This is a genomic window from Mycolicibacterium aubagnense, from assembly GCF_010730955.1.
Taxonomy (GTDB): domain Bacteria; phylum Actinomycetota; class Actinomycetes; order Mycobacteriales; family Mycobacteriaceae; genus Mycobacterium; species Mycobacterium aubagnense.
Window position 1 is genome coordinate 5,985,203 of sequence record NZ_AP022577.1, and the last position, 54,561, is coordinate 6,039,763.

General features: G+C 63.7%; 70 protein-coding genes and 3 pseudogenes (1 of these 73 running past the window's edge). 44 read left to right on the top strand and 29 right to left on the bottom strand.

The window, feature by feature from the left end; all coding sequences use genetic code 11:
• Positions 1-39 precede the first annotated feature (39 nt).
• The 7 genes from G6N59_RS28720 to G6N59_RS28750 all read left to right on the top strand — a co-directional run bounded on the left by G6N59_RS28720 (position 40) and on the right by G6N59_RS28750 (position 5,865).
• Positions 40-1,182, top strand: a complete 1,143-nt coding sequence (locus G6N59_RS28720) for a DUF8813 domain-containing protein (protein ID WP_235678705.1) — start codon at positions 40-42, stop codon at positions 1,180-1,182.
• Positions 1,182-1,670 (top strand): DUF4411 family protein, encoded by a 489-nt coding sequence (locus tag G6N59_RS28725; RefSeq protein ID WP_138230372.1) that lies wholly within the window; start codon positions 1,182-1,184, stop codon positions 1,668-1,670. Before G6N59_RS28720 ends, G6N59_RS28725 begins: the two co-directional genes overlap by 1 nt.
• Before the next feature lie 569 nt (positions 1,671-2,239).
• A complete protein-coding gene (locus G6N59_RS28730; protein ID WP_138230373.1) occupies positions 2,240-3,340 on the top strand; it encodes a hypothetical protein in 1,101 nt (366 codons plus the stop codon).
• Between the two features lie 33 nt (positions 3,341-3,373).
• Positions 3,374-3,805: a hypothetical protein gene (locus G6N59_RS28735; RefSeq protein ID WP_138230374.1), complete on the top strand. Its 432-nt coding sequence runs from the start codon at positions 3,374-3,376 to the stop codon at positions 3,803-3,805.
• Entirely contained in the window at positions 3,802-4,377 is a 576-nt protein-coding gene (locus G6N59_RS28740; protein ID WP_234884216.1) for an LppU/SCO3897 family protein, read from the top strand. Before G6N59_RS28735 ends, G6N59_RS28740 begins: the two co-directional genes overlap by 4 nt.
• A gap of 253 nt (positions 4,378-4,630) precedes the next feature.
• Positions 4,631-5,284 carry a hypothetical protein gene (locus G6N59_RS28745; protein ID WP_138230375.1) on the top strand — a complete coding sequence of 218 codons (654 nt, stop codon included), beginning with the start codon at positions 4,631-4,633 and terminating at the stop codon, positions 5,282-5,284.
• A 248-nt stretch (positions 5,285-5,532) separates the two neighbouring features.
• On the top strand, positions 5,533-5,865 hold the full coding sequence (locus G6N59_RS28750; protein WP_138230376.1) for a hypothetical protein: 333 nt from the start codon (positions 5,533-5,535) through the stop codon (positions 5,863-5,865).
• A gap of 148 nt (positions 5,866-6,013) precedes the next feature.
• Here G6N59_RS28750 and G6N59_RS28755 read toward each other — a convergent pair whose 3' ends face one another.
• The 3 genes from G6N59_RS28755 to G6N59_RS28765 form a co-directional block, all read right to left on the bottom strand.
• Positions 6,014-6,352, bottom strand: a complete 339-nt coding sequence (locus tag G6N59_RS28755; RefSeq protein WP_163911850.1) for a HepT-like ribonuclease domain-containing protein — start codon at positions 6,350-6,352, stop codon at positions 6,014-6,016.
• The gene (locus G6N59_RS28760; RefSeq protein ID WP_163911853.1) at positions 6,349-6,699 is read right to left on the bottom strand and encodes a nucleotidyltransferase family protein; all 351 of its coding nucleotides are present in this window, start codon (positions 6,697-6,699) and stop codon (positions 6,349-6,351) included. The genes G6N59_RS28755 and G6N59_RS28760 overlap by 4 nt, the downstream gene beginning before the upstream one ends.
• 84 nt (positions 6,700-6,783) lie before the next feature.
• Entirely contained in the window at positions 6,784-8,127 is a 1,344-nt protein-coding gene (locus tag G6N59_RS28765; protein WP_138230379.1) for a hypothetical protein, read from the bottom strand.
• 565 nt (positions 8,128-8,692) lie between these two features.
• On the opposite strand from G6N59_RS28765, the gene G6N59_RS28770 reads away from it, so the two are divergent.
• Positions 8,693-8,872 carry a hypothetical protein gene (locus G6N59_RS28770; RefSeq protein WP_138230380.1) on the top strand — a complete coding sequence of 60 codons (180 nt, stop codon included), beginning with the start codon at positions 8,693-8,695 and terminating at the stop codon, positions 8,870-8,872.
• 894 nt (positions 8,873-9,766) lie between these two features.
• Positions 9,767-11,944, top strand: a complete 2,178-nt coding sequence (locus tag G6N59_RS28775; protein ID WP_138230381.1) for a helix-turn-helix domain-containing protein — start codon at positions 9,767-9,769, stop codon at positions 11,942-11,944.
• 252 nt (positions 11,945-12,196) lie between these two features.
• Here G6N59_RS28775 and G6N59_RS28780 read toward each other — a convergent pair whose 3' ends face one another.
• Positions 12,197-12,463 (bottom strand): hypothetical protein, encoded by a 267-nt coding sequence (locus G6N59_RS28780; RefSeq protein WP_138230382.1) that lies wholly within the window; start codon positions 12,461-12,463, stop codon positions 12,197-12,199.
• Between the two features lie 162 nt (positions 12,464-12,625).
• The gene (locus G6N59_RS28785) at positions 12,626-13,405 is read right to left on the bottom strand and encodes a GntR family transcriptional regulator (protein ID WP_138230383.1); all 780 of its coding nucleotides are present in this window, start codon (positions 13,403-13,405) and stop codon (positions 12,626-12,628) included.
• Between the two features lie 95 nt (positions 13,406-13,500).
• On the opposite strand from G6N59_RS28785, the gene G6N59_RS28790 reads away from it, so the two are divergent.
• A complete protein-coding gene (locus G6N59_RS28790) occupies positions 13,501-13,929 on the top strand; it encodes an NUDIX hydrolase (protein WP_138230384.1) in 429 nt (142 codons plus the stop codon).
• 42 nt (positions 13,930-13,971) lie between these two features.
• On the opposite strand, the gene G6N59_RS28795 is transcribed toward G6N59_RS28790, so the two are convergent.
• From G6N59_RS28795 to G6N59_RS28830, 8 genes and pseudogenes are all read right to left on the bottom strand, one after another.
• Positions 13,972-14,112, bottom strand: coding sequence for a hypothetical protein (locus G6N59_RS28795; RefSeq protein ID WP_163911856.1), 141 nt, complete (start codon positions 14,110-14,112; stop codon positions 13,972-13,974).
• A gap of 139 nt (positions 14,113-14,251) precedes the next feature.
• Positions 14,252-15,031, bottom strand: coding sequence for a metallophosphoesterase family protein (locus tag G6N59_RS28800; protein WP_138230385.1), 780 nt, complete (start codon positions 15,029-15,031; stop codon positions 14,252-14,254).
• Between the two features lie 91 nt (positions 15,032-15,122).
• Positions 15,123-16,284 (bottom strand): annotated as a pseudogene (locus G6N59_RS28805) (IS3 family transposase).
• 40 nt (positions 16,285-16,324) lie between these two features.
• Complete coding sequence (locus G6N59_RS28810; protein ID WP_163911859.1) at positions 16,325-16,597, bottom strand: hypothetical protein; 273 nt, start codon at positions 16,595-16,597, stop codon at positions 16,325-16,327.
• A gap of 365 nt (positions 16,598-16,962) precedes the next feature.
• Positions 16,963-17,211, bottom strand: a complete 249-nt coding sequence (locus tag G6N59_RS28815; RefSeq protein ID WP_138233505.1) for a hypothetical protein — start codon at positions 17,209-17,211, stop codon at positions 16,963-16,965.
• 303 nt (positions 17,212-17,514) lie between these two features.
• Positions 17,515-17,766: a hypothetical protein gene (locus tag G6N59_RS28820; protein WP_138233506.1), complete on the bottom strand. Its 252-nt coding sequence runs from the start codon at positions 17,764-17,766 to the stop codon at positions 17,515-17,517.
• Positions 17,767-17,794: 28 nt separating this feature from the next.
• The gene (locus G6N59_RS28825) at positions 17,795-18,076 is read right to left on the bottom strand and encodes a hypothetical protein (RefSeq protein ID WP_138233507.1); all 282 of its coding nucleotides are present in this window, start codon (positions 18,074-18,076) and stop codon (positions 17,795-17,797) included.
• A gap of 21 nt (positions 18,077-18,097) precedes the next feature.
• The gene (locus G6N59_RS28830; RefSeq protein WP_138233508.1) at positions 18,098-18,448 is read right to left on the bottom strand and encodes a hypothetical protein; all 351 of its coding nucleotides are present in this window, start codon (positions 18,446-18,448) and stop codon (positions 18,098-18,100) included.
• A gap of 150 nt (positions 18,449-18,598) precedes the next feature.
• Here G6N59_RS28830 and G6N59_RS30645 point away from each other — a divergent pair, with 150 nt between their 5' ends.
• The 10 genes from G6N59_RS30645 to G6N59_RS28875 all read left to right on the top strand — a co-directional run bounded on the left by G6N59_RS30645 (position 18,599) and on the right by G6N59_RS28875 (position 21,686).
• The gene (locus G6N59_RS30645; RefSeq protein WP_170212478.1) at positions 18,599-18,766 is read left to right on the top strand and encodes a hypothetical protein; all 168 of its coding nucleotides are present in this window, start codon (positions 18,599-18,601) and stop codon (positions 18,764-18,766) included.
• Entirely contained in the window at positions 18,763-19,023 is a 261-nt protein-coding gene (locus G6N59_RS28835; RefSeq protein ID WP_138233509.1) for a hypothetical protein, read from the top strand. Before G6N59_RS30645 ends, G6N59_RS28835 begins: the two co-directional genes overlap by 4 nt.
• Before the next feature lie 86 nt (positions 19,024-19,109).
• Positions 19,110-19,358, top strand: a complete 249-nt coding sequence (locus G6N59_RS28840) for a hypothetical protein (RefSeq protein ID WP_138233510.1) — start codon at positions 19,110-19,112, stop codon at positions 19,356-19,358.
• Positions 19,359-19,454: 96 nt separating this feature from the next.
• On the top strand, positions 19,455-19,820 hold the full coding sequence (locus G6N59_RS28845) for a hypothetical protein (protein WP_138233511.1): 366 nt from the start codon (positions 19,455-19,457) through the stop codon (positions 19,818-19,820).
• Positions 19,821-19,823: 3 nt separating this feature from the next.
• Positions 19,824-20,036 carry a hypothetical protein gene (locus G6N59_RS28850; RefSeq protein ID WP_138233512.1) on the top strand — a complete coding sequence of 71 codons (213 nt, stop codon included), beginning with the start codon at positions 19,824-19,826 and terminating at the stop codon, positions 20,034-20,036.
• A gap of 2 nt (positions 20,037-20,038) precedes the next feature.
• The gene (locus tag G6N59_RS28855) at positions 20,039-20,287 is read left to right on the top strand and encodes a hypothetical protein (protein ID WP_138233513.1); all 249 of its coding nucleotides are present in this window, start codon (positions 20,039-20,041) and stop codon (positions 20,285-20,287) included.
• A gap of 63 nt (positions 20,288-20,350) precedes the next feature.
• On the top strand, positions 20,351-20,605 hold the full coding sequence (locus G6N59_RS28860; protein ID WP_235678706.1) for a hypothetical protein: 255 nt from the start codon (positions 20,351-20,353) through the stop codon (positions 20,603-20,605).
• Positions 20,606-20,630: 25 nt separating this feature from the next.
• Positions 20,631-20,810, top strand: coding sequence for a hypothetical protein (locus G6N59_RS28865; protein ID WP_138233515.1), 180 nt, complete (start codon positions 20,631-20,633; stop codon positions 20,808-20,810).
• Between the two features lie 22 nt (positions 20,811-20,832).
• On the top strand, positions 20,833-21,354 hold the full coding sequence (gene rnhA, locus G6N59_RS28870; RefSeq protein ID WP_197907932.1) for a ribonuclease HI: 522 nt from the start codon (positions 20,833-20,835) through the stop codon (positions 21,352-21,354).
• A gap of 35 nt (positions 21,355-21,389) precedes the next feature.
• The gene (locus G6N59_RS28875; protein ID WP_138233517.1) at positions 21,390-21,686 is read left to right on the top strand and encodes a DUF4031 domain-containing protein; all 297 of its coding nucleotides are present in this window, start codon (positions 21,390-21,392) and stop codon (positions 21,684-21,686) included.
• 42 nt (positions 21,687-21,728) lie between these two features.
• On the opposite strand, the gene G6N59_RS28880 is transcribed toward G6N59_RS28875, so the two are convergent.
• From G6N59_RS28880 to G6N59_RS28890, 3 genes are all read right to left on the bottom strand, one after another.
• Complete coding sequence (locus G6N59_RS28880; RefSeq protein ID WP_138233518.1) at positions 21,729-21,965, bottom strand: hypothetical protein; 237 nt, start codon at positions 21,963-21,965, stop codon at positions 21,729-21,731.
• Between the two features lie 293 nt (positions 21,966-22,258).
• Positions 22,259-22,435, bottom strand: a complete 177-nt coding sequence (locus G6N59_RS28885) for a hypothetical protein (protein WP_163911862.1) — start codon at positions 22,433-22,435, stop codon at positions 22,259-22,261.
• Between the two features lie 132 nt (positions 22,436-22,567).
• Positions 22,568-22,807: a hypothetical protein gene (locus G6N59_RS28890; RefSeq protein WP_138233519.1), complete on the bottom strand. Its 240-nt coding sequence runs from the start codon at positions 22,805-22,807 to the stop codon at positions 22,568-22,570.
• A gap of 174 nt (positions 22,808-22,981) precedes the next feature.
• On the opposite strand from G6N59_RS28890, the gene G6N59_RS28895 reads away from it, so the two are divergent.
• Positions 22,982-23,257, top strand: coding sequence for a hypothetical protein (locus G6N59_RS28895; protein ID WP_138233520.1), 276 nt, complete (start codon positions 22,982-22,984; stop codon positions 23,255-23,257).
• A gap of 659 nt (positions 23,258-23,916) precedes the next feature.
• Entirely contained in the window at positions 23,917-24,117 is a 201-nt protein-coding gene (locus tag G6N59_RS28900) for a hypothetical protein (RefSeq protein WP_138233521.1), read from the top strand.
• A 74-nt stretch (positions 24,118-24,191) separates the two neighbouring features.
• Here the strand turns inward: G6N59_RS28900 and G6N59_RS28905 are convergent, their stop codons facing one another.
• Positions 24,192-25,577: a cytochrome P450 gene (locus tag G6N59_RS28905; protein ID WP_138233529.1), complete on the bottom strand. Its 1,386-nt coding sequence runs from the start codon at positions 25,575-25,577 to the stop codon at positions 24,192-24,194.
• 158 nt (positions 25,578-25,735) lie between these two features.
• Between G6N59_RS28905 and G6N59_RS28910 the strand changes: the two genes are divergently transcribed.
• Positions 25,736-26,152: a hypothetical protein gene (locus tag G6N59_RS28910; protein WP_138233522.1), complete on the top strand. Its 417-nt coding sequence runs from the start codon at positions 25,736-25,738 to the stop codon at positions 26,150-26,152.
• A 171-nt stretch (positions 26,153-26,323) separates the two neighbouring features.
• Here the strand turns inward: G6N59_RS28910 and G6N59_RS31285 are convergent, their stop codons facing one another.
• On the bottom strand, positions 26,324-27,001 hold the full coding sequence (locus tag G6N59_RS31285) for a GGDEF domain-containing protein (RefSeq protein WP_235678707.1): 678 nt from the start codon (positions 26,999-27,001) through the stop codon (positions 26,324-26,326).
• Positions 27,002-27,084: 83 nt separating this feature from the next.
• Complete coding sequence (locus G6N59_RS31290; protein ID WP_235678708.1) at positions 27,085-27,954, bottom strand: PAS domain-containing protein; 870 nt, start codon at positions 27,952-27,954, stop codon at positions 27,085-27,087.
• A gap of 185 nt (positions 27,955-28,139) precedes the next feature.
• On the opposite strand from G6N59_RS31290, the gene G6N59_RS28920 reads away from it, so the two are divergent.
• On the top strand, positions 28,140-29,294 hold the full coding sequence (locus G6N59_RS28920; RefSeq protein ID WP_163911864.1) for a beta-ketoacyl synthase N-terminal-like domain-containing protein: 1,155 nt from the start codon (positions 28,140-28,142) through the stop codon (positions 29,292-29,294).
• Between the two features lie 161 nt (positions 29,295-29,455).
• On the opposite strand, the gene G6N59_RS28925 is transcribed toward G6N59_RS28920, so the two are convergent.
• On the bottom strand, positions 29,456-30,091 hold the full coding sequence (locus G6N59_RS28925; RefSeq protein WP_138233525.1) for a TetR/AcrR family transcriptional regulator: 636 nt from the start codon (positions 30,089-30,091) through the stop codon (positions 29,456-29,458).
• Positions 30,092-30,204: 113 nt separating this feature from the next.
• On the opposite strand from G6N59_RS28925, the gene G6N59_RS31685 reads away from it, so the two are divergent.
• Entirely contained in the window at positions 30,205-30,504 is a 300-nt protein-coding gene (locus tag G6N59_RS31685; RefSeq protein WP_306789602.1) for a dienelactone hydrolase family protein, read from the top strand.
• Positions 30,505-30,541: 37 nt separating this feature from the next.
• Positions 30,542-30,991 (top strand): dienelactone hydrolase family protein, encoded by a 450-nt coding sequence (locus tag G6N59_RS31970; protein WP_407665791.1) that lies wholly within the window; start codon positions 30,542-30,544, stop codon positions 30,989-30,991.
• Here the strand turns inward: G6N59_RS31970 and G6N59_RS28935 are convergent.
• A complete protein-coding gene (locus G6N59_RS28935) occupies positions 30,891-32,891 on the bottom strand; it encodes a putative bifunctional diguanylate cyclase/phosphodiesterase (RefSeq protein WP_138233527.1) in 2,001 nt (666 codons plus the stop codon). The two genes, G6N59_RS31970 and G6N59_RS28935, sit on opposite strands and share 101 nt — an antisense overlap.
• Positions 32,892-33,677: 786 nt before the next feature.
• Here G6N59_RS28935 and G6N59_RS28940 point away from each other — a divergent pair.
• The 9 genes and pseudogenes from G6N59_RS28940 (at position 33,678) to G6N59_RS28980 (ending at position 39,350) form a co-directional block, all read left to right on the top strand.
• Positions 33,678-34,684: pseudogene (locus G6N59_RS28940) on the top strand (IS256 family transposase).
• A 143-nt stretch (positions 34,685-34,827) separates the two neighbouring features.
• A pseudogene (locus tag G6N59_RS28945) lies at positions 34,828-35,319 on the top strand (dienelactone hydrolase family protein); the annotation flags it as partial.
• A gap of 330 nt (positions 35,320-35,649) precedes the next feature.
• A complete protein-coding gene (locus tag G6N59_RS28950) occupies positions 35,650-35,844 on the top strand; it encodes a hypothetical protein (protein ID WP_163911868.1) in 195 nt (64 codons plus the stop codon).
• A 454-nt stretch (positions 35,845-36,298) separates the two neighbouring features.
• Positions 36,299-36,643: a hypothetical protein gene (locus G6N59_RS28955; protein WP_163911871.1), complete on the top strand. Its 345-nt coding sequence runs from the start codon at positions 36,299-36,301 to the stop codon at positions 36,641-36,643.
• Between the two features lie 70 nt (positions 36,644-36,713).
• On the top strand, positions 36,714-36,992 hold the full coding sequence (locus G6N59_RS28960; protein ID WP_163911875.1) for a hypothetical protein: 279 nt from the start codon (positions 36,714-36,716) through the stop codon (positions 36,990-36,992).
• A 1,005-nt stretch (positions 36,993-37,997) separates the two neighbouring features.
• Positions 37,998-38,294, top strand: coding sequence for a hypothetical protein (locus G6N59_RS28965; RefSeq protein WP_138233543.1), 297 nt, complete (start codon positions 37,998-38,000; stop codon positions 38,292-38,294).
• 2 nt (positions 38,295-38,296) lie between these two features.
• Positions 38,297-38,575 (top strand): hypothetical protein, encoded by a 279-nt coding sequence (locus G6N59_RS28970; protein ID WP_138233544.1) that lies wholly within the window; start codon positions 38,297-38,299, stop codon positions 38,573-38,575.
• Between the two features lie 69 nt (positions 38,576-38,644).
• Positions 38,645-38,881, top strand: coding sequence for a hypothetical protein (locus G6N59_RS28975; RefSeq protein WP_138233545.1), 237 nt, complete (start codon positions 38,645-38,647; stop codon positions 38,879-38,881).
• 55 nt (positions 38,882-38,936) lie between these two features.
• Positions 38,937-39,350, top strand: a complete 414-nt coding sequence (locus G6N59_RS28980; RefSeq protein ID WP_138233546.1) for a hypothetical protein — start codon at positions 38,937-38,939, stop codon at positions 39,348-39,350.
• Positions 39,351-40,056: 706 nt separating this feature from the next.
• Here G6N59_RS28980 and G6N59_RS28985 read toward each other — a convergent pair.
• The 3 genes from G6N59_RS28985 to G6N59_RS28990 are packed head-to-tail and all read right to left on the bottom strand — an operon-like array spanning position 40,057 to position 41,005.
• Positions 40,057-40,302, bottom strand: a complete 246-nt coding sequence (locus G6N59_RS28985; protein ID WP_138233547.1) for a hypothetical protein — start codon at positions 40,300-40,302, stop codon at positions 40,057-40,059.
• A gap of 29 nt (positions 40,303-40,331) precedes the next feature.
• The gene (locus G6N59_RS31295) at positions 40,332-40,472 is read right to left on the bottom strand and encodes a hypothetical protein (RefSeq protein WP_235678710.1); all 141 of its coding nucleotides are present in this window, start codon (positions 40,470-40,472) and stop codon (positions 40,332-40,334) included.
• Between the two features lie 35 nt (positions 40,473-40,507).
• Entirely contained in the window at positions 40,508-41,005 is a 498-nt protein-coding gene (locus G6N59_RS28990) for a hypothetical protein (protein ID WP_235678711.1), read from the bottom strand.
• 66 nt (positions 41,006-41,071) lie between these two features.
• Between G6N59_RS28990 and G6N59_RS28995 the strand changes: the two genes are divergently transcribed.
• From G6N59_RS28995 to G6N59_RS29010, 4 genes are all read left to right on the top strand, one after another.
• Positions 41,072-41,329 carry a hypothetical protein gene (locus G6N59_RS28995; protein ID WP_138233549.1) on the top strand — a complete coding sequence of 86 codons (258 nt, stop codon included), beginning with the start codon at positions 41,072-41,074 and terminating at the stop codon, positions 41,327-41,329.
• Between the two features lie 51 nt (positions 41,330-41,380).
• Positions 41,381-42,550 carry a site-specific integrase gene (locus tag G6N59_RS30750; RefSeq protein ID WP_179970252.1) on the top strand — a complete coding sequence of 390 codons (1,170 nt, stop codon included), beginning with the start codon at positions 41,381-41,383 and terminating at the stop codon, positions 42,548-42,550.
• Between the two features lie 406 nt (positions 42,551-42,956).
• On the top strand, positions 42,957-43,892 hold the full coding sequence (locus G6N59_RS29005; RefSeq protein WP_235678712.1) for a tyrosine-type recombinase/integrase: 936 nt from the start codon (positions 42,957-42,959) through the stop codon (positions 43,890-43,892).
• A 2-nt stretch (positions 43,893-43,894) separates the two neighbouring features.
• Positions 43,895-44,290, top strand: a complete 396-nt coding sequence (locus G6N59_RS29010) for a helix-turn-helix domain-containing protein (RefSeq protein WP_179970253.1) — start codon at positions 43,895-43,897, stop codon at positions 44,288-44,290.
• Between the two features lie 514 nt (positions 44,291-44,804).
• Here G6N59_RS29010 and G6N59_RS30860 read toward each other — a convergent pair.
• Complete coding sequence (locus G6N59_RS30860) at positions 44,805-44,981, bottom strand: hypothetical protein (protein ID WP_197907898.1); 177 nt, start codon at positions 44,979-44,981, stop codon at positions 44,805-44,807.
• A 554-nt stretch (positions 44,982-45,535) separates the two neighbouring features.
• Between G6N59_RS30860 and G6N59_RS30865 the strand changes: the two genes are divergently transcribed.
• Positions 45,536-46,639, top strand: a complete 1,104-nt coding sequence (locus G6N59_RS30865) for a site-specific integrase (RefSeq protein WP_197907899.1) — start codon at positions 45,536-45,538, stop codon at positions 46,637-46,639.
• A 130-nt stretch (positions 46,640-46,769) separates the two neighbouring features.
• Here the strand turns inward: G6N59_RS30865 and G6N59_RS31690 are convergent, their stop codons facing one another.
• Together G6N59_RS31690 and G6N59_RS31695 are read right to left on the bottom strand one after the other, a co-directional pair.
• Positions 46,770-47,678 carry an MFS transporter gene (locus tag G6N59_RS31690; RefSeq protein ID WP_197907900.1) on the bottom strand — a complete coding sequence of 303 codons (909 nt, stop codon included), beginning with the start codon at positions 47,676-47,678 and terminating at the stop codon, positions 46,770-46,772.
• Complete coding sequence (locus G6N59_RS31695; protein WP_197907901.1) at positions 47,602-47,985, bottom strand: MFS transporter; 384 nt, start codon at positions 47,983-47,985, stop codon at positions 47,602-47,604. Before G6N59_RS31695 ends, G6N59_RS31690 begins: the two co-directional genes overlap by 77 nt.
• Positions 47,986-48,308: 323 nt before the next feature.
• Here G6N59_RS31695 and G6N59_RS29025 point away from each other — a divergent pair, with 323 nt between their 5' ends.
• The 4 genes from G6N59_RS29025 (at position 48,309) to G6N59_RS29040 (ending at position 53,467) form a co-directional block, all read left to right on the top strand.
• Positions 48,309-48,731, top strand: coding sequence for a MerR family DNA-binding protein (locus tag G6N59_RS29025; protein ID WP_163911226.1), 423 nt, complete (start codon positions 48,309-48,311; stop codon positions 48,729-48,731).
• A 407-nt stretch (positions 48,732-49,138) separates the two neighbouring features.
• Positions 49,139-50,938, top strand: coding sequence for a hypothetical protein (locus G6N59_RS29030; protein ID WP_138230233.1), 1,800 nt, complete (start codon positions 49,139-49,141; stop codon positions 50,936-50,938).
• 233 nt (positions 50,939-51,171) lie between these two features.
• Positions 51,172-53,073 carry a hypothetical protein gene (locus G6N59_RS29035; protein WP_235678759.1) on the top strand — a complete coding sequence of 634 codons (1,902 nt, stop codon included), beginning with the start codon at positions 51,172-51,174 and terminating at the stop codon, positions 53,071-53,073.
• A complete protein-coding gene (locus G6N59_RS29040; protein WP_138230235.1) occupies positions 53,060-53,467 on the top strand; it encodes a hypothetical protein in 408 nt (135 codons plus the stop codon). The genes G6N59_RS29035 and G6N59_RS29040 overlap by 14 nt, the downstream gene beginning before the upstream one ends.
• A gap of 190 nt (positions 53,468-53,657) precedes the next feature.
• Here the strand turns inward: G6N59_RS29040 and G6N59_RS29045 are convergent, their stop codons facing one another.
• Positions 53,658-54,470: a universal stress protein gene (locus tag G6N59_RS29045; protein ID WP_138230236.1), complete on the bottom strand. Its 813-nt coding sequence runs from the start codon at positions 54,468-54,470 to the stop codon at positions 53,658-53,660.
• On the bottom strand, positions 54,467-54,561 hold the end of the coding sequence (locus G6N59_RS29050) for an ABC transporter ATP-binding protein (RefSeq protein WP_197907902.1). It continues 1,333 nt past the right edge of the window; only the last 95 of its 1,428 coding nucleotides appear in the window; the start codon falls outside the window, past its right edge — the gene reads right to left on this strand; it ends in the stop codon at positions 54,467-54,469. Before G6N59_RS29050 ends, G6N59_RS29045 begins: the two co-directional genes overlap by 4 nt.

The window sequence follows — 54,561 nt, forward strand, 5'->3', positions numbered from 1 at the left end:
CGTGTGCGGAAGGAGGTTGCGGGCACCGTGGTAGTTCGTGTGGACGTCGCCCCTAGTCTGCTGGAATGGGCGATTGAGCGCGCCGGATGGGACGACGACACCACCGCCCGCCGCGCACCGAAGCTCGACATGTGGATCAGCGGTGACGAACGCCCGACCCTCAAACAGCTCGAGAAGTTCGCCCACGCCACACACACCCCGTTCGGTCTGCTGTTCCTGTCCGAGCCACCGGACGAACCGGTACCGATCCCCGACATGCGCACGATCGGCAACGCCGCCGTCCCGCGACCGTCCGCGGACCTGCTGGACACCATCTACATCTGTCAGGCCCGGCAGGACTGGTACCGCGACTACGCGCGTGACCAGGGCGTCCCGGAGCTCCCGTTCGTCGGCTCCGCGACCGCCGACACCCCTGTCGTGCAAGCTGCCCAGATGATCCGCAGCGAGCTCGGTTTCAACCTCGCCGACCGCACGGCGTTTGCCAACTCCGACGAAGCCCTGCGCCAGCTCATCGACCGCATCGAGAACACCGGCGTGCTGGTGATGGTCAACGGTATCGTCGGCAGCGACACGCACCGTGCCCTCGCGCCGGAGGAGTTCCGAGGCTTCGCCCTCTCGGACCCGTACGCCCCGCTGATCTTCGTCAACGGCGCCGACACCAAGGCGGCGCAGATCTTCACCCTGATCCACGAGTTGGCGCACATCTGGCTCGGCGGGAGCGCGCTGTCTGACGCGGCGATGGCCTCGCGCGATGGGGTCAGCGAGGAACTGTGGTGCAACCGGGTCGCCGCCGAGGTGCTTGTGCCGCTGTCGGCACTGCGCGCCGACTACCAGGGCCAGCCGACGCCACAGGAGATCAGTCGGCTCGCGCGCCGGTACAAGGTGAGCACCCTCGTGATCCTCAAGCGGCTGTTCGACGCGAGGTACCTCGCCTGGGACGACTACCAGCAGATGTACAAGGACGAACGGGACGCGGTGATAGCGCACGCCAAGAACCGGCGTGGTGAGAGCGGTGGGAACTACTACAACACCCAACCGCTGCGTCTGAGTCGGCACTTTGCCCGCGCGGTGATCGCCAGCACGTACGAGGGTAGTACGAGCTTCAGGGAGGCGTTCCAGCTGTTGGGGACACGGAAGCACGAGACTTTCAGCAAGCTCGCCGATGAGATCGGGGTGAGTTGATGTACCTCGTGGACGCGAACGTGCTCATCGACGCGAAGAACCGCTACTACGCCTTCGATATCGCCCCGGGCTTCTGGAAGTGGCTGGAGGGTGCGCACACCGCTGGCCATGTGTGCAGCATCGAGGCGGTCCGCGATGAACTGGTCGCCGGTGACGACGAGCTCGCCGGGTGGGCCAAGACGAACAGCGCTTTCTTCCGGCCGATGGACCAGGCAACCACTACGCACTTCCCAGCGTTGACTATCTGGGCGAGTTCCCGGTCGTACACCCAGGCGGCTCTGGCTGAGTTCACCGGCAGTGCGGCCGATTATCTGCTCGTCGCATACGCTCGCGCGCACGATCACGTCGTGGTCACCCACGAACGGTCGAGTCCGGACTCACGGAAGCGGGTGATGATCCCGGACGCCTGCGCGGCGATTGGCGTGACGTCGCTCGGCCCGTTCGAGATGATGCGCCGGACCGGAGCGACGCTCGACCTGCCCAACTAGCCACGGCCAGTGCTGGGGCGGGTGCCGATCAACAGTTCGGACCCGTCGCGCAGGTTCCGCCGGGGTCGCCCGTAGATGCGACCCTCGCGGTGTCCGCGTACGGACGCGCCCGCTTGCCAGTGAGCCCCTGCTCCGTCAGTACCTCGAGCAGTTGGTCCGCGGCGTACGTGACGGACGTCGGTCGACGCCCCCGGCGCAAGTTCGGGCAAACGCGATCGGCATCCCGAGTACGTCTTCGAAGTCGACGATGCGCAAGCGTGTGATCCTTCCACGGGATGAGGTGCCGGACTTCGGCAAACCCCTAGACCATTCATGCGGTGGCGACCGGCCGGCGCTGGTGTCGGCGGTGACGGTGATCACCGGGCGTGTGTTAGCTGCCGCGGCGGCTGCCCGGCAGGCGTGGTCTCCACGCCGACACTTCACCAGCGGGAAATGTCTATGTGACGCCGATAATTTCAAAGTCCGATTGATCGGCTCCGTTCCCGATTGACACGGCAGTCCGGGTATGTGAAGGTAGCCAGGAATGCGCTGGGGGGTGCAGTTCGCCATTTAGGGGAGGGATAAGCAGCTTGAAGAAGCCATTGCGGTTGTCGCCGAGACTGCGGCGGTCCGCGGCCGTGCTCTCGGTGATGTCGATGCTTGTCGCCGGGGTCACGGTCATCGACCGCGACCGCTCCGGAGGCGTGGGTCTATCGGCGCTGCCCGGCGCTACCGGGCAGCCAGCTCCGACCGGCCCGACCGGGGGCGGCGGTTCTGGTGGCTCCGGCGGTGCCCCACCTTTCCCATTACAGCCACCGGAGATGCCCAGCGGTCCGCCGAACGGGTACAACAGCGGCTCATACCCGGCACCGGATCAGGGCAACGGCATATCGATCTACAACTCAGGCGCTCCGCAGAGCCCAGGCGGCAGCCAGGGCTATCAGCAGGCCCCGAGCTACCCGCAGCAGCAATTGCAGCCGGCCAACGGTGTCCAACCTCCGGATTATGACGCCCCGCTTCAAACCGCGCAACCGCAGGAAGCGCCGCACGCGTCAGCGGCTCCCACACAGTCGGCTCCACAAACTGAGAGTGCGCCGCAGCCACAGCAGCAGTCGCAGTCTGACCAGTCTTCGGATGATCAGTCGCAGCAGCATTGTTCTTCGACGGCGGCGGGGCTTCCCGGCATCACTGGAGGAGGCGGCCGCGGGCTCATCGTGACCCGCGGGTTGGGCAAGCTCCCCATGAGTCCACTGATGGGGCCGGGCTGTGTGGAGTGTCCGCCTCAGGCGGGTCCGGAACCGAAACCGCAAGCGCCGCCGTCGAAGGTCACCGCGCCGTGCCAAGGCGATTTCGACAACGTCGCGTCGATCTTGACGCTGCAGCAGTCGCCCTCCTCGGGAATCCCGTGGGGGATCAAACTGCAACCTGTGGTGTCAGACCAAGGTGTGGTGAACATGTCGGTGGAGATCTTTGTTGATGGGAAGCTCGCTAACGTCTACGAGCCTCACCTGCAGCCGTGGAACTACGTCTTCCATGGACCGCTTCCCCGTTCGTTCTCGGTGCGCTACGAGGCGGACAAGTACACCATGCATGCTGGCAGCGAGGTGTCATTCCTGTACCACTGGTATTCGGTGACCAAAACCGGTTCCGGTGGGTACGGGTTCGTCAATTGCCTCTACACCGCCGCGTAGACCACACCACCGCCGAACATGAGAGGAGATGACGTGAGCGCACTTCCAGGAAGCTTCGCCCCTGTGGTCGCCGACCTGCAGCGCAGTGGTTACCGAATCGACATCCACGCGCTGCCGGAGTCATCCGTCGATGACATGCAGCGCCGGGCCGGACTTTTTGGACTCATCCCGCGCAATGACAGTCTGCTCTTCGAGGTCGACATCAACGGCCAATCCATCGGTAGGGTCGGTGTGCATCCTGGGTCCCCGCTACCCCAGCAGATCGAATGGATCGCGGATCAGATTTCCACCGCAATGGCAGAAAACATGCGGGTCGACGGAAAGTCGGTCACGTGGCCACCGTGCCCGGACGGCAACATGCCCATGAAACCCAACATCATCGCCGGGGAGGCGGTCTGGGTCTCTCCGTACCCGGGATCGACGATGGCGCCGGTACCCGTCGGCCATTGGGGCAGCCCATCATGACAATGCGTACGTGGCTTGCTGTTTCGGCGCTGCCGGTGGTGCTGACCCTGGGAGCATGCACCCCCACACCCGCCCCCGGCGGCCCATCGTCCAGCCAGACGCCGCCGCCCGCGCCCCAGATCGATTACGGACATATCCCCGGGCGCTTTCCGCAACCGGCGACGACCACGAATGCCGGGCAAGCTCAAGCGCCCGTCGAAGGGTGCGTCAACGTCGAAGGCGCCGACGAACAAACACACCTGACCGTGGTCGATTGCGCAGCTCCGCACGCCTACATCGTCGTTCAGCGCGTCACTCACCCATCCGAATGCGTTGCGGACGCTGATCGGTTCCTGCACATGAAAACCGGCGACCAAGAATGGACAGCCTGCCTCGACCTCGCATGGGATGCACCACGCTGCATAAGCCTTGGGCTTCTCGTGACCTCAGTAGCCTGCGATAACACCACCGCGATCAATCGATACAAACCAATCAACCTGCTACTCAACGCGATCGATGTCTCGGGCTGCCCCAACGGCGGCTACCGCCACCCCGTACGCCGCTTCACCATCTGCACCCAACTCGTGGGATAGACCGCTTCAATGCGGCGCCCAATCGAGGCATCCTCGGCGACACCCTGGAAAGCCACTCGCCACCGACTGCGACGACCGCACCGTCGAACCGCTGTCCAAACCGTGGCCGGTGGTAACCAACACGGTGGACCCGCCGCGCGCAGCCCCGGGCGGTAGTCGTCTCAAGCACCCAATGCGACGGTTCACCGTCTGCGTGGCCCAGGTCGCCTAAGGAGGACAGTTGGGTAGGGCGTTTTCTGCTGCGGAGCGGGCAGTGGCACTGGATCTGTCGGTGCCGCCGAAGCAGGCCGCGCAGCAGTTGGGGCGCAGCGAGGGCACGATCCGGTCGATGCGGGCCAAGGAGCGGTTGCGGCGCCTACCGGTCCCGGACGGCCAGCACGGTACCCAGTACGCGGCGAGGACCTACGGCTGCCGCTGCGAGCCTTGTCTGGAGGCCGCGCGTGCGCATGAGCGGGCGTGGGCGGCGGGGCGGCCGTTAGAGGCCAAGGTGCGCAAAGCCGCTCTCACGGCGGTGCGCCATGCCGGGCAGCAGGATCAGCGCAATGAAATCTGGCGGGCGCGCAGTGCCGCAGTCGCAGAGATCACTGAGCCTCAAGCAATTCGGGCGGGAGAGCCCATCACCGACGAAGACATCGAGATCGCCTGCGATATGTCGATGACCGTGATGGAAGCGGCATTGGCGTTGGGGCGCACGGCGAGGGCGGTGGGCAAGATTCGTTCTCGGTATCGCAATCGCCATGACCCTGCCCAGCAGCCGCGCAACAGGCCGTGGACCGACGACGAGCTGGCCATCGCCCTGGACGAATCGATACCGCTGGAAGAGGCGGTCACTCGCCTTGACCGCAGCCCGCAAGCCATCGCCGCCAAACGTGCCATCGCCGCGGCCGGAGCTGACGCGCAGCGATAGGTATCTCGAAGTCCGGGGGATAGCATCGCCGGGCCAGCGATGCCCGTGCGGAGCGGTTTTTATTGGATTTGGTCTAACTGGAGCGTTCTGTCGCCACCCGCGTGGTCCCGAGCGATCAGTCGGTGGGCGTGCCCGGAATGGCTCAACCTGCAGCCGGGATCGCTCTGCCGTGACGACGTCGCGGGTGCCGTAGCCCGGGTCGCGCCGCACCCGGCTCTGGGTGCGGTCGCCGCGCCACGATCGGGCGCATGCGCTGGATTCCCGAGTCGACGACCCTCGAGCTGACCGCCCGGAACGTGCAGGCCCTCCTGGACAAGCTAGACGATCCCGTGTCTGCTCGGACGTTGGTGAGCCCGTGCGGCGCGGTAACAGTGACGGCGACCGAAACACCCGGCGCCGCCGAAGCGGCAGCCCGGCCGGGCACCGTGCCATTGACGCACAGCCAACTCCAGGAGTTGGCGGTGGAAGGCGCCGAGGTGCGGGTTGCCGCCGTACGAGTGATCAGCGTGACTGACGCTGACCACTACTCGGATCGCGCGGCGGGCGTGGTGTACATGCCTACCAGCGGCGAGTATCGGTGACCTCACCTGCAGCGGCTGCCGCCGGCCGAAGGACAGTGGGTCTACTCCGCGCTTCGGCCGGTTCTGCGCAGCGGTCCCGCCGCTGCATAGGGCTTCGTCGAATGTCTCGCGTCCGTTTGATACCGGCCTAGGTGTTGCAGGGCTGGGATTAGCTCTCGGAATCGGCCACGGCCCGCAGCGGATCCAGATGCACCGCGATCACGCTGTCCGCGATGCTCCGATCGAATTTCCAATACTTGTGAACGATGTTCGTTCGAAATCCACTGATAGCTTTCCAGTCGACGCTCGGGTGACGGGCTTTCAACTCGCCGCTGAGCTTCCCACACGCTTCCGCGACGATGATCAGCTGCCGGTCCACCGCATCGACATGGATCTGTTCTTCCAGTTCCGTTTGTGGCCGGTGTTCGGACTGGTACCTGGTGATGGTGTCTATGGCCGCGACAATATTTTGGGCATAACGGGAATCGTGCCGTGTCGGATCGGTCAAAGCGGGATCGTCTTCCCTCGAGAAATCGATGCGGCGACATCTTCCCGGGCGAATTTGAGTACCAAGACGTCGACTCCGACCCCCAGCAGCTCCTCCAATTCGACAGATAGCCCAGCGGAGTTCATGAACTGCTGGCCCGCGGACTGACCCGGGAAGTCAACGAGCAAATCGATGTCGCTGTCGCCCTGCGCCACGCCGGCCGCCACCGACCCGCATACGCGGATGTTGGCGGCTCCGCGGGCACGCGCAGCTCTATTGATCCCTCCGCGATGATGGCGCAGGAGCCGCAGCAGCCGATCAGAGTCTGGTGACATCTGATCTTTGACATGGCCCGCAGTGCTGCCCATGCGGGTGATGTTACCGATCGGCAAGTCACCATGCGTTGAATGAGGCATGGGCGGTGCGGGTGCTCGTGTAGTGGCCGCCTGCTCCTACTCCGCGCTCTCCGGCCGGTTCTGTGCAATGGTCCCGCCACGCACCGCCTCGCCGATCGTTTCGTGCCCGTTCATCCTGGCCGTTTCGGGCGTGTGCTTGGCAACGGGGGTGCTCTGCTTCCCGGCCGGCGCCCCGTTGCCGCCCATACCCGGCATCATCGGCATACCCTGGCCCATCGGTTGTCCGCCGGCGCTAGTCCCGGCTGGATTCGCTTGCGGCGCAACGCGCATGGCGTTCTCCGGTGCGCCGGCGGCCAGAGCGGTGCGCGGGGCGTCGGAGCGGCCGCTGACCTGGGCGTCGGTGTGGAGGCCGGCGACGCTTGTGCCGGTGGTGGCTGGCGGGGACGCACCTGGAGCGGTCGGTGCTGGCGACGCCGGCGTGATGCTGGCGGTCGGGCCCAGTACCGGGACCGCGGCCGGCGCCGACCCGATCGCACGATCCAAATCTTCAGTCGTGATCGCCTCGCCCTTGTCCTGCTGCGGATTTGAGCCGCCACCCAGCTGCGGCGCAGGCGGCGGAGCAACGGTTGGAGCGGGCGCCGCGGGCTGCTGGGGCTGAGGAATCTGCGCAGGCTGGCCCGGGTTCTTCTGGCCTGCCATCAGCGCCGCGATCGCCGCCTCATTGGCGGGGGAGCTGCCGGCAGAGCTCGGTGATGTGGCCGCGGCGGCCGGAGCAGGTGCGGTGCCGGGAAGCGCCGCGGCGGACCTGGCGGCGGGGGAGGGCGAAGCGGACGGACCAGGAGCCGACCGGGCGGCGGGAGCGGGGGACGGTTTGCCACCAGGAAGATTCCGGCCGGTCGGGTCGCCAGCGCGCTTCTCATTCTTCTGATGGACTTTGCCGTCGAGGGTGTTCGCGATCTTGTCAAACGCCTCGACCAACGCTTTGTCGGCGCTATCACGCGCAGCTCGCAGATCCCGGGAGCGGTCCCGCGCTTGTCGCAGCAATTCCGCGAGTCGCGCCACCTCTGCTCCACTGGAACCGCTCGTCGCGGACGCGCTCAGCGCAGCGCTGGCCTGCTTCACGGCGGTGTCGGCCTCCTGAAGCTCGGCACGGGTCGGGGCCGTCTTCTTCCACGCGTCGGCCGCACGCTTCATCGCCGATACCGCGGCGCCAGCCGCGACGGCGGCCGTGGCCTGCGACTCGAGTTGCTGGCGGATGGCCACCAGATCGCTGTGGACCTTGTCGACTTCGGCGGTCTTGTTGCAAGTCACGAGACCGGCTGCGGTTTTCTGTAAATCATCGGCCGCGGCTTCCAGTCCGCGGCCGATGGCGGTTAGGTCGTTGGCGGACGTTCCATCCAAGAACGTGAAGTCGTAGTCGGGATACTCAGACAGATCCATGCCCACATGCTCCGGTGATCGGCAGCCCCGTCCCATGCCAGGGCGCGACTCACGCAGGAGCAGTGACGGCCACTGCGTCGAGTCGCGCGAGGGTGGGAGCGAGGTATGTGGCCGTGGTGCTGATGCTGTCGCCTCCTTCGAGGAGGCCGACGAGTGTTGCTCGACGGTCTGGGCCGACCACGAACACTGGTGCGCCCGAATCACCTTTAGCGGATTCCGCGGCGAATCGAAGAAGCCCGTGGTCGCTGGTAGCCATCACCGCTCCGCATTGGATGCCTGACTTTGCGCCGTCCAGGCATATCGGCGTTCCAACTGGAAGTGCCTGCACCGCTACTTCGGGCATCACGCCAGCCACGGGGAAGCTCCCCGCGATTCTGGCGGCATCACGGGGTAGGGGCACATCGGTCCAGATCACGGCGGAGTCCTGAGCCGTGCCGTCGTCTTCTACTGCATTGCTGGTCGTTCCCAGCAAGATTTGAGGCGACGTCTTTACGTCGGCCGTTGCAGACAAGTACTGATCAGTGGCAGCGTGCGCCGCTGTGCAGTGTCCAGCAGTTAGGAACCCGTGGCGGGATCCGGTGGTTACCGCCGGTCCGAGAGTGCAGGGAATCGCAACACCGTCGGCATCCCGGTGTGCCACGGAGACTCCGGGAAGCGCGATCGTGCCGAACTGAAAACCCTCGGTGTCACGCGGTGGGTCTGCAACGTCACCATGCACATCCAGGTACTGCTGAGGAGCCAGTGATGGCGGTGGCGCTTCCGCCGGCATCACTACTGTGCGCGCTTTCGCATCGTTGGTCACGACAGGCGCACCCGAAACCGGATGAGCGCATGCGGAAACAGTCGCGCCGGTCAAGACCAGCGCGACGGCGACGGCTGTCGCACTCGCGTGCATACACCAAGGGTGTCACATACGCGATTTGCATCGCTAGCCAAGTTGTCACGTCCCGACACGCCGACCTCGGATCGTCGATCCACCCTTCGCTGCACTGGCGCATACCTTCCCGAGATGAGAGGTAAGTTGCCCGCCTGACCTGGTGAAACGGTCAATAAATCCGTCACCGCTGGCATCTACCTGCATCAACACGTAGCCGTCGCGGCAACCGAGGGTGCCTCTGCAGAACCCTCTCCCGATACCTGTAGGGGTATCTAGATGCGTTACATTTTTAGTTAGTTCTACTAGTTACATGTTCTGATTTGGATGTTCTCTGTTTTAGCAAGTATCCGGACACAGAGGCACCCCCGATTACCACGACAGCTGCGTCAAACCTCAGCGCAGCATGGATTCTGACCGCAGTGTTGACCATCAGCGCAGTTCAAACGGGAAAGTCAGGCCTCGTTTCGGGAAGGTATGCGCCAACCGCAAGCCGCGATCGGGCGGAACACTCGCGAAAAGCAAGTAGCTGCGGATCAAAACCGCGCATGGACTCGCCTTGCGGCTTCGGCCGGGTCCTGAGGTTTCGCCACCACCTTCGGCCGCCGGTCACTTTCACCTCACTGGAGCATGGTTTCCGGGATGCAGCTCGACCGGCGGGCCGCAGATCGCAAGCGGAGACCGGAGAGCGCGCTGTATTGGTGGGGCCCGGTGTGCCGCGCACTCTGCACCTGAATTTGCACCCACATCGGCTAGGTTCCGCCCATGGGTTCGAGCTTCACGCTGCAGGACGTACCGGAGCGCCTTCGCGCGCAGTACGCCGCGATGCCGCCGCATCTGCAGGCGACTGCGCTTGCCATGCTGGCGCGCACTCGGGACGCGCGCCAGCAGCGTGAGCGTGAACGAAAGATCGTCCTGCCCGCTGCGCCGATGATCGACGAACGTGACCTGGTCATGTCGGTACTCAGTCGGTCCTGCGACGAGATGGTCGATGGGGCGACCGCACTTCATCAACGCCGCGAGATCGACGCCCAACTGGGAATCCCGCATCAAGACCGCGACATGTACCCCCACGCCCACAATCAGCAGGTGAAGATGCTGACGCTGTCCGAAGCGGCCGCCATCCTCGACATCAGCGAATCGGCCGTGCGACGCCTGATTCGCGGCCGTGGATTGCCGTCGGTCCGGTTCTATCGGACGGTTCGCGTTCGATCGGACCACGTGTGGGCGGTGCGCAACCGAATGGCGGCAGGGCATCCGCTTAGTAGCCGCGAGCTGGTGCGTCACCGTCGCGGTGAGGTCTACCGCGGGGTGCCGCTGGAGGAAGTTGCCGCGACCCTGCGGGTGCACCCGCACACCGCGTGGCGGTGGTGGCGCCGATACGCGAATAACGCCGAACCCGATGCCCCGGTTACAGACTTGCCGTGGCGCGTGGTTGGCCGGCGCGACAGTGCACTGGTTCCTGAAGATGTGCTCGCCGCGTGGGAGGTTCCGTACAACCCCGCCTCGTTGCAGCTCATCCGATTCACCGACGTGCATCGGCTCAGCGCCCGCGAACGGCGGCTGATCGGCGAAGTGCACCGCCGCGAGAACGTGAGACCGAACCAGGTGCGCCGCACCGACAAGGTTCGTGACGCGGTGTCACGTACTCGGCTGTACACGATGGCCGAGGCTGCGCTGATGATGAACATGACCGCATCCGGTGTGCGTAAGGCGATCGAGCGCGCGGGGATCAGCACCTCGATGCTGTGCGGCCAGCGTCGAGTACGCCATGACGACTTGTTCCAACTGATCAATCAGCGTTCACGAAAGATTAACCAGCGACTGCGTCCCTGGTTCACCCCGGACTACGGGGATGACCCCGCCATGGTCCCGCTCGCAGAGGCCGCGGAGCGCATCGGGGTAACGGTGCGGACCCTGCGCCGCCGAGGCGCTGTCGGAAAGATCGAGCTCGTGACGTCCGACGGTCAGCTGTTCATGCGCCGCCACGAGGTGCACGCGGCGATTGCCGACAGCGCTCAACGCGCACACAGGTCCGACGAGCGCCGAACGCCATCATCTGCTTCGCTGAGCCAGGCGCATGTCGATTCGTTCGTCGCGTGGGCCCGTTGGCGTTATCCCGACATGGACCCGGCCGCCGCGCTGTACACCCGGGCGCGTGCGGCCGCACACGCCGGCTGCCGACCCAGTGTCATCGATGCGCTAGTGCATGAAGGGCTGATACCCGCGCGCCGTGCCGGCCGAGATTTCCAGATTCGGCTGGTCGACCTGATCGCCGCGGGGGTCTTCAGTGCGAAAGTGGCGCGCATGTGCCCGCGGCTTCAGGTGAGCGACCCGCAGCGGCGCCGCAGCATCGAAGCAGAATTCTTGACGTTCGATCAGGCTGCCCGGCCCCTGCAGCGCCCCGCCTCGGAGGTGCGCTATCTGGCCCGGATCGGCACCTTGAACGCTGTCCGGTTCGGGGCCGGAGCGCATCGCCTTCACGAAAGCGAAGTGTTCGGCCCGGCCCGGGCCCGGTTCGACGAACAAGCCCGCCCCTACAGCATGTACACCCCGATGCGGCACATGGGATTTGGCCACACGGTCAATGACGCCGCGGCGTTGATCGGTGTCAGCGAACGCACCGTACTGCGAATGATCTCGCGAGGGGCGCTGCAGGCCGTTGACGCCACCAAACTGAAGTGGCGCCGCGGTGAGAGCGGAATTCTGATGAAGCAGCCGGTTCGGGTCAACCATGGCGGGCTACTGGTATCGGACCGCAGCGTGGCCGCCGCCCGTCGTCTGCGTCAGATGCGTGGGGAGTTGCCGAAAGACGATGTGCCGATCACTGTCGAGCACGTGCGTGGGGGAACGGGGCCGCAGCTGCAGCCGTGGCAGCGGTACATGCTGGTGGACGACCGCGGAAATCGTCTCGACGAGTATGGGCGCGAGGTCGCGGGATGATGGAGCGCGCTACTTCTTACGGGCGCGTTACGTCGCCGAGCAGGTTCGCTAGGGGGCGCGTGGCGGTGGCGGGCGTGCTTGCGGCGTGATCCGCTTCCTCTTCGCAGCCGTCGCACCACTCGCGCGACGAGAGCGTGAGGCACTCGTCGCCGCAGTTCGCGCAGGGCCGCTCGGTATGAAGCACGAGGTCGTCATCTTCGGACACAGCGACAGTGGACCCGCGGTCGGGTGCAGTTGTCGCAAGCGGCGCGGTTACCGTGCGCAGATCACCCGTGTGCCGCCGTCGTCGCCGATGCCGATCAGTTCTTCGTAGCCTTCTTCCAATCGGCTGATCAGGCTCTCGAACGTGATCGGGATTTCGCGCATCTCGGCGATCAGCGCTTCGAGTTCCAGCGACGTGGCCGGCGCGGAGCTTCCCTCGATACGAACCTCGAAGCGCTTCCCCGTGGAAGCTGCGCGCATGCGGTTGACCAGCACTGCATCGGTGAGAACGTATGAGCTGAGGCGGGTGGAGGTCATTTGCGCGACGTTCCTTCTCGGCCGTGCCGATGTTGATCCCCAACGCGCTCAGGTGGTGGAAGTCCTGAGCGCGTCGGGAGCTTCTCCTGACTCACAAGAGCATACCTGGACGTCTAGACAAGTTCTATCGTTGTCGCGGTGTGTTGCGTGCCCCGCGGCAGATCAGTGAGCTGGAAATTCGTACTCGAGCAGGTAAGCCGACGCGATCTTGACGGTGTCGCAGACCTCGACCGGCACGCCGCTGCTGTCATACGCGGTCCGGATCAAGGTCAAAACAGGTATGCCCGGCGCCGTCGCGAGCGTTCGGCGCTCGTCAGGGGTGGGCATCCTTGCCCCGACTTCTTCGGTGAATCGGGCAAGGATGTGGCCGTTCTCCTCTAGTCGGGCATAGATGCCACCAGGTCCGGTATCGATCTCCTCGATTCGAGTGCCCTCGGCGAACGCGACCGGAATGTACGAGACGGCCGTTTCGACCGGCCTGCCATCTGCGAGATATCGCCGGGAGCGGGCAACCACTTCGTCGTCAGCGGGGATGCGCAGGCGTTCGGCGACGCTGGGCGTTGCTTTTTCGCGACGCACCACAATGCTGTCGACGCTGGCGGTATAGCCGACGGATTCCGCTTCGACGTCGAACGCCGATTTTCCGGCCTCCCGGTGCTTGCGGGCGAATCGATCCGAGGCCAGGCGCTTGATCGGCGACGCAGCCCGCACGAACACTCCGCGCCCGTGCTCAGCGTGGACAAGTCCTTCGGTGCGCAGTTCCTGCAATGCCTGCCGGATCGTCATCCGCGCGACGCCGAAATGTTTGACCAGTTCGGCTTCGGACGGCAGTTGGCTGCCGGCTGGGAAACGTTGATCCTCGATGGCGGTGCGCAGGATCGCCGCGATCTGTCGATAGGTGGCCCGCTCGTCGTTCTCGTCGAGAGTGTCGAGTTGCAGCACGCGTCTACCTCCCAACTGCTCTAGATGACTAAACCAGTCCACTGTACTGTTTAGAGCACGCCAAACTCCGGCTCGGAACGAATGGAGATGAACTGGTGACCTCTTCACCCAGGCACTCGGTCAGCGTCGCCGGCGTCGTGGTGGACGACGCCGGACGCGTATTGACTATCTGCCGCCGAGACAACGGACGGTGGGAAGCGCCGGGCGGTGTGCTCGAACTTGGTGAATCGTTCGAAGACGGCGTTCGCCGAGAAGTTTTCGAGGAGACCGGACTTCAAGTCGAAGTGCAGCAGCTCACCGGGGTCTACAAGAACGTCAGCCGCGGCATCGTCGCGCTGGTTTTCCGCTGTCGCCCCGCTGCCGGTAGCGCCCGCCCGACCGCGGAGGCGCGCGACGTCATATGGATGGACGCCGACCAGGTGGACACGATGATGGCGCCAGCGTTCGCGATTCGGGTGCTTGATGCCCTCGACGGCGGTGTGCACACCCGCACCCACGATGGAACCAACCTCGTTGCACCGTAAAGCGGCTATCGCCGCGTCACGGCAAGGTGGCGGCCGATGGCATCAGTCGCCGTAGACGTAACGCTCGTATCTCGCTTCAGCTCTCTCGATGGCGGCGTCTTCGTCGAAACGATTGGCGATGAGTTCCTCGAAATCTGTGTGGTCCTCGTCGTAGCGGTCATGACGTCGGTCGCTGTTGCCCATGCTGTTTGCCTCCCCGCGTGCGGCAGTTAAGTGCGGTCGCACGCTAGGGCCGAACAGGTGTGGCGGACGGCGGGGGCGCGGATCAGCCCAGGCCGCCAGCGGGTGATGCGGCACCTTCGACGGCCGCCAGTAGGGCTGTTTACAAACGCGAAATCTCAACGCCGTCAACAAGGTTCAGGATCAGGGTGTTGTCCCGCGTCGAGGAACTGTCGTCGGCGAGCCCGAACACATGAGTGTTACCCCTCCACGCGCTGTAGCGAATGTGGTAATGCCCGTGGAACATCAGCGCCGGCCGGGTCGCGTCGACCACAGTCCCCACGCGCGCACGGTGCTCATCGGCAATGGCGATTTGGCTGGGCGGGAAGAGATTCGAGGGAAGTCCAGGGATGTGTACGCCCGTGGGCGCATCGTGGGAGACGATCACATCGACTTGTCCGCCGGCGACCGCCCGAGCCACGTCGCAGTCAGAGAGGTGCTCCTCCGGCCACCACGACACGCCCTCTTTGCGCATGTGACTGTCGACGGAATGCGCTCCGCCCAAAGCCATCCAGGTAAAGCCGTGCCAGTTCCATCGCAGACCTCGATGCAAGTGGAACACATGCGAGCTGATCTGTCGCAGGCCGGTGTCTGGGTCGACCGGCAACGCAAGGAGTCCCGGGAAGTACTCGTGATTGCCATCGACGACGAGCAGTATCACGTCATGTTTGGTGCACGCGTCTTCGACGGCGCCGAGGTAGCGTTCGGTGCCCAATCCTGGTGTCCAGTAACCGAAATCTCCGAGCTGGATCACAACCCGGATGCCGCGCAGTGCCGCCGACCAGACGGTGGTGCATGCCCGGTGCGTATTGCCGTGCCAGTCACCAGCGAGCATGACGGCGGCTGGTCCCGGCTCGGCGAGTGGGTTGTCGATACCAGGCATGGTCCGTTCGTTTCCTCGTGGTGCTAGTCGAATCCAAGCATGGCCGCTAGCTCGTTAAAGGGTCTGCTGCACGATCAGGTGACAGTTTCGGTCACGCGGCCTGACTGGCCGGTGTGGTCATGATTGCTTCGAATTCGATCGGGGTCAACCGCCCGAGGCCGGACTGGCGGCGGCGCCGGTGGTAGGTGCGCTCGATCCAGGTGACGATCGCGATACGGAGTTGTTCTCGGGTGTCCCAGCGGCGGCGGTCGAGCACGTTCTTCTGCAGCAGGCTAAAGAAGCTCTCCATGGCGGCGTTGTCGCCGGCGGCTCCGACACGGCCCATAGAGCCGACCATCTCGTGTTGATTCAAGGCGTGTACGAATTTCCTTGACCGGAACTGAGATCCGCGATCCGAGTGCAGAATGCACCCGCGACATCTCCGCGTCGGGCTACCGCGCTGTGTAGTGCCCGGATGGCCAGTTGTGACTTCATTCGGGAGTCGATGCTGTAGCCGACGATCCGGTTGGAGAACACGTCCTTAATCGCACAGAGGTAGAGCTTGCCCTCACCGGTGCGGTGCTCAGTGATGTCACTGAGCCACAACTGATTTGGCCCTTCAGCGGTGAAGTCACGCTCGACAAGATCGTCGTGCACCGGCGGCCCGACTTTGCCGTTCTTGCCGCGTTTCTTACCAAACACGCTCCACAGTCGATTCTGCGAGCAGATCCGCCATGCGGTGCGCTCGGCCATCGGCTCGCCGGCATCGCGCGCCTCCTCCACGAGGTAGCGGTAGCCGAACTCCGGATCGTCTGCGTGCGCGTCGAACAGCGCATTGGCGCGGTAGGCCTCGATGAGTTCGGCCTCGGTGATGGGGTCGGCCAGCCAGCGGTAATACGGTTGGCGGGAGAGCTTGAGTACCCGGCACGTCACCGCGACGGGGATCCCGTCGGCGGCGAGCTCTTTCACGAGCGGGTAGACCCTTTTCCCGGCAGATTGGCCTGCGATAAATACGCTGCGGCCCGACGCAGCACCTCGTTCTCTTGCTCTAGCAGTTTGATCCGCCGTCGGGCTTCGCGCAGCTCACCGGACTCGCTGGCGCTCTTGCCGGGCTTGGTGCCTTCGTCGATGTCGGCCTGACGGAGCCATTTCTGCAGCGTCATCGGGTGCACTCCGAAATCGGTGGCGATCTGCTCGATCGTTACACCGTCATCGCGGTTGCGAGCGACCCGGACGACGTCGTCGCGGAACTCGCGGGGGTAGGGCCTTGCCATGGGGACATCCTTCCAGCCCGCCCATGCTGGGCAAGCCAACTCAGATGTCACCTATTCGTGCAGCAGACCCAAACGGCCTCGTGCAAGCAATGCGTTCGGCGTGTTCCCGGCCGTCGCCGCCGGCAACGAAGTCTGTGAGACCGACATGCTCCGCGCACCGTTTGCAGACGGGAAGGTGCCCCAAAGGGCCGGCGTCGGCGACGCCGTTGGCGGGGTTGACGCAGCGGGCGAACCACTGACACTGCACCTCGAGTTCGGGGTCGCCGTGCTGGCCGGGTGGGTAGACCCGCGCGTCGATTCTGAGCTGGCTCATCGGATCTCCTTGCAGTGCAGCGCTGTCTGCGTCAGGGAATCTGCGCACTCAAGCTGGGAGCTCCCGGTAGTCGAACCGGTAGCCCTCTCCTGCGAGGTAGTTCTGCAGGCTGCCGCTGCCCTCGTCGGCGTAGTAGCCGTCGGGGTCGCATTCGCGGCGGATGTGGCTGAGTACGTCATCGACCGGGTCGGTTCATGGCTTGCCACATGGTCGTGGGGCTCCCGTCGTCGGCGTACACCGTCGCCACCGGGTATTCCGTGTGGATGTCGTTGGGGTAAGAACCGTCCATGAAGCGCACGGTAGGAGCGCCATTGCGCCAGCCGAGCCCGCGGCGCGAATTCACTACCGTCTTCGACGCCGCTGGGCTAGCCGTGCCACTCGAATTCACGGCCTACCAGGTCTGAGAGGTCTGCGCACTCGGTGACCTTGGCGTAGTAGCCGGCTTCTTTGTCGACGGCGTTGCCGTCACCAGTGCGGGGCAGGATGTTGTCTCCGGCCCAGTCGTCCATTTGGTCGGAATCAGTGAGGTCGGACGGGACGGGTACGTCGAACGTCTCCGTGTGCTCGTGTTCCTCGCCGTCGTACACGTCGGTGAAGGCCACCGTGATCTGCATGTGGTTGTCCTGTCTCGGGATCTTGAAGTGGCGTCGGTGCGAGCTGCGGTCTTTCCGTGCTACCGGGTGATCGCGGGGAATTCCTGGTCGCCTAGGTGCCGGGTACTCCGACCGAGTAAGCCAATGCCCCGCATTCTGGGCATTGGCCTGATGGCACCGTCCCACCGGGTTCGATTCGTTCGAGCAGATCGGTGATCGGCTCCAATTCGCTTACCTGACAGGTCAATCCGCAGTTGTCGCAGCATGCCTGTGTCATCAGTCTCCCCCGGGTGGTTTTCGAGCGCGTTCGACCTCGCGGTCGTTTCAGCGCACCAGCGCCGAGAAGCCGAAGGCTTCCAGTGCTTCTTGCCAGCTGTCGAAACTGCGATCCAGGTCCCAGTCGGCGTCGGCGCCGAAGTCGCTAGCCGCGTAGGACCACCGCCCCGAACTGTTCCGTGACACCGCAACCGCGACACCGTCGTCGGACCAGACGCGGACCTCGTCTGCGTCGCTCTCTGCGTGAAAGTCTGAGCTGATGTCATCGTCGCCGCGGCAGAACTGCAGGCGTTCACTCATGTTCATGATCCTTTCGGTGGAAACGTGATCAGCGTTTGAGCGCGGAGAGGCCCGACTGGTCGATGACCAGATTCACGGGCTCGTCGGGACCGCTGCCGTAGCGCCGAGTCAGGCAGGTGTGCAGCTTCTGGTAATCGGCTTCCTGCGCCAGCGGCCGTGAGCGCACGTAGTCGACAGTGGCGTCGCTGTGCTCGTCGACGCGGGCGTAGCTCATGACGTTCCCGGAAGTGCAGTGGCCCAGGGAATCCAGGAACACCGCCAGTGGTTCACCATCGTCTTCGAGTACGTAGGCGACGCGGTAATCGCGCATGTGTCAGGTCCTTTCGGTGTATCAGTCGCGAACTGCTCGGGCGCAGTTGTGCAACCCGTCGCCGCTGAGGCTGGTGTAGTCGAAATCAGCGCGCCGGCCTTTCCACGACGCGGCATCGCCGGGCCCGTGCGGTGCTTCGCTGCGGCCGTCAAGCAGCCATGGCCACAGCTGGCCGGCGAGCTCGTGGGCGGTGTGGCGATCGATGAAGAAGAGTTCAGAGTTGCCGCCGTAGCCGTCGTCGTCGAAGTACTCCCAGACGCAGATGATTCGGGTAACGGTGAGTAGCTGGATTCGGCCCAGCACACGGTTGATGTCCTCGGGGGTGTAGCCCTGGGAGAACCGTGCCTCGAATTCGCTCAGGTCGCCGTACATCTCGATCTCTTTTCCCCGGTGTGATCACTGCATGCACCAGCTGCGGACGCTAGGGCGCGCTGCCACCCCAACTCCGATGCGGCGCGCCTCGGCGCAACTGGACATACCACCTGTGGTCAGCTCGGCCCCATCAAAGTGAAAGGACAGGGGATGGTGCAGGATTCGCAGGCTGGAGCTGAGGCCTTGGAGGAACAGCACGGGCACTGGGGCGATCACAGCCAATACCCGGTGGCGGACTGGCAGTATGAGGTCGGCAACGGCGACACCCGACTCGGCTACTGGCCCTGGGTCGCGGAGAAGATCGCCACCGCACCATGAGTGAATGGAAACTGCAGCACGTCACCGGTACACGAACCACGTATGCCCGCGAGCTCGAAGGACTCGACCGCATCGTCGCCTACGTCGACTTCGATCAGTGGGAAGACGAGAGCACCCCGCCGTTCTATGAATGGTCTGTCCAGGATAGCTCGTGCGGGAAAGTGTTCGAGCAGGATTACGTCGACGGAACCGTCGGCTTGGAAGCCGCGAAAAGGGCGGCCGACAACGCCGCGGGCCGGCTGTTTCCGGGACGATGACCCAAGCGTTGCGTCATCTTCAGAGCGTTTGTCACGACCCCCAAGGTGAGTGGTGCGCATCGCCGCAGTGGCCTAACGTGCACGGCATGCGCAAAGCGGAAGCAATCCAAGCCGTTGCCGAACTCCAGGCTCACGTCACCGAGCTGGCGCCCGCTGTAAAACGGCTAGGCCTTCCCATGGACATTGACAGCATCATCGAAGAGCTCAAACAGCTTGAGGCACTGGCCCGTAGCTCTTACACAGCACGGATGTCACAAGTGGTGGTGGTCCGTGTGACAGAGCTGTCCCGGAGACTGTCAGCCGCCGTCCCAGAGGCGCAGGTACGCCTGAACTGACTCCGTGGCGGTCGGCGTGTCCTCGCGCCCCGGCCGCCGGTTTGAGCGGATTGCTGTTGTGCTGTGCCGACCAGCACACGTGAGGAGAACCGCGACATGGCGCTGACACTGGACGAGCTTTACCGCCGCATCGACGACCTGCATCTCGATGAGCTCGATTTGATTATCACCCGTGACGGAAGCGGATTCGCGGTCGAAGATGACCGTCGCGGTGGTGGTGTCCACGACATTGGTTCCAGCTACGAGGTTCCCGACTCAGCTGACGAACACGGCCGGTACGTGTTCAGCGCCGGTCCCTGGACCGCGTACCAGTACCACAGCTCGTACACCGCGCCGAACCGCGGCAACTATGAGCGCGAGATCGAGGACCTGGCCAACGGTGACGTCGTGCGGGTTCTGGTCGGTGTTACCGCGATCAGCGAGAACGACACCTGGGTGTTCGCGATCCGCTCGGAGGACTGACCGGTGACATGGCCCACGGCCGGTGACCGTGTTGCATTCACCCTGGCGCCCAGCGAAGACGTGCGCACCGGGACGGTGGTCGAGGTCCGCGATCCAGTCCCGCAACGGGACCCGCGGATACGCAGCGTCGACAACACCACGCACGTGCTCATCGCCGACGACCGCGGCGGCCAAGCTGCGGTCGAACTGAGTGCCATCCAGAAACTGGAGGACTGAACGTGGCTGGATTCACCGCGTGGCTCGACACTTTCGTCGACGAGAAAGGCCTCGACCTCGAGCACCGATTCGATGTCGAGGGGCCTGAGTGGGGCTGGAATTCGATCCCGCTCTCAGTCGTCATCGACACAGCGAAGCAGACCAGCTCCGCTGAGCAGGAGCAGATTAAGAGCACGTTGGTCGCGATCGACTTCAAGAACGGCGATGTGCTGCATTTCTTCGAACATCTCGCCAAAGCACTTGCGCACTAGCGCGCCTGATTCGACGACGAAGGGCACAGGATGTCTGACCGGTTCTGGGATGCGATCCGCGACGTGTTGACAGCCGCGGGGGAAGCAAAAACCGCCGATGAGCTGATCGCGGCTGTGGCCGCTGGCCCTGACCAGGCGGCGGGCTCGGGCGATGCGTTCTTCGCCGGATCCGGTGGCGATGACCAGCTGTTTGACGCGCTGGACCGAAACGCTTGGGAGGTGTTCGACGTCAAGGCACGCTATTGGTGGAAGGCCCGGTCCACACGGGACAACAGCGTGATCGAGTACGTCGAAGGCGATGTGAAGAAACTGCGATGACGGCACGTAGCGGTGGGCAGACTCCATGAGGATCGTCATTCACGCCCCGGTCATCCATTCGTTCATCCACCCCGCCGGACTTCCCCGCAGCGAGGCTGTGAACATTGCTCAAGGGCTCACCGCGGCTCTGGCCGACATGGGGATCCGGGTCGAACCCAGTGAGATCGAGATCCTGCCCGATTCCGAATGCTCGTGCCGGGATTGACAATCCACGAAGGAGAGACGTGATACCAGCTGCGACGCAGACGGTCGTGATCTACACCGACGGCGCCTGCCATGGAAACCCCGGGCCGGGAGGCTGGGGAGCGGTGCTGCGGTTTGGTGAACACGAGAAACAACTATTCGGCGGCGAGAAAACCACCACCAACAACCGCATGGAGTTGATGGCTGCGATCGTTGCGCTGGAAACGCTCACCGAGCGTTATCCGGTGCAGTTGTGGACCGACTCGCAGTATGTGCGTAACGGCATCACGAGTTGGATCGCCGGTTGGAAACGCAAGGGCTGGAAGACCTCGACTGGCCAGCCGGTGAAGAACATCGACCTATGGCAGCGACTCGACAGTGTTGCGGCTGGGTTCGCAGTGGACTGGCAGTGGGTGAAAGGCCATGCCGGCCATGAAGGTAACGAGCTGGCGGACAAACTCGCCACTCGCGGGGCCATCGAATGCGGTGGATCGACCGGTGCAGTCGACGCACCGCGAAGCACCGGCAACCGCGGGGGCTCGCGACGCGGACGCCGCCCCCGGTGAGCCGCGCGGCCACTCGGTGAGAGCGGAGAAGAGAATTGACCGTCTACATCGACGATATGCAGAGGCTCGCGCGGGTGGGCCGGCTACAGGCCCGATGGTCACACCTGATGGCCGACACCGACGACGAGCTGCACGCGTTCGCTGCTCAGCTTGGACTGCGGCGGGCCTGGCATCAGAAACCAGGCACCGCGATCTCCCACTACGACGTCACTGAGACGAAACGTCAACTGGCCCTGCGTCTTGGCGCGGTACCGATCGGCTACATGAGCCGTGAGTCGATGGATCTGATCAGGCGCCGTCGCGCGACTCTGCATAACTCCGGGGATTGTTGACGATGCTTTCGACAAGGAATACCGATCGCGCGTACTTTCGGACTACTGCACCAGTTGAAGGGTCAAGCCCAGAAAGTCGGTGAGGTCACGCACCGAGATGAATCCGAGTGGTGACGTGCTGTAGTGGCCGGCGTTGATCGCCTCCTGCAGCGCAACGACTTTCTGCTCGTCAGTCCGACGATCAGGCCACCGTTCAAGCACCGTAGTGGCGATATCGGTGTGTTCGATGACAATCGGGCTGGGATCGTAGGAAAGAGTGTCTTTGACAGAGACCTTCATGCGGTTCCTTTCTAACTTGATTCGCTGATCAACGGCATTGGCGAGCAGTAGTTCTCGAGCGCAAATACGCTAGGCCGCAGCATCTTTGAGCGCGACTGGTGCCTGTCAGTCCCAGCGTCCGCGCGCATCTTCTCGGTCGGCGCAGTTACCACAGAAGCCGTCGTAGCCCTCACCGTCATCGGCGTCCTCTGCGCATCCCTCGGTTCGGCACTGAGAGTTCTCGTGATCCTCGCACCGGCCGTTGTAGTGATCATCGCCCGGTTCAGCGCACCCGTTCCATCCACACGCCGCGCTCACGAGCGCGCTGCCTTCTCGCATGCCTCCTGGGCGGTTGACGCTTCGACGTGGTCAGCCCACGGCTGGTAGCCGTAGTACTGCAAATCTCCCTCGACCTGATGCTCGCCTTCGACAGCTCCGAAGACGAGCAGCGTCCCGTCGCAATGCGCACCGATCACCGTGTACTTCGCCATCCTGGATGCACCCCTTCTGTTTTCGTTGCGCTGCACGGTAGGCGCCGACGGCATCTGGTCGCGATACGGGCGCGTTTCGCCGGATCTAGCCCGCGCAGTCACGTCCCGCGGTGATCACGTGGACCGGGTCCATCAGCGCCGGATGTTCGGGTACTGCGCCAGGATCTCGGGACCGGCGGCGATCACGTCCGCGGCCGACTCGGGATCGGTGAGGTCGACGGCGGTGTCGAGGCCGACGTAACCGTCGCTGCTGTCGGAGAGTTGGCCGAGCACCAGTTGCTTGGCGGTGGCGGACTTGATGCGAAACAAGCTGGGGTTCCACTGCGCTTCGGAGCGCAGCTGCACAAGGTCGTCGACTTTGAATGAGGTCATGGCTCGCACGCTCACACGTCCGCTTCGGTGCACGCCAACGCGGCGCGTTTCTGATCGTTGTCTGGGCGTGGCCGGCGTGTCGAATCGCCGGCAACCCCGTTCACGCCGAAAGGTGTTGCACTGTGCGAGGAGGCCCGCACGATTGCGCGGGCCCGTGGCACGAGGAACCGAAACATGCTCAGCGACTGGGAACAGCACCCGATACCGCCAGGGAAGCTGCCGGACATGTCTCTGCGGCATTCTCCCGAGCTTCGGTTCCGGCCCAACACCGTCAACGTGCGGCGCAATGGTGATGGGGTCGTAGTCATCGTGAAGATCAGCGGAAACCGACTTCTGGGTAGGGGAGACCTGCCGCACCCCGGAACAGTTGACCGCTGGGAGTGGGATCGGGATCGTGACCCAGCAGAGCAATGGATCGATGACCTCATCAGCACGGTGGCCGACCGGTGACGTGCCGATACGGAGCTAAGCGCGTGTACGCCTCTGAACCGCTTGCTGTCCAAGGGGCCGAGAACATTCGCGCGAAAGTGGAAGCCGCTAGTCGCACTTACGACACGCTGCACCCGTACAAGTGTCCCGACGCAAATCACTGGCACCTGTCGCACCACGAGCAGGGGCATGTGACGTGCCCGGTGTGCCGCCAAACCGCGCCGGCATGGAAGCTCCCGGAGTCCTGGTCCTGGGTCGTGGCCGCGCATTCGCCTGGTGGACAGGGGTGTTCGGGCGAATCGATGTGTGTGGAAGACAAGGCAGATGTATGAACGCTAGCCGCGACAGACAGTTCGACCGTGCGGCTCGGCGCGAGAACCTGGAATCCATCAAGGCGCGCCCTCCAGGACCGCCGCTGCCTATGACTGTTGCCACCTTGTTTCCGGCCCAGACCGATGAGTCAGGCACCACTTGGTATCGCACGGGGCCTCGAAACCACGACACCTGGACTAGCGACCCAGCGCGGGCCCATCCTGACTACGCAAGCGCCGCAACGTTTTGTGGGCGTAAGCCGATGACGGCGGGCGACCGTACCGCCGTGCTGCAGTTCGCGTCGATGCTTCGAACCCGAGCAGAGCTGGGCTCGCACTGCAACTGCGGGCCGGGCCACGGGTGCGTTTGTGCAGGCGAATCTACTTGCGGGTGAAGAGCAGCACGGCGATCTCGACAAGATGAAGTCCGTCGACTACCTGTTCGTGGTGATCGATGGCGCGGTCGACACCATCGCCAGAGGGCGGCCCTCAAAACAGCTTCAGCAGCCCCAGTCCCGAGACGTGTTGGAGTCGCCTCCGCGGCCGAGCCGCGGCCAGCTTGACCGCTAGCGAACAGCGGTCTCGGGCCACTCGCCGCCGTCATAGTCAGAAATGAACGAAGGCCCCTTCGGCCGGCGTAGTCGCTACGGCCGACGTGGCTTGACCCGGGCGAGCACGGGACCGTCAGGCGTCACGGTGAACGCCACGGTCGTAGGGAAATCGTTTTCGACGGAATCAATTTCGAATCGGCGGACGATGTCGGCGACGGCCAACGTCGCTTGCTGCATTGCGAAATGTTGGCCCAGGCACGAGCGGGGGCCCGCACCGAAGGGCAGATACTGCCAACGGTTCCGTGCCGCGGACAGCTGCGGCGAGAAGCGGTCAGGGTCGAACGTGTCCGGGGATTCCCACAGTTTGGGGTCACGTTGCACGGACCGCCGGCCGATAGCGAGGGTTGTTCCGGCATCGACCCGGTATCCGGCGATGACTACGTCCTTAGTGGCGATTCGTGTTCCGGTGGCTGCTGGTGGGCATATTCTCAATGTTTCTTGCAGGACCTGGGTGGTGTAGGTCAGATCGCTGAGGTCGCCGGTAGTGAGGGGCCGATCGCCTATCGCCGCGGCCTCGTTCGCCACCCGTTCCTGAATGTCATGGTGATGGCCCAGTGCCCACAGCGCGTACGTCAAAGTCGTAGCGGTGGTGCTGTATCCGGCGAACAGCATGCTGACGAGCTCGGCGATGATGGCATCGTCCGTCAAGCCCTGTCCCGTCTCCGGATCCGTGGCATTAATCAGCATTTGGACCAGGGGAGCTTCCCTGGTTGGGTCTGCCTTGCAGGAGTGCAGGATGTCGTTCGCGAGGCAGCCGAGGCTGGCCGCCGCGGCCCTGGCTTTTCGCCGGCCCGGCGTCGGCAACCAACTGGGGGCTCGCAGTGGTGACAGGCTCCGACTCAGAACATACTGGGACGTGATTTCCAGTGGTTCTGCGATGGCATCGGCCTGGGCCCCTAGGTCTGCGCCGAACACTGTCGAACCCAGGGTGCGTAGTGACAGCATTGTGCTTTGGTTGGCCAAATCGACAGGTGTGTCTAGTCTCCAGGTGGCACACATGGCCTCGACAGCCTCGGCCATGTCTCCGCCGATCTGCGCGACACTCTTGTGGGTAAACAGTGGTTGCAAGACGCGGCGCCGAGGTAGCCATTCAGCGTGAGGCGACACAAATGAGTTCGCGCCGATCAACTGACGAAGTTCAGTGTTGACAGCGCTGCCTTTGTCAATCGATCCGTCACGCGCGCTGCAGATATCACGGATACCTTCAGGTGACGTAGCCAGCACAATGGGCGGGATCAGCCACCGCGGCCCGAGAGAAATCAATGTGATCGGGCCTCCCGCGTCACGCAGGATGTCAGTCCCAGTGTGATGAGATCGCACCGCGCGAAGTCGCTGCAAATAGGGCAGGGGATTCTTGGGCGCCGGCGGCAGATTCGCAATGACCTCAACGCCAGGTTCAACGCCACGATGCTCAACCATTTCCACGGTAGTAGCGTAATGGTCCTGGATGAGGGCAGTCAGCGACCGATCGCAAGGCGCCTGGCAGGGTGAACAGCGTCGCGGCGCTGCCACAGATGCCCGAACACCGGCTATACGCCTGTATGTCTAGCCGCAGCCGAGCGGATGGAGCACGAGGAATGTCACGCACGCAAGCAGACGACCTCAATTACGCGCTTCGCGAGCTCGACGAGCTGACGAACCCGCCTGCGGAATGGGTTGAGGAAGGCATTCGCCCGGTCCGCGGCGATGTGTCCGTTGCAGCTTCAAACCTTCTGCGCGAACTTATCTTTCGAGCGGAGCTGCCGCTGCCTCAACTCGCGCAGGTGGCCGATGGGGGCGTCCGGATTTGGTGGCTTGGCTCCGGTGAACAACTCACGATCGAAATTACAGCCGAGGGTTTCTCCGCCACTGCCATCAGCGAGATCGATGGGCGGAAAACGGTGGTTTTCCACCGCGACATAGAAGGCGACGCCATCGCACTCACGGCCGATGAGCTCACTCAGACGCGGGCGCTCATCGAAGAACTGGGTGGACCATCTGCCCTGATCTGGTAGCACTCATTGACCGCGCGCTCAATGAGTGCACCGTGCCTACAGCTGCGCTAGCGTTGCGGCGCAGCGCCAACTCGAGGCGATCGTCAATCGGAGTTTTCCGGGTCGACGGTTCCGCGCTCAGGAGTTGTTCTTCGAACGGTTCATTAACTCCATCTGACTCATTCGCGGTGGTCAGACCGCCAGATCGTTCTCGGCGGTCCAGAACCGGGTCTGACCGCGTCCGCTGGTTTTCGCTTGGTACATCGCGCTATCAGCGTGCCGCAGAATCTCGTCGGCTGCCCGGGTCTCACCGGGTGCGGTTGCCGCGATGCCGATGCTGGCGCTGGCGTGGACGAGGCGGTTGTCGACTCGGATCGGGTCGGCCAGGGTGGCGTGGAGGCGGTTGGCGATCTGCTCGAGGTCCTCGACGCTGGCCGGCGCCCCGATCAGGATGAGGAATTCGTCGCCACCGATGCGAGCGACGGTGTCCCTGGCGCGCAGAACCCCGGTGAACCGTCGGGCGCAAATCCGGATGACCGCATCGCCGGCATGATGGCCGAGGGTGTCGTTGACCTCTTTGAGCTGGTCGAGATCGATGAAAATCACCGCCGCTAGCGGCTGTTCGCCGACGCCGGCGAGCGCGCCGGTGATCTGGTCAGTGATCCACGCCCGGTTCGGCAGGTCGGTGAGGGTGTCGTGGGTGGCGTCGTGCCGCAGCCGCTCGCTGGCCAGGTGCTGAGCCGTGACATCTTCGAAGGACAGCAGCACCCCTGAGCCTTCGCGGTCCGCGGGGTCGAGCAGGCAGGTACTGACCGACAGCCAGATCCGGCGCCCGTCGCTATCGTCGATGAACAGCAGCTCATCGTTCACCGACCGACCGGTTCGCCGGGTGATCGCGACCGGCTGCTCTGCTTCGAGGCGCAGCTGCCCATCCGGGCCGTGCCCGGGAAAAGTCAGCCAGATCGACGGAGCTGGACAGATCGCCGGGCAGCCCAGGATGCGTAGCGCCGCGGGTTGGCCGACTCGATGCGGCCCAGCGGGTCGATCACCATCACGCCGCGGTGCAGGGATTCGACGACCGTCTGGAAGTGCTGTTCGGCCCGACGCAGCGCGGTTCGGTCCGAGCAGACCAGCACATAGCCGGACTCCATGGCCGCGGCGGACACCCGAATCGCCAGGGCCCGTCCTTCCGCGGTGTGGTGCGTCGTGTTGTGTACGCCGCCGGCGGCGACGATCGCCGCGGGGTCCAGGGCCGCCCCGACCGCGGCGGCGATCGGCAGCCCCAGCGTCAGTTCCGCCGGCCGCTGATAGATGGTCTCGGCGGCCGGGTTCCAGGCGGTCACGGTCCCGTCGGCGGCGGTGCCGATGATCGCGTCGGACACATGCTCAACCAGCGCGGCCTGGTAACGCAGGGTAGCCTGGGCCGCTTTCTGCGCGGTGATGTCCCGGAACACCACCTGATGGGCTGGCCGACCCTCCCAGGTGGTGAGGATCGAGATGATCTCGACGTCGAGGATTTTGCCGTCGAAGCGGAGAAGCGCGGCCTCAGCTGGTTCGGTCGCATCGCCCAGCTCGCGCAGCGTCGCCAACCGGGCCAGCATCCCCGGCACCGAATCCGCGTGAACGAATTCGGTGATCGGATGCCCAATCAGCTGCTCGGCGGATTCGGCGGCGATCCAGCGCACGCCCGCCGGATTGAGATAGACCACCCGGCCGGCCTCATGCACACAAATCGCGTCAGGGCTGTGATCTACCAGGACCCGGAACCGCACACCATCCGGATCAAGGGCCACCGGTTCCACGGTCGGGCTGCTGTCTGTCACGGTCCTCCCCGGCGTTCACTTCGGCGTCGTATTCAGATTCCCCCCGACAACGACACCCTCGCAACAGGCACTTTTCCTGTGGACGGACAGCAAGCTGCCCACGTCTACCGGAGGTAGTGCCTTCTGGCGAATTCAATAGCAACATATCTGCATCAGGGTCAACGCAATGCGAGAAGGAGACAAATATGACAAACGTAATGGACATCGCAGGCATCGGTGCGGCCACCGGCTACGGGTGGGGACGCAAACGCCTGTGGTCCGGCTTGATGAGCGGCAAACCCGCAGCCGCATTGTATCCAGGGTACGGACCGGGCGGCCAGGACGCAGGCTGGCTGGCACGGGTCCCCGATGGCGGCGATACCGAGGATGGGCCGACCCGCTCGGCTCGGGCGATGCGCGCGGTTGCCCGCGAAGCCATCACCGATGCCCAAGCCAGGGGCTGGACACCGGGCCGCCGGGTGGGGCTGCTGCACGCCCTGGTGCTGCCCGAAATCGAGACGTGGCGCGAGTTCTACCTGGTCGATGGCGGCCAACGCCGAGTCCGCGACTATCTCGCGCTGATGCCGTCCACGCCGGTATCGATGCTGATGCAAGAGCACGGATTCCACGGCCCAGCGATGAACGTATCGGCGATGTGCGCATCCGGAAACGCAGGCATGATCACGGCAAAGATGTGGCTCGACGCCGGCATGGTCGACGACGTGCTGTTCCTGGCCACCGACCTGTCCCTGACCCCGGAGAACGTCGAACACTTCGTCAAACTCGGGGTGGCCGTGACCGACACTGAACCGCTGGACGCGTGCCGTCCATTCCAGGAAGGCAGCCGCGGGTTCTCAGTGGGTGAGGCCGCAGTGGCGTTCGTGCTGACCGGCCAACGCACCCAGGCATACGCGTCGATGCAAGGCGGGGCGATGACACACGACGCCTACCACGTCACCTCGGTCGACCCAGCCCGCGTGCAGGTCGACGAATGCGTGCGCACCGCCCTCGATGTCGCCGGCGTCGCAGCCGAGGTGGCGTTCGTCAACGCACACGGCCCGGGCACCGTGCAATGCGACGCCGCCGAAGCCGCCCTGGTTGACGAGATGTTTGACGGCCGGCCCGCCCTGTACTCAGTGAAGCCGCTGGCCGGACACTGCCAGGGCGCGGCCGCCGCGGTGGAAATCGCCGCTGCTGCAATGGGTTACGAGCACGGGATGATCCCCGCGCCGCCGACGGTCGCCGCTGGCCATCACCGGCTCCTGGACGGGCCGACGCCCATCGCTGGTGGCATCACCGTGAAGACCTCGCTAGGCATGGGTGGACAGAATTCCGCGGTGGTGCTGGCCCCGGCTGGGTGAATCCGTCGTGGCAGGGAACGCGGGTGGCTCGGTTCGGGTAGGCAACTCACGCAAGGCGAGTTCATCGGCAATCGCGGCCGATGAACTCGCCTTGCACGTTTCATGACGACGTTAGGTGAACCACGGGTGACCTCGTCGCGAGCAGTGACCGCAGCTGGGAATTAGTCGGGCTGAATGAGCGCGCCGTGCTGCAGCAGGTTTGTGATCGAAGAGTCCCATCGTTCGAGTTGTTCTCGATCGTAGAAATGCCCCGGCAGGAATCGCTCGATGTGCTGGCGCAAGATGATGGCGCCGACACGAAGAATGATCGGGTTAAGGAATGACCAGAGAAAATCGACGTCGTCGCGCATCAGCCCCTGCTCCTGGAACCTTCGCCCTTGGCTTTCGCTGATCTTTGCTAGCCCGTCGAAGATCACTTGGCCGACTCCGCCGGCGGCGTCGCCTTCAACGAGGACCCGCTTAAGGTAATCCATGGCTATTGGGTGATTGGCTATGAGTTGGACGATGCTCTTACCGGCCGTCACCGTGGTGTACTCAGCCTCTTGCACGGCCGGCTCGAGGTTGTCGGCGATGATTTGGAGGACGTGGGTGTCGACCGCCTCCACAAGGGAGGCTTTGGTCGGGAAATGATGCTGAACGGCTCCCGCCGACATTCCAGCAAAGTCGGCTACAGAACGCAGCGACGTGACCGCGATACCTCGTTCTGCGAAGATCTGTAAAGCAGCCGCGACGATCTTCTCCTCAGTGGAGAGCTCGCGCTGCGGCCGCGCAAAACCAAAGACCCCTTGACCTTCCATGGCTACGACAATAGCGCTAACCTGTAAGGAAATACAGGTGCATTGGAGCTCGATTTGAACATATCTTGTCGATTTGCTGCCCAAAACTATCGCGTCAATGAAGGCGCCAATCAATGAGCTTCGTTACATACCATCACGGAAACGACAGCGTGGCGCCAGCCTACCTCGCTGTTCCGCGAGGCGAGGGGAGATGGCCGGCGGTCGTAGTCGTTCAAGATGTGTTGGGCATGACTGCCGATCTGCGTCGCACCGCCGATCGACTGGCCGAGAACGGCTACATCGCATTGGCGCCGGCTCTCTACGCCGGAGGCTTGAAGATCCGGTGCCTGATCGCCACGCTGCGCGCCGCCAGCGCCGGAATCGGCACTGGATACGCCCCGCTTGTCGCTGCGAGATTTCCTCCAGGCAGATGAACGTTGCACCGGCAAGATAGGACTGCTCGGCTTCTGCATGGGTGGCCAGCTGGCTCTGCAGCTCTCCGTCGGCGGACTATTTGATGCCTGCGCGGCGAACTACGGGGTCCTGCCCAAGGATTTGCACGCGTTGAGGGATGCGTGCCCGGTCGTGGCCAGCTACGGCGCAAAAGACCTCATTGCACGTCGAGGTAGCGCGGCGCGCCTCGATGCCGCTCTCGCGAAAGGCGATGTGCCACGAGACATCCGTGAGTACCCGGACGTGGGCCATGGATTCATCAACGACTGGCGCTTTCCTGGTCCGGTTCGGTTCATCGAGCGTGCTGTGGGAGCTAGCTACTCGGCAGCCGAGGCCGAGGACGCCTGGCGGCGCATGCTCGAGTTCTTCAACTGCTATCTCCCGCTTGACGGCCCGCTAGCGCCGGGGCCGGCTGCAGACGCTGCTGGGAAGACGGCCACGCCGCCCGATCCGGTCGGGCTGGTCTGAGCTCAAATCGGCGAGCCGGGCGTGATCGCCATAGTGCGTGGCCGGGCGGGACGACCTTGACGGAGCGTGGTTGACGAGACTTAGCTGCTGCCCAGCTTGACGTGCGGAATGAGCGGCTGCACGAGGAGGGTTGTCGTAGCCTCGACGTCGAGGGGGGCGACACCAATGGGCCTTGGGCTTGACCGCATCCGAGCCCCACCAGGGCTTTCGCGTCGGCGTAGTGTTGCAGGCCGCTGGCCACCAGGTCCAGTTCGAATTCCTGGCTCAAGGTCGCTATCAACGCGAAGATTGCGGCATTGCCGTCGTCGTTCGGCAGGCTTTGAACAAATGATCCGTCAATTTTGAGTGTGTCAAACGGCAATGATTTGAGTCCAGCCAGGCTCCCGTAGCCGGTTCCGAAGTCGGCCAACGTTAGGCCTACGCCCGTTGCCTTGAGATTGCGAAGCGTTGCGCTGGCCGACGGCTCGTAGAATAGGTCACTTTCGGGAAATTCTAGCGAGATTGCGTGGGCAGGTAGCTGGAAGTAATCGAGCGTCTTAGTGAGGTATGCGGGGAAATCCTCTGTAAGCACTTGGGCGGGTGAGAGTTTGATTCGCATGACAATGCTCTGAGCCAGGTGGTTGCTACGCCAATGATGTAGTTGCTCGCAGCAAATCCAGAGAATGCGGCGACCCAACATCGCCGCTTGATTGGTGGCCTCGGCGACAGGCATGAATTGTTCGAGAGGAAGGTGCCCGCGACTCGGATGGTTCCACTGGACCCGTGATTCTAGGGCGACGATCGCCCCAGTTCTCAAATCGACTTCGGGCTGGAAGAAGAGAACCAACTCCTCCTCTTCGATGGCCCGCTGCAGGTTGAGTTCGATGTCGGTCCATGCGTTGAACGTCTCGGCTAAATCGTCTCTGAACGTGGCGATGTCATTGCCGCCGGCTGCCCTGATGGATGACAAAGCACGACTTACATGGCTCATGAGGTCCGACGCTGAGTGCCTTCCCGGGAACCCGACAGCCACGGCGATGCTCATGCTGGATTGGACACGCTCGGCTTCGAGGATGATTCGTCCGCGAAACTTGTCGCGTAGATGCTGGGCGAACGCTTCGGCGTGCTGATGGCTGGCCGGTCCGTCTAGGACCACGGCAATCTCATCGTCACCAGGCCGGGCGATGAAACCACTATCGCCCATCTGTGCTTGCACCTGGTTGCTGAGGTGTGTCATGAGCTGATCTCCTGCTGCATGACCGAGAACAGCGTTGACGGTGCGCAGTCGGTCCGGGCTGACGTAGAGGATGGCGACTGGGTCTGAGGCGCCATGTGACAGGCGGAATTCGAGAAGTTGAATCAGCTTCCTGCGATTCCATAAGCCGGTCAGACTGTCCTGCTCGCTCAGTCGCTTCATCTCGCGTTCGCGGTCGGTGCGTAATTTGACGTTCGCGAAAACGGCGGCGAGCAGCGTTAGCGCATCAAGGTCGTTTGCTGGCCAGTCGTGGTAGCCGTACCGGACAAGTTCCAAATTACCGACTGCGTCACCACCCGGCGGAATTAACGGAGCGACGGCAATTGAGAGAATGTCGGGCGCGGACGTGCCGGGTGTGATCCGCGCACGGAACTCTTTGGATTGTGCGTTCAGCCTAAGCGCAGCCGGTTTGTCGAGGTCATCGGCGAGGGCGAAAGCTGGATCGGAGTCGGACACGCATTTGCGCGCCGGCCATTGTGCAATCAACTCTGTTGCCCCGAGGTTGTGCGTGTTGTGCCACAGAAAAACGGCATCGAGGGCGAAAAACCTGCCGATGTCTGCGAGCACTTCTTTGCTGAGATCATCGACTCCGTCGGTGGCAACAGAAAGCAACTTTTGTGCCGTGTCCGCGATGAGCTCACCAAGGGTGTTGTGGTGACTAAACACATCATTACGTTAGCGAAGAAATCGCGCTGAATGACTGTCGTTGGATGCGGCCAGCCGATATCGCGCCGCGGGTCATTTGTAGGTGAACGCAGGCAGCGACGCCGTTCCGGCGGCTGGGGCCCGCCCGCGTCTTCGCGCGGAACTCGGGCGCGATGGGCGAGCCACGGCGGATGTTGTGCGCCGATGGCCGGACCGGGAAGACCGTCCGTACGGCTAGACAATACGAATGCATTGTGTTTCGATGGCGCTGATTTATGATCAGATACATCGGTACGGTATTGTTAGGCGAGGGGCCACCTTGTTTCGGAAGTCGGGTCTACGTGGGGTTAAGGGGCGATTACTCGCCCTCGTCGTCGCACCTGGGCTGGGTGATCAAGCACCAAGCCTTCAGCCAGCCGAAGAAGCTATTCAGCGTTAGCGAGGCGGTCCATGGGTTGCGTCCATCAAGGTGGTGTACGAGTCGGACCTGATCAGCGGTACCGGCGTGTCGTAGCCGAGTGATTGAAGGTCATCGCGTGATTCTTCGAGAGACCGTCCAAAGTCACTCGAGCAAAGGAATCGACGCGATGACCACTGCCCACAATATCGATCTGCCCACTGTGCTGGCCGAACGACTCACCACTGCCCATCCCGACGTGCTGCGCGAGCTGCTGGCCACGTTCATCCACACCTGATGGGCGCCGAAGCCGACGCCCTATGCGGTGCCGGCTACGGCGAACGCTCGGCTGAGCGCACAATTCCCGCAACGGCTACCGACACCGTCAATTCGACACCCGTGCAGGGACTTTGGATCTTGCGATCCCGAAGCTGCGGCAAGGATCCTACTTCCCGGACTGGCTGCTGGAGCGCCGTAAACGCGCCGAGCGGGCCCTGACCACGGTGGTGGCGACGTGTTACCTGCTTGGTGTCTCGACGCGGCGGATGGACAAGCTGGTCGAGACCCTGGGCATCACGTCGTTGTCGAAGTCGCAGGTGTCGGTGATGAACTCGACGCCGCCGTGGAGGCGTTCCGGACCCGGCCGCTCGATGCCGGCCCGTATACGTTCGTCGCTGCGGACGCTCTGGTGCTCAAGGTGCGTGAAGCCGGCCGGGTGGTCAACGTGCACGCCCTGATCGCCGTCGGGGTCAACGCCGAGGGCTACCGCGAGATCCTGGGAATCGATGTCACGACCGCTGAGGACGGGGCGGGCTGGTTGACGTTCTGGCGGTCGTTGACCGCCCGCGGCCTGTCCGGGGTCAAACTGGTCACCAGCGACGCCCACGCCGGGCTGGTCGCCGCCATCGGGGCCACCCTGCCCGGAGCGGCGTGGCAGCGCTGCAGAACCCACTACACGACCAACCTGATGTCCGTCACTCCCAAGAGTTCGTGGCCCTGGGTGCGCACCCTGCTGCACTCGGTGTTCGACCAACCTGACGCTGAATCCGTTGCTGCTCAATATGATCGGATCATCGACGCATTGTCCGACAAGCTGCCCAATGTCGCCGATCACCTCGAAGCGGCGCGGCCGGATCTGCTGGCGTTCACCGCGTTCCCCAAGCAGATCTGGCGCCAGATCTGGAGCAACAATCCCCAGGAACGACTCAACAAGGAGATCCGCCGGCGCACCGACGTCGTGGGCATCTTCCCCGACCGCGCGGCCCTGATCCGTCTCGTCGGAGCAGTGCTGGCCGAACAACACGACGAATGGGCCGAGTCGCGGCGCTACCTCGGCCTCGACGTTCTGAGCAAATCACGCACCGTCAACGACACCCCAACCGAACAGGAGGCTACCCCCGCGGCACTGCCCGCCTGACCCAACTACCTCGAAGAATCACACGACGACGTCATACACCACGTCCCTGGACTTGACCGGTCCATGCTCATCACACACCAAGGCAATAGCACTCCCGCCGTGGAAACTTCGCCGACCACGACACCCGCCCGGGTTATCCTGTCCGTTCCAGAGGCCCTGGCCCCTGGCCAGGTGTCGTCATGATTTATGGCATTCGCGGCGTGTCCTCCGACGTGCGAGCGCTGGCCGACCGCTTCGCCGATGGTGGCCATATTGCGCTGGCGCCCGATCTCTTAACCCGCGGCGGCAGGATCGTCTGCGTGGTTCGGGCTATTGAGCCACTTTTCAGTGGCTCAGGGCCCGCCATTGACACCATCGGCGCGGCGCGCGACTACCTCATGGCCGACGAACGGTGCGCTGGCAAGATCGCCGTCGCCGGGTCTAGCTTCGGCGGGAGCCTTGCGCTCGTCGTCGCACCTTCCGGGCAGTTGGATGCGGCCGCATCCCAGTACGGCATCGTCCTCAAAGACCCCGGCATGCTCGAAAAGTCGTGCCCGGTCGTAGCCGGATTCGGGGCTAGAGGCGGGATCGTGAAAGCCGGATCAGCTGCGGTCTTGGACGACGCGCTGACCAGTCACGATGTGCCCCGACATTGAGGTGTACCCGGATGTGGGCACGCATACATGAATTCGGGGCCTGTGCCGGATTGGATAAGCCGTCCATTGCGCATGGCGTACTCGTGACCGGAATCCGAGGACTCCTGGCGTCGACTGTTCGCGATGTTCGATGATCGCCCGCGCTGGCGGCGGCCTACGCGGCCATGTCAGACGCCGGCAGCGTCGGCGTGTCCAGTCCTGCGCCACGGGTGAACCTGGCTGGGGTGGTGCGATTACGTCGCGCAGACCAAGCCGAGAGACTTCTGCTGGTTCACTTCCACCGCTGCCACTTAGCGCCCGAACAGGCTTCCGTAGAACAGGAACCACGCGATGCACGCACTGATCGACAGCCGATCCATTCTCCTTGTCGAGGGTGAGCGCACATTGGTGATTGCGCATTCGAACCCGGCATTTTCCCGGGTTCATGAGTATCTCGTCGATGAGCGCGGCCAAGTCTTCGAGGACATTTGCGCGATGGTCGAAGCCCTTCGCGATCTTGCGAAACACCTCTCGCGCAATCCCTGACGACCAGTGCCGGGAACGGTTCGCGCCAACATGAAAGCAACGGTCGAGTGGAGGCGGTCATCCAGGACCGTCGTCGTCGACTGAACAATCGATTAAGCACTGGACGTCAGAAGATGCCCGACGTATGATCTGGTCATTGACGTCGACAATGCGTCGCCGGATTCAGCGGCTTTCTCGGACATCCGCGCGCTGCCAAGCCCCGATGGCGGCGATGAGTCCCCGGACAGGATCGAACCGATCGGCGTTTCAATTTGCACCTTGGCATTTTTTCGCATCACCGGCGACTTTGATGTATTATTCGTCACCAAGGACGGCGCTTCGCGCCGCGCTCGGTCGCGGGACGAACGCGCAGAATAGATCAGGCCTACAGATTCAGTGACCGGAAGAGCGATCGATACTCGGATCGCAACGGTCGATCGCCGCCGTCGACGATGAAGAGCTGGCATGTCGAATCGTGCACGGTAACCCGGTAGCCGAAGCGGTCCTATCCACCGCGCTGCGTCTCGCCAGCGAGAATGTCGACCCCGCCGCGATCAGTGCCTTTCTGGAGAGGATGGAGCGGAATCCATCGCAGGCCTCACGTTCGCAGCTCCTCGGCTGGCTCAAAGCCTGTGGTTTCTGCATCACTGCGGACGGGTTCATTGTCGGCTTCAAGTCGGTGTGCGCCGACGGCTTATCGGCGCACAGGGGAGCGGAGCCGGTCACGGTGGTGCACCAGGACACTGCCCAGTCCCTGACAGGCCGCATCCCATACCCGGTTGGCTCCACAGTGTGGATGGCGCGCGACGGTGGATTCTGACCGATACTCGACGTCCTCGGTTGGACTGCATGTCGGGACGTTCAACTCGGCGAGAGACTTCTCCGCCAACATGCTGGTGGTGCTTGTTGATCCGGCCGATGTCGTGGCTGTGCCGGCGAGCAGCGGCGACCAGAAGATGGTGGTGTGCCGCTTGTTCGTAGCGGCGCTGCATGACGGAGAGCAAGTGGCGGAGTCCGTGATCAAACGCATTCGGACTGTTCCCGACTTCGCGGCCACGGAAGCGTATGTGAACCGTCCGGAGAACCGTTTGCCTGCATCGTGCGGGTACACGGTGGTGCTCGACGGGGCCGACAACCCGCGGTGTGAGAGCGGCGAGGATTGTCGGTAGCGCCGCGGCGTGCGGATACGGTCCGCGGTGGCGCCACGACGCTGAAGTGCTTGCGAGAGCGAAAATTCGGTCGTAGTCTCTAATTTAGAGACAACGTTAGGAGTTTGGCATGGCAAGCACTGTTCTCTCCCACGCCTGTGATTTACGCGTCGGGGACCGATTCGCGCATCGTTCAACACTTTCCGGACAGCGGAGTGTGCGCACATTCTTGTGCGAAGTTGTGGAGGAGCCCGTCCTGCGCCGACGGGACGGGGTGTCATTGGCGACGACCCTGTGCCGGACCACTGACCCCGAAACAGGTCAGGTCTACGAGGGCGCAGTGTCGTTACCTGTCTACGAGTGGATAGAACTCCAGCCGGCATACTGAGGGTAAAAATGAATGTGGCACAGCAGTTTCCGGCACGAACCGACTCGAATGGCGTGATCTGGTATCGGCACCGTGACAGTGACTCGGGCACCTCGCGGTCGGAGTGGACGTCCGACCCCACGCAGGCTCACTCCGACTACGTCGCGCACTACGACGCTACGACTGGCGGTCTGCACCCTGAGGGTGTGTGCGGCGGCGACTGCTCGGGTTGTTGTTCGGACGCGGAGTGGAGGTGAGCAACCATGGAATCTGCACCTGTCGCACGGCCTGCTAATCGTCGGACCAGCGATGCACCGGATAGGAAGTCCGGCACACCCTCATCCGCGCCCACCACGGCTGGCTGCGCACTCCTGGTTCTCGCTGAATCGCCGGCAATTGCAGCGCTTGCGCCCAGAAAAAGGCCGGCGTCCGGATGGTGCAGTGCAGAATCTGTCGCTGAATTTCGCAGGCGGCGTAGCAATTTCGGCAGTGTGTGGAAGCGTCACGGATGACGAACACTGGGTTCGGGTGCCTATGCATGGGTGCCTGGGACTGCTCGACAGTCGCAATCGAAGCGCGCCGCGCACCAGTGATGCGCACAACCCCAGTCACGATCCGCAACGCGGACACGATGCCGAACAGCCAGTGAGGGAGTTGCGATGTCACATACCGAACATGTCAATCCAGCCGATCTGCGTGAAGGTGACATGATCGACCTGCAGCCGTTGTTGGCGCTGGTCGACGATTCTTCTGTGCACCCATGGGTGTGGCAGCCGTTCGGCGGCGATGATCGAACGAATGCCGCCGCGATCGAGACGGCCCGCATCGCATCTGAATCAGAGCTCGCCGTGGTGGAGTCGGTCGAGGCGATCGCAGACGGCACGGTGGTGGTCTACAACGACCAGATCAACATCACGATGCGCGCGAACCTACGCGTTGCCCGGACTGTGGGCTGATCATGGCATCGACCGACATCGTGGGCTACACGTTCCAGGCGGCCAACCATTGCCCCTCATGTATCCGTGAATGGGCTTTGCGCACAGGTGGGTTCGACTCAAAGGCGACAACACCGCTGGAAACACTGCTCGACGAGATGGCGTCGAAGGCCGGCATCGATCGACACACCGAGCGCAGTTTCGATTCGGGCGACTTCCCGAAGATGATCTTCGGTGTGCACGTCGAAAACACCGACGAACGCTGCGATACCTGCGGGGAACCCCTCATCGACGTCCGTTGACGCGGACTCGGAAGCATACCTGGGACGTGACAGACGCTCAGCCCGCCTGAGATGACGGAAGGAAACGAGGTGCAGATACCTGACTCGATCATCGATCCGGCCACCGCGAAAGAGGGTGTCCATTACGTCATCGCGTTCATCGACGATGACTGGGACCGCTGGACCGGGCCAGAGCAAGCCGCGAAGTACCGCGGCTGGCGGCGCAACGGGCGATGGTGGTTCTCGGACCTCCTCAGTGACCGACAGAGCAACTGGGACTACGCGGACGACGAGGTCATCATCCTGTCCACCTTTCAGGCCGCCTGATGCGACGGCGCGATTGCACCGGGTTCGGCGTGTCGAGCGGCGCCAGGACGCAACGGTGGCTGCTCGTCGTAATTTCGCGATCAAGAACGCCGAGTGTAGGGGCGAGGTCGCGGATTCCGAGCTTCGTTCGACAGGAGAGGTGATGTCCACCATTGCGATTCGAGTCGCTGCCGAAATTGCGGCGCAATTGAGCGGCCGAACGGCTGACGACCTTGGGTGGCCGGACCGACGTAGCGTTGCGCGTCATTTTGCATCTGCGACCCTGAGCGGGCTGAGCCGTGAGCAGTTCGGCGACGACCCGGCGGGGTGGTGCATCGAAGTGCTAGTGCCCGCGATTGAGCATCGGCTACCCGGTCCCGACACCGATCTGCGAGCGATCGGGTGGCCGCATGTTCCCACTGTTGCTGCGAACATCGCCCGCTGGCTGGTCGATGACGGAGTTTTCACCCAGGAGGACAACAACACATGAGCGACGTGAACGTCGGAGGACAGGTTCGGGTCCATGTTCGGGGTAACGAACACGTGGCCGAGGTCGTGTCGATGTCACGGTCCCGCGCAACCGTGCGATACACGGACGCATACGGCGAGCAACGCACACTCAGGCTGCCGCTGAGCGAGATTCGCGCAGCATGAGCCTCAACGAGCAGCCGTACGGCGCTCCGATGCAGATCCCGCTCGGATTGTCGGGACGGGTCATTGAGATCGGGGTTCTCGGCTTCCGCATGCAGATCGCCGGGCGGCCGATACCGTGTCGGCGCTCCGCGGACAACGCAACATCAGAACGCGACTGAGGCCCTGATGGTGAACGAACCAATCACTCAGGCGCATAAAGAGAAGCGAACCTGACATGGGCACAGTTACAGATCACGCAATCATGCCTACGGCGCTGGCCGCCGCAGATCAAGAGTATGAGGTTAGGTTCGTGCGAGCTGTACGTGACGGTAAAGCGGTCTCTGGACGATGGTTCGGAGGCCGAAGCGCAAGCGGCCACTGGTTGGTTCAGCGTCCAGATGGTGGTCAAACCATCAGCGGTGTCCCTGACGACGAGATCGTGGTCACCGGCTGCGTCGTCGAAACCGATTGATTCGTCGTCGCGCGAATAGATCTCGGCCAACACGCTGCTGCCGCACGCTGTCACGTCCCGGTGAGCAAACCGTCAATCAGGACGGGGGTTCTCAAAAGCCCTGTGCGGCACGAACGTTGAGTCTGGCAGGAAACACGTACTCGGCGATATCCGCAGCCTCAACCGTTACGCCGTCCTCAACGCCTGTCAGACGAATCAGATACAGCGCGCCGTCGGTGTGAACCACACCGACGCGATAAAGGATCTCGAACCCCTTCTCGGCCATCTCCCGAAGCTCCACCAAATCACCAGCGGCGTAGGTGCGGCCGCGCACATCCTCGGTCTTCCATGACCCCATCGCTACACCGCTTCCTTGTCGGGATCGGGCTACTGAGCGGGGCGGGACAGTGCGCCCAAATCGGCCATCTTGAGGGCGCTGAAGATGGCCGCAGGGTTGTAGGCGAACTGCACGGGGCCGTCATTGGTCCGGCTGAACGTGGCCTCCACCAGGCCGTCGTTGGTGGCCACGGCGAACACCTCAACCCAATCGCCGGCGGTTTGAATCAGCGCATGCGCAGTGGTCGGGTCTTGCACGGACGTGCCCACAGCTGCGTTCCGGTAGGCGTCGGGCTGGCTGGGCGCGGTGCGGCAGGCATCCAGATACCTGCGATAGGACGCCAGGGCGTAGCTTGACGCTGCCACCGACGGGTACGACGCGCCCGCGATAGTGCCCCGCCACCCAGCAGTGCCACCGGTGTCGTCAGGGCGTAAGTCGGCGACGAACACCGGGCTGGCGGCCCGCGCCCGCCGTCGAGGTCCGCCGGCGCAGGAACGCCATCAGCTGAGCATTCGGCAATGCCCGCGAGAACCGCATCGGTGCGGTTGTGCCCCAGTACCGGTGACCAGTGGGCAGCGGGGAGCGGAAGAGCGGCGATATCGATCACGGAAAACGGGTGGTCGGGGGTGCTGAGGCCGGCTGGGTCAGCGCCGGCTCCCGGAGCGGCGATGATGGCGGTGAGCGCAGCTGCAGCTGCGGCAAGTACGCGAGCGGTGATCTGCATGCCGCGCAAGGTATCGGCGACTCGGTGGATTGAAGACGTACGGCGCGAGCGCGCTACCGTGACCTCGTGGTTAGTGCGGCACCGGTCCTGTCCAGCGTTTGCGCCGGTTGGGCGGTGACTGCGGGCTTTGCCGTCGTGACCGAGGGCGATGCCATCGAGTTACGACCTGAGGACCGCAACCGCGGCTCGTACCGAATCCGCAGCCGTGGAGGCGGTCGCGTTGAGCTGTTTGAAACAGACCCGGATGACATCGAGGTCAGCGTCTTGTTCGCCGTCGATATTGACGTGCTGGAGCACTATCTGGTCGCGCCCTACGTTCTATAGCCATCGACTTGTTGTTGCTATGCTCCTTCCACCTTCGGGCTGGGAGCCAATATGCAGACGTGGTCGGTAGTTCGCTACGACATCGACGTGCTTGCTCAGCACTGGCCGACGGAGATAACAGGTCCGATTGCCGATCTGGCCGAAGTACTTGCGCGTTGGCGGGCCGTCGATGGGCAACGCTTTCTCATACGCAGTGACGGGTTTGTCGACGTTCGAGTCAATGCCTTCTTGTCGTCTGCCCGGATGCGCGTGCTCGCGACCACCACAAACCGTGATTACGCACAATCGCTGTGTGTGTGGCTGAACTTCCTGCAAACCAGAGGACGCGTGTGGTGTGAGGCGATCGACGAGGACGTCGAAGATTTCGAGTTCTGGAGGCGCACCGACCCAAGCAACCCGACTCCTGTTGGTGCTTCGGCATTTTCGAAGGACGTTGCCGCCTGCAAGAAATTCTATTCTTGGGCCGCGGAGAGATTTTCGGACATCGTCGACGTCTTCCTCTGCGTCGATTCACCGCCGTCAAAGCGTTCGGCCAGAGTGAGATGGCTCGATCCAGCCGCCGTAGATCGATGGCGCGACGTTGGGTTGCGCGGCCGCGATCTTCGCGGCCGCAGGGACAGATCGTGCCGTACCCGCAATGAGCAGCGCGACGTGGCATTTTTCGACGGACTGTATGGAACGGGGTTACGCCTGTCGGAATGGGCCTCGGTCACGATGGATGAAATGCCAGCGCTTGGCGCCGATCGACCCTTCTACAAGTGTCACCTGGCCGATGAATGTGCCAAAGGTGGCTACGGTCACCCGTACTGGATGCCTCGGCCCGTGGTGGCCGGGGTTTGTGCATACGTGGAAGGCGCTCGGGCCCGGGCTATTCGCGGCGCCCAGGATTGTGGTCGCTACGCGGAATTGAGCGATGCGATCGTGGTGGGTGTCGCGAAGCGACCGGGAACGGTGAGGCTGCCCGATGGTAACGGTGGATTCGTCGATCGCGCTTGGAACGCGGCAGGCCCGGCGTTGCGCCGCAGACTGTTTCGTCGCACTCATGCTGGTTTGGAGCCATTGTGGTTGTGGCTGAACGAAAATGGCCTGCCGCGCGACCCACACGGATGGCACCACACTTTCTCGGAAGCGAACGATCGCATTGCAGCGCTGGGAGTGGAGAACTTCACCTGCACACCGCACATGCTTCGGCACTCTTTGCCCTGCGGTGGTTTTCGGTAGGCAAATTGGTCTATTCGTCGAGACTAGGCCATCTTTCAGACGAGGAGGCGCGCGACTTCCGAGTCCAATTCGGTGATACCACCGGATACATCGTCGCGAATTGGACGTATACCTAAACGCTCGGGAATTGCATCTGATGGGCGAGAATCACCTGGTTGCCTGATGAAAGGCTGCGGATATATTGCCAGTGATCGCATGATGCGATCATGTTCGGTGGCGTTGGGGTCGGGTTGCGGCAGGTTGATCTGGCTGGGGCAGCACATCTGGAGCTGGTGTCCGGTATCGCACACCTGCGTCCGCAAGATGCGATGGCGGAGGCGATGTTTCGTGGCTGGCGTGCTCAGCAGGCTGCTCGGGGCTTCGTGAGGAGACAGTCACGGCGCGGGAGAAGCTGGTCCGTCGGTTCATGGATTTCGTCAATGACTATCCGTGGCAGTGGACCCCGACGCATATCGACGAGTGGTCGCTCTGGTTGGTCAGCGAGAAGCACCTGGCACCGTCGACGATCCGCGGCTACCAATGCTCGTTACGGCTGTTCAGCGAGTTTCTGATCGACGGCCGCTACGGGTGGGCGTTGGCATGCGAGGAAGAGTTCGGCACCCATCCGGTGGCGATCTGCCACGAATGGAACACGATCGCGCATTTGAACGACTACGAGGGTCGGCCGGAGGCCAGGCCGTTCACACGTGAGGAGATGCAGCGGTTCCTGGACTACGCCGACGACCAGGTCGATCGTGCGGTGCGGGCGAAACGTAAAGGGGCCCTTGCTGCTTTCCGCGATGCCACCGTCTTCAAGGTGATCTACGGGTGGGGGTTGCGTCGGACCGAGACCGCCAAACTTGACCTGGTGGATTTCGGCCGCAATCCTGCGGCGCCGCAGTTCGGCAGGTTCGGCACGCTCAACGTGCGTTACGGCAAGGCGAAACGGGGACAGCCGCCGCGGCGGCGGAACGTGTTGTCGGTGATGGATTGGGCGGTAGAGGCGGTCGCTGATTATGTCGAGAATGTGCGGCCGAAGTTCGGCTGCCCCGATCATCCGGCGCTGTGGGTGACCGAGCGGGGCGGGCGGATCAAGGCCGCGGAGATCAACGCTCGGTTCGTCTCCTATCGGGATGCGCTGAAGTTGCCGAAAGACCTTGTGCCCCACTCAATCCGTCACTCCTTTGTCACGCACCTCACCGAAGATGGTGTTGACCGGCGGTTCATCCAATCCCAGGTTGGGCACGAATGCGACAGTTCCACGGCCATCTACACCCACGTCAGCTCCGATTTCATGAACACCATGCTGCACAAGGCGCTCGCGCCCGTGCTTGGTCGGACCCCTCCAGCAGACAAGGACTGATGATGCCCGCCAAGCTCGACTACCACTGGCATCTGCGCACGGTCATGGCCGCCGGCGGCATGTTCGCGACCACCGATCTGATCGAGCCGCTGGAGCAGCGCGGCATCACCTTGTCGTCCAGTCAGGTCTACCGGCTCGTGGTCGAGCGACCCGAACGGCTGAGCCTGAAGATCCTGATGGCGCTGCTGGACATCCTCGACTGCACGATGGACGACTTGATCGAGCCGGCCGTCTCGGCCCGAGCGGGCGCCCGCGGGAAGAAGGCGGTCGGCGCCGAAGCCGGCCTCGGGGGCTTGCGACCAAGCGGGCGCGCATTCGCGGCGCCGAGTGACCACCAGCGATCGGTCGGTTTCAGACCCGGTCGGGTTCATCACGGACTTGGTCGCGGCGGTCGATGATCGGCTCACACTCGAGCGGGCCAGGTCCGTCATCACCCGCGTCGCGGGTGGGCGAGCGAAATCGCGGCGCCTGGCAGCGTTTCTTGCCCAGCGCCCAGCGGTGCTGACCGATGGACGCTCTCCGGCGCCGCGGGCGGTCGGTGACCTGCTGATCGCCCTGAGAAAGGCCGGCGCAGAGGTTTCGCCGCCGGTCTGCGCCGAGTGCGGCACGCCGATGCGGACCCTCCAGCGTCGTGGTCAGGACTGGTTCTGCGGGGCCTGTAGCGTGCGTCCGGCCCCGTGTGCGGCCTGCGGGCAGCTTCGGCATGTCTCGACCCGGGATCGCGCCGGTGGGGCCCGCTGCGCGCAATGCCCTGACCGCGACGACCGCGATCCGATCTCGGTCATCCACACCGTGGTGGCCCGGCTGGATCCGGCCGTCGACCGCGACCTCGTCGCCAGTGCGGTCAGCAGACTTGCGTCCCGGCCCGCGCATCAACGCAAGGTCGCCTGGGCCTTGGAAGCTGCACCCGAATTACTCACCGGCGCCGGGCATCTCGCCCCCATCCGGGCGATCATCCCGCTGATCGATGCCCTGCACGCAGCAGGAGTCGCCGGGATCGTGCGGCCGGCATGCCCGCGCTGCGGTCGCGTCGTGCGGATCGACAAACCTCTTGACGGGCAACGCGTGTGCCGCACCTGCATCGCCCACACCCGCATCGAAGAATGCGCACGCTGCGGCGCGCGCCGCGAACCGGCCACTCGTGACCAGCAGGGCCGACCACTATGTCCAAACTGTTTGGTCACCGACCCTGACAACCTCGAAGACTGCCTCAACTGCGGTCGCCGCCGTCCGGTCAGCCTCCGGACCCCAGACGGGCCGATCTGCAGCACCTGCCCGTCCTTGCCGACCGCTTCCTGCTCGATCTGCGGCGACGAAAAGCCCTGCGGCACATCTCGAATCACCGGCCGACCATGGTGTCCTGCCTGCCAGCGCCGCACCGCCCGATGCAGCTCGTGCGGACGGACCGCCGCAGTGATCTCGGGCACCTCGCCCAGCCGCACTGCGAGGACTGCACCACCCGCGCCATCTGGCGCGATTGCCCAACCTGCAGCGACCCGTCCTATCCGCACCCTGGTCAATGCGTTCGATGCCGAATCAATCAGCGTCTCAACGAGATCATCGGTCCGCCGTCGGCATCGCTTCATCCGGGGCTGCAGGCTTTGCGGCACAACATCGCTACCGCAGAACACCCCATCACCGCCATGCGATGGCTGAAGAAGAAGTCCGTCGCGCCGGTGCTGGCCGATCTCGCTGCCGGGCGCAGGGCGTTGACCCACGAAGCGCTCGACGAGCTGCCCCACAGTCAGCCTCTGGCGCACCTGCGCCATGTCCTCATCGGCGTGGGCGCCCTGCCGCGACGCGATGAGCACATGGTCCGCATCGAGCGGTTCATCGATCAGACCCTGGCTGCGCACGCGAACCTCGAGCAGCGGCAGGCGCTGCACCGCTACACGGTCTGGCACCTGATCCGTCGACTGCGGCAACGCAACAACGGGCACGCCATCACCATCCAGCAGTTCAACTCGGTGCGCCAACGCACCCACGCGGCCATCGCCTTCCTGGACTGGCTCACCGAACACCAGCTCACCCTCGGCAGCTGTCAGCAGGCCGACCTGGATCGCTGGCTCACCGACGCCGCCGCGACACATCGCGGGGCAGCGGGACACTTCATCCGATGGGCGCACAAGAACAAGCTGACCAGCGTCCGCATCGGCGCACACCGCTGGATGGGCCCCACCCGACCGCTCGATGACCAGAACCGCTGGAACATCGCGCGCCGCCTGTTGCACGACGACAGCCTCAAGCCCGATGACCGGCTGGCCGGCCTGCTCGTTCTCCTCTACGCGCAGACACCGGCTGCGATCTGCCGAATGACCATCGTCGATATCGAACTCGACGCTGATCCGGTCCGGCTGCACCTCGGCAGCTCGCCGATACACCTACCCGAGCCGGTTGCCGGCCTGGCCCGATTGAATATGTCAAATCGCAAGGGCCACGCAACCATTGGCGCGCTGACCCCCTCGATCTGGCTCTTTCCGGGCGGCCAACCCGGCCGGCCCATCAGCACCGGCCAGCTGACCCAACGATTGAACCGACTCGGCATCCGTCCCGGCGCCGCCCGCAGCACCGCACTGTTTCAACTCGCCACCGAGATCCCGGCAGCAATCCTGGCCCGCACCCTCGGCATCCATACCGACGTCGCCGTCTCCTGGCAACGCCTCTCCGCCGGCGACTGGACCAACTACGCCGCCGTCATCAGCAGCCGACCACAATCGCTGGCCCGCAACACGGAAACACGGGCATAGTGCCTACATGCGACACACCCCAACAGTGAACATCCCGGGGCTGGTTCTGGTCGCGAAATCGGACGCCGTTTCATCGCGAATCTCGACAATACGTAGGTGTGGGGAAAGTTCGAGTCCGTGAAATATTACGTCACCGCGGGTCTTTGACGGACGGCATGGGGTGTGGTCTCTCACTGGCGAAGAAGTACAGGCCGATGACCGCGGCGAGTGCCGCCCCGGTACTGAACGTGGCCAGTGCTGCGGTGAACCCGGTGGTGAGCAGCGCTTGGAACAGGAGGCTTCCGGCGCCGAAGCCGATGAACAGGGTGCAGACGTTGAGGCCCATCGCCTGGCCGCGTTGGGCGGACAGCTGGGTGACGATCCCGGCCAGCAGCGGCTGGGTCAGGTCGTAGCCCAGGGACAGCATGCCGACAGCGAGGGCAGCCAGGATCAGCGGAACAGGGAGTGCGAGGAGCAGGGCGGCAGTGGACGCGACGGCCAGACCGAGGGGGATGAGTCGGGTGCGCCCGTATCGGTCGGCGAGCCGGCCGATGGCAGGACCGAAGAGGAAACCGGGAACGCCGTAGAGCAGCAACGCCAGGCCGATACCGACCAGCGTCAGACCGAATCGCTGGCTGAAATAGACGCCCAGCCAGGTATAGATGCCGGAGTGGATCACCGCGTTGATCAGGACATAGCCGTAGGTGCGGCGGGCACGCTGTTGGCGCAGCAGCGTGAAGTAGCCGCGCGCGATCTGCCCGACGCTTCGACGCTGCAGCGCGGACCCACCCTGCAGCTGCGAGCGCCGAAGCGTAAGTGCCACAAGCACGATCGCGGCGAGCCCGGCCACCCCGAGAAACAGACCCTGCCAGCCGATCAGCGGTTCCAGCAGCGCCCCGGCACTGGAACCGAAGGCCATACCGCCAGCCATCGCGCCGAAAAGCCAGCCCAGCGCATGACCGCGCCGCTCGTAGGGGAACACATCACCGATCAGGGCCAGGGAGATCGGCACCACCCCGCTGGCGCCGAGCGCGGTCAGCAGCCGGAACGCGATAAACATGCGGGGGGCCATCGGCCAGGGCGGTCAGCGCGGTGAGCACGACGAACCCCGCAGCAGACCCCAGGATCACCCGTTTCCGGCCGATCCGATCCGAGAGCGGACCCCACAACAAGGTCATCGCCCCGTAGGGCACCAGGTAGGCGGGAACAGCGAGCCCAAGCAGATCGGTTGAGCTGCCGAACTCGTGCGCCAGTTGCGGAATGAGCGGCGCCACCATGAACGCCTGAAAGAAAATCAGGAACGTAGCGGCGGCCAAAGTCCGCAACAACCATTCCCGTGACCGCTGCGGTGAAGCCGGGGACGACAACGCGTGCCTCCTCTTTGCTCAGATCGCTGGCAATGCGTGCCGGCGGCAACCGGGTGAGGTCACTGTCAGGCCCCACCCCGGTGCGTTGGTGCCTAGCTGACTTTCTCCATCGTCTGTCCGCAGCAGCAGGTCGGATTCTGCTGTCCCTGACAGTCCGGCGGGCACTCTTAGTCACCGTCACCTCGCATCCGCATTCGGGCACCGGGCAGCGATACACCTCACCCTCACGAAATGGCATGATCTACCTCCTTGTCGTGTTGTTCCAGCTAGACGACAGTAAGAGCTGGCCCTCGGGGCCAGGTCAAGTTGATCAGGAGGAAATCATGGCCTCGGACACTCTCACCGCCGGGCAGGCCGCCTCCCGCGCCGGCATCACGCGCAAGGCGCTGCGCTTATACGTGGCGAAAGGCCTCGTGGACGAACCCCCGCGCACCCCGGCCGGCTACCGCCTCTACGGCGCCGACGACGTCGCCGTGCTCACCTTCATCCGTCAGGCCCGCACACTGGGCCTACGCCTGGATGACATCGCCGCCATCCTGGACATCCGCCGTCACGGCTCGGCGCCATGCACCGCGGTTCGCGCGTTCATCGACACGCGCGTTGACGAGATCGATGCCGCGATCGCCGACCTGCGCGCCCTACGCCGCAGTCTCGTCAACACTCGAAATGCCCATCCAGTCGACGGTGCCACCGCGACCGTGCCGGCCACAATATGCCCCATCGTCGAGCACACCACCGAAAGCTGACCACAGGTTCCCCGACCGATCCCACTGACCGTGGGGCGGTTCCCATCCAGCCGACACTGCGGCAATCAAGATGACGTCAATATGGCGATAAGCGATCTTGAAACTCCACCAACACCGCCAGAATTCGCGATCAACTAGCGTCAGAATTCGCGATCAATGCCACGGGCATTCGGACAGTTCTGATATCCGACGTCACCATTAGAACCGTTCCGCGCGCTCGACGTGGAGGTTTTGCTTGCCCAGACCCAGGGTCTGCCGGTGTCGAGATTGATGGCCGACCTTTTCGGCAGTCACTCCATGGTTCTCGGAGACCCGGTGGCGCGCAGATGAATCGTCGTGGTCGTGCCGCTCGGCTTCCTGAATCAGGCCATGCGACACCGCGTGGGGTTCTCGCAGACGGAACGACGGTGCGGTGTTTCGAGGACGGAAATAGCGAGCCGAAAGACTTCGACTGTTCGCGTTTGACGGTGAGCCCAGAGCTGCAACGCATGTTTGCGGAGGCGTTCGCGAAGCGCACAGCCCCAGGTAGCGGTTTGCGGTCGATGGCGTCGATCGGGGACACATTTCGATCGACGCGCAAGTTCACGCGCTATCTCGCGAGTTTACCGAGTCCGCCCGCGCGCAGGACGGACCTTCGTCCACACCATATCGACGGCTTCTTGGCCGAGCGCCGCGCCGAGGGTTCTGCCGGGACGCTCAACGAGGACCTACGTGGAGTGAAAATGCTGCTGCGCCAGCTTGATTCGTGGCCTCCCGACATGGCGGTCAAACTCGCCGAGCCGCACCCGCGGCCACCGCATTCGGGTAAGCGCCACGAGAGCTATAGCCGTGCCGAGTTTCAGCGGATCGCCTCGGCGGCGCGCACGGACCTGCGGCGGGCAGCGCAACGCATCCGAGATCATCGTGCGCTACTGGAGCAGTATAGGTCGGGTGGGCTTGACGACCCAACCCGACGGCTTGAGTTGCTCGACTATGTGGAACGGTATGCTGATGTGCCGCGCCGCGGCGGCGATTTCCCAAGCAAATCGCAGCTGACGGCGCAGTGGGTGCGCGAAGGTGGTTTCGGAGGGACCCGGGAAATTATCTGGTGGGCACATTTGAGTCCGCTGGAGGTCAGCGCCGGCGCGGTCTTGTTGGCTGTGCTGACCGGGCAGAATCCGTACGTCATCATGAAATGTCCTGCTGGACACCATCGTACCGATGGCGACGCGGGCGGACCGAAGGCCGCCATTGTCGGGATGCGCAAGCCGCGTCGTCGCAGCCGCGCCGACATGGATGTAGCGCTTGCAGCCACCCCAGATTGGATCAGTACCCCCGACGATCCGACCTCGATGTCGCGCCGCGATGAATTGCACACCGCATTCGGTGTCTACATGTTGTTGTGTGAGCTGACCGCATCGAGCCGGCGAATCGAGGGCAGTGGCCGGTTGATGGTTGCCTACTGTTCAAATGGGACCAATGGTCGGGGTATTCGTGCGTATGGCTCAGCCGAGGGATGGGTTCGGCCGTGGTCGCGCCAACAACGCCTGCTGCTCGACGCGGTTGAGGGCGCACCCGCCAAACCGCTTGAAGTTTCGCTGGTTCGACTACGAATGACTTACCTTGAGCTGCACCAGAAGCCGGTGGCACACACCGAACAAACCCTTGTTGACGACTATCTGGGGCGAAACCGTGGCAACCTCGTTGAATACCGCCGCGTTGTTGCTGATGCCTTGGATGATCAGGTGGCAAAAGCTCGGGCTCTGCCCCTGATGTCCGCGTTATCGGCGGCCGAAGTTACTCAGGCGCAGGCGGACCCAACCGCGTTGGCATCGAAATTATCGTTGTCCCGCACCGATGTTCGCCGGATGCTGAAGGGCAAGCTTGACACCGTGATGAACGCCTGCATCGACAATCAGCACGGGCCGCACGGTGACCCGGGCCAGCCCTGTCGGGCATCCTTCATGCTGTGCCTCAGTTGTCCATGCGCGCGTGCGTTGCCTCGGCATCTACCCGTGCAGACGCTGGTGTTCGACCGTCTGGCTGAACGTCGCCACCACATGACTCCACTGGCGTGGACGACCCGGTTTGCACTCCCGCACGCGCAATTATCCGATCTGCTCGCTCGTTATGACGACGACCAGCTCAGCGCCGCGCGCGCCGCAACCACAGACACCCATCGCGAGATCGTGGGCCGCTTCCTCAACCGAGAACTGGATATGCGATGACGACGCAGCGCCGGCGCGCAGCGCTGCACGACGATCAAGTGGAATGGCCTGACCGGTCCGCGCCTGTGCTCCTGCGACGTGTATTGCGTCCAGATACCGATCCCGCGGGGCTGTCGCGGTACACAGACAACGTGTGGCACTTCGATCAAGGAATCTTTGAGGAAAGCTCGAAGATCATCAGCGTCAACTTCAAGCCGGCGCCAAAACCTTTGCGAGAATTGGCAAAACACTACATGTGGGTGCTGATCAATACTGACCCGCCGATGCAGCTGCGGCGTACAACCGCCACTCGCCCGTCGTTGTACACCGTCAGGATGTGCTGGTATCCGTTGCGGATCTTCCTGAATTGGCTTCACAAACACCGTGTTGCGCGGTTCTGCGATGTCACACCCGAACTGCTGGATGAGTACCTGGTCTATCTGGGTCGCAGCCAGGACGGTGTGGAGCAGATGCACCGATGCGTCGTCGAGGTCCGTCGACTCTGGGGATACCGCTCGGTGCTACCGGAATCGATGCGGCTACCCGAAATGCCGCCCTGGGGCGGCGACTCCGCCGGAGTGCTTCTCGGCAACGCCCGCTCATACATGGAGAACCTCACTCCACGCATCAACGAAGACACGATGCAGGCACTGCTGCTGTGGGCGCTGCGATTCATTGAAGACTTCGCCGACGACATCATCGCCGCCCACGAGGAGTTCCTTTACTTGCACGCACGCGGGCCGGACGTGGCGCCGGGGCCAGAGCAACCCAAGCCACGGCTGCCACGAGGTGGAGCTATCAAAGTGGTCGCCGATTACACCGAATCGGTTCGGCGCGAACAAGGTTCGTTGCCGGGCAGAATCAACGAGGCCGGCGAGCGGGAAATCAACTTTCCGTATGTCGCCAGACTCATCGGCATCCCACGGCTGGCACGGCCGTCTTACTCGATTGCCCAGTCGGTGTTAGCGGCCTCCGGGTTGCCGATCGATGACGATGCGTACCTGTCCACTCCAGTCACCGCTACGCTGGCTGGACACCCGTGGCATCCGGGACGCTTTTCCTACGATCAGACCCGTCAGCTTGTGCGGCATCTGCACACTGCCGGCCTGATAGTGGTCGCCTACCTCTCCGGTGCTCGGCCTGCGGAGATCTTGAACCTGCGTCGCGGCTGCATCGAACGTGACGATGTCAACGACATGTATCTGATGTCGGGCGTGTACTTCAAGAACGCCGTCGACGAGCAGGGCAACAAGGTGCCCGCTGGTCTACCGCGGGCCGACCCCTGGGTGGTCGTGCAGCCTGTCGCCCAAGCGATCGCGGTACTCGAACGGCTGCATGACGAAGACCTGTTGTTCACCAACCGCATTGACCTGACCCGCAATTACGTGCAGCGCCGTTCTGGGGGATTAGCGCTAAACACCCAGGTCGCCACCAACAGCGTGCACCGGTTCATCGATTTCGTAGACCAGCTCTGCGCCCACCACCAGATCGATCCCATTCCATCGGACCCACACGGCCAGCTGACCATCAGCCGGTTTCGCCGCACATTGGCGTGGTTCATCCGCCGTCGGCCTCGAGGATTGGTTGCCGCATCAATCCAATACGGCCACGTGCATACCAGGATGATTCAGGGCTATGCCGGTGCGTACGACTCGGGCTTCCCTGACGAGCTGGCATTCGAGGATTTCCTGGCCCGGTTGGAACAATTCGCCGACGACGAACAGGCCCTGACAGAGGGGGAACGCGTATCCGGACCGGCATCACAGACCTACCGTCAGCGCCTGAACGCCGCCAACGGCAAATTCGCCGGTTACACCCTGACCAGCAAAAAGCAGACTCGCGACCTGCTGGCCAATCCGCTGCTGCAGATCTACCACGGTGAAGGAATGACCTGCGTATTCGATGCGACCAAGGCCGCGTGTCAGCTGCGGGGGGCTCGCGACGATCCGATGGTGACACCCGACGTTGACGACTGCCGCCCAGGCTGTCGCAACATCGCCCGGACCGATCGTGACATGGCCACAGTGCAGCAATACCGGGACCGTCTCGCAGTAACAGTGGCGGACCGCGCCGCCCCACCGCTGCGCCACCAGCGAGAACAACGAGAACTCGACCGCATCGACACCATCATCAAGGAACACGATGAAGGACACTGAAACGGACCCTGTCCGCAAAAAGATCCTGGCCGCCATGGACCGATTACTCGCCGGAAATCCGCTGCGATCCACCGGTCGGCTCAACGTGTCCCAGCTGGCCGTCGAGGCCGGCGTTGAGCGATGGCACCTCACCCATCAGCACGTCGATCTCAAAGAGATGTTCCAAGCCCACGTCCGCAACGAGGGCACGACGCCAGCCCCGTTCCGGGGCACCGCCGCGGCGTTCGATGACCTGCACGAAGCACATCGAGCGCTGCAAGCACACTGCGCCGAGCTGGAGCAGCGAATCAAAATGTACGCCAATGTTATTCAGATGCTCGCCATGGAGCGAGCGACGAGTACGCAAGGGCGCCCGGTGACCGATATCGCTTCGCGGCGGATGCCGCCACGCTAGATGGGCGCGCCAGGGCTGATCACGTCGACCGCGGCACGGCGTCGTGTGACATCTTCTGGTCCAGCAGGATTCGGAGCGGCACAACCCCGTCCGGCGGTGACCGGTCAACCGCGGCTTGGTGCAGCCGTGTGCCCCGGGTTTGCGCCGCCACGTGGGGGCGGCGCGGTCCTGTGTTGTTCCGAATCGTTGTTCAGTGGCGGACGATCAGGACCGAGCAGTAGGGGTGGCTGAGGATGGGGTGGCTGTGTGGTCCGATGATTCGGGTGAGGTGTTTGGCGTCGGCTGCCCCGGTGACGAGTAGCCGGATCGGTAGCTGGGTTGTGGCCAGATATTCGGTGGCGCTGCATTCGGCGGCGTAGCTGTGCACTTCGACGTCGGGGTAGTGCGGCGTCCAGTGGGCGAGTCGGCGTTCCAGGATGTCGACGGGCATGAGGCCGGAGTTCCACCGCCATACTCCTATGGCCAGCAGCCGGGCTCGGCGCAGGCGGGCTTCCTCGAAACCTCGGCGCACGACTTCGTCATTGTCGGGTTTGTCATCGACCACTACGACGATCGAGCTGCGCGGGCCGGGATCGCCGTCGCGGCGAACGATCGCCACCGGGCATTTTGCCTGGTTGGCCAAGGTTAGGGCGGTCGAGCCCAGGATGTGGCTGGCCAGGTATCCGATTCCGACCGATCCGACCGCGATCAGTTGTGCGTGGCGCGATTCGTCGATGAGGGCGGTGTCCACGTCACCGCAGGCAATGCGGGTGCTCACGCGGGCTTGGGGTGCGTGGCGGCTTAGGGCGGCATGAGCTTGACGCAGGACTGTCTCGCCTTGCGCGCGTTGCGCTGCAACGTCGTCGGCCACACGTGGGTCGCGGCCGGTCTCGAGGACGTGGACGAGCCGTAGCTGTGCACCGCAGCTGAGGCTTTCGGTCAGCGCCCATCGGGCCGCGCCGATCGCTGCCGCAGAACCGTCGATGCCCACCACGATAGGGGCGGTGTTCTCGGTGTGCGTCATGGGGTCTCCACGTTGTCGTGACGCGACCGGTCGTGCATTACCGGGACGATATTGGACGGATGCGCTTGTGCCCTAGGGCCTTCGGACCCCG

Coding starts and splice junctions, on each gene's coding strand:
- G6N59_RS28725 (WP_138230372.1), top strand. CDS start 1,182: ATGTACCTCGTGGACGCGAACGTGCTCATCGACGCGAAGAACCGCTAC.
- G6N59_RS28740 (WP_234884216.1), top strand. CDS start 3,802: ATGACAATGCGTACGTGGCTTGCTGTTTCGGCGCTGCCGGTGGTGCTG.
- G6N59_RS28750 (WP_138230376.1), top strand. CDS start 5,533: ATGCGCTGGATTCCCGAGTCGACGACCCTCGAGCTGACCGCCCGGAAC.
- G6N59_RS28760 (WP_163911853.1), bottom strand. CDS start 6,699: ATGGGCAGCACTGCGGGCCATGTCAAAGATCAGATGTCACCAGACTCT.
- G6N59_RS28765 (WP_138230379.1), bottom strand. CDS start 8,127: ATGGATCTGTCTGAGTATCCCGACTACGACTTCACGTTCTTGGATGGA.
- G6N59_RS28775 (WP_138230381.1), top strand. CDS start 9,767: ATGGGTTCGAGCTTCACGCTGCAGGACGTACCGGAGCGCCTTCGCGCG.
- G6N59_RS28780 (WP_138230382.1), bottom strand. CDS start 12,463: ATGACCTCCACCCGCCTCAGCTCATACGTTCTCACCGATGCAGTGCTG.
- G6N59_RS28795 (WP_163911856.1), bottom strand. CDS start 14,112: ATGGGCAACAGCGACCGACGTCATGACCGCTACGACGAGGACCACACA.
- G6N59_RS28800 (WP_138230385.1), bottom strand. CDS start 15,031: ATGCCTGGTATCGACAACCCACTCGCCGAGCCGGGACCAGCCGCCGTC.
- G6N59_RS28810 (WP_163911859.1), bottom strand. CDS start 16,597: ATGAGCCAGCTCAGAATCGACGCGCGGGTCTACCCACCCGGCCAGCAC.
- G6N59_RS28815 (WP_138233505.1), bottom strand. CDS start 17,211: ATGCAGATCACGGTGGCCTTCACCGACGTGTACGACGGCGAGGAACAC.
- G6N59_RS28820 (WP_138233506.1), bottom strand. CDS start 17,766: ATGAGTGAACGCCTGCAGTTCTGCCGCGGCGACGATGACATCAGCTCA.
- G6N59_RS28825 (WP_138233507.1), bottom strand. CDS start 18,076: ATGCGCGATTACCGCGTCGCCTACGTACTCGAAGACGATGGTGAACCA.
- G6N59_RS28830 (WP_138233508.1), bottom strand. CDS start 18,448: ATGTACGGCGACCTGAGCGAATTCGAGGCACGGTTCTCCCAGGGCTAC.
- G6N59_RS30645 (WP_170212478.1), top strand. CDS start 18,599: ATGGTGCAGGATTCGCAGGCTGGAGCTGAGGCCTTGGAGGAACAGCAC.
- G6N59_RS28835 (WP_138233509.1), top strand. CDS start 18,763: ATGAGTGAATGGAAACTGCAGCACGTCACCGGTACACGAACCACGTAT.
- G6N59_RS28840 (WP_138233510.1), top strand. CDS start 19,110: ATGCGCAAAGCGGAAGCAATCCAAGCCGTTGCCGAACTCCAGGCTCAC.
- G6N59_RS28845 (WP_138233511.1), top strand. CDS start 19,455: ATGGCGCTGACACTGGACGAGCTTTACCGCCGCATCGACGACCTGCAT.
- G6N59_RS28865 (WP_138233515.1), top strand. CDS start 20,631: ATGAGGATCGTCATTCACGCCCCGGTCATCCATTCGTTCATCCACCCC.
- G6N59_RS28880 (WP_138233518.1), bottom strand. CDS start 21,965: ATGAAGGTCTCTGTCAAAGACACTCTTTCCTACGATCCCAGCCCGATT.
- G6N59_RS28885 (WP_163911862.1), bottom strand. CDS start 22,435: ATGGCGAAGTACACGGTGATCGGTGCGCATTGCGACGGGACGCTGCTC.
- G6N59_RS28890 (WP_138233519.1), bottom strand. CDS start 22,807: ATGACCTCATTCAAAGTCGACGACCTTGTGCAGCTGCGCTCCGAAGCG.
- G6N59_RS28895 (WP_138233520.1), top strand. CDS start 22,982: ATGCTCAGCGACTGGGAACAGCACCCGATACCGCCAGGGAAGCTGCCG.
- G6N59_RS28905 (WP_138233529.1), bottom strand. CDS start 25,577: ATGGTTGAGCATCGTGGCGTTGAACCTGGCGTTGAGGTCATTGCGAAT.
- G6N59_RS28910 (WP_138233522.1), top strand. CDS start 25,736: ATGTCACGCACGCAAGCAGACGACCTCAATTACGCGCTTCGCGAGCTC.
- G6N59_RS28920 (WP_163911864.1), top strand. CDS start 28,140: ATGACAAACGTAATGGACATCGCAGGCATCGGTGCGGCCACCGGCTAC.
- G6N59_RS28925 (WP_138233525.1), bottom strand. CDS start 30,091: ATGGAAGGTCAAGGGGTCTTTGGTTTTGCGCGGCCGCAGCGCGAGCTC.
- G6N59_RS31685 (WP_306789602.1), top strand. CDS start 30,205: ATGAGCTTCGTTACATACCATCACGGAAACGACAGCGTGGCGCCAGCC.
- G6N59_RS31970 (WP_407665791.1), top strand. CDS start 30,542: ATGGGTGGCCAGCTGGCTCTGCAGCTCTCCGTCGGCGGACTATTTGAT.
- G6N59_RS28950 (WP_163911868.1), top strand. CDS start 35,650: ATGCACGCACTGATCGACAGCCGATCCATTCTCCTTGTCGAGGGTGAG.
- G6N59_RS28960 (WP_163911875.1), top strand. CDS start 36,714: ATGCTGGTGGTGCTTGTTGATCCGGCCGATGTCGTGGCTGTGCCGGCG.
- G6N59_RS28965 (WP_138233543.1), top strand. CDS start 37,998: ATGTCACATACCGAACATGTCAATCCAGCCGATCTGCGTGAAGGTGAC.
- G6N59_RS28970 (WP_138233544.1), top strand. CDS start 38,297: ATGGCATCGACCGACATCGTGGGCTACACGTTCCAGGCGGCCAACCAT.
- G6N59_RS28985 (WP_138233547.1), bottom strand. CDS start 40,302: ATGGGGTCATGGAAGACCGAGGATGTGCGCGGCCGCACCTACGCCGCT.
- G6N59_RS28990 (WP_235678711.1), bottom strand. CDS start 41,005: ATGCAGATCACCGCTCGCGTACTTGCCGCAGCTGCAGCTGCGCTCACC.
- G6N59_RS30750 (WP_179970252.1), top strand. CDS start 41,381: ATGCAGACGTGGTCGGTAGTTCGCTACGACATCGACGTGCTTGCTCAG.
- G6N59_RS29005 (WP_235678712.1), top strand. CDS start 42,957: ATGGATTTCGTCAATGACTATCCGTGGCAGTGGACCCCGACGCATATC.
- G6N59_RS29010 (WP_179970253.1), top strand. CDS start 43,895: ATGCCCGCCAAGCTCGACTACCACTGGCATCTGCGCACGGTCATGGCC.
- G6N59_RS30865 (WP_197907899.1), top strand. CDS start 45,536: ATGCGATGGCTGAAGAAGAAGTCCGTCGCGCCGGTGCTGGCCGATCTC.
- G6N59_RS31690 (WP_197907900.1), bottom strand. CDS start 47,678: ATGTTTATCGCGTTCCGGCTGCTGACCGCGCTCGGCGCCAGCGGGGTG.
- G6N59_RS29025 (WP_163911226.1), top strand. CDS start 48,309: ATGGCCTCGGACACTCTCACCGCCGGGCAGGCCGCCTCCCGCGCCGGC.
- G6N59_RS29035 (WP_235678759.1), top strand. CDS start 51,172: ATGTGGGTGCTGATCAATACTGACCCGCCGATGCAGCTGCGGCGTACA.
- G6N59_RS29040 (WP_138230235.1), top strand. CDS start 53,060: ATGAAGGACACTGAAACGGACCCTGTCCGCAAAAAGATCCTGGCCGCC.
- G6N59_RS29045 (WP_138230236.1), bottom strand. CDS start 54,470: ATGACGCACACCGAGAACACCGCCCCTATCGTGGTGGGCATCGACGGT.